General features: G+C 70.0%; 55 protein-coding genes (1 of these 55 only partly in view). 30 read left to right on the top strand and 25 right to left on the bottom strand.

Annotated elements, in window-relative coordinates:
• The 4 genes from ilvD to purS all read right to left on the bottom strand — a co-directional run.
• Positions 1-1,731, bottom strand: partial view of a dihydroxy-acid dehydratase gene (gene ilvD, locus U4E84_RS01520; protein ID WP_322530330.1) — the 5' portion only. It extends 60 nt beyond the left edge of the window; only the first 1,731 of its 1,791 coding nucleotides appear in the window; it begins with the start codon at positions 1,729-1,731; its stop codon lies beyond the left edge, outside the window.
• 104 nt (positions 1,732-1,835) lie between these two features.
• Positions 1,836-2,228, bottom strand: coding sequence for a VOC family protein (locus tag U4E84_RS01515; protein ID WP_322530329.1), 393 nt, complete (start codon positions 2,226-2,228; stop codon positions 1,836-1,838).
• 54 nt (positions 2,229-2,282) lie between these two features.
• Positions 2,283-2,960 (bottom strand): phosphoribosylformylglycinamidine synthase I, encoded by a 678-nt coding sequence (gene purQ / locus U4E84_RS01510; protein WP_322530328.1) that lies wholly within the window; start codon positions 2,958-2,960, stop codon positions 2,283-2,285.
• Positions 2,961-3,042: 82 nt separating this feature from the next.
• Positions 3,043-3,294, bottom strand: a complete 252-nt coding sequence (gene purS, locus U4E84_RS01505) for a phosphoribosylformylglycinamidine synthase subunit PurS (protein WP_322530327.1) — start codon at positions 3,292-3,294, stop codon at positions 3,043-3,045.
• Between the two features lie 180 nt (positions 3,295-3,474).
• Here purS and U4E84_RS01500 point away from each other — a divergent pair, with 180 nt between their 5' ends.
• Positions 3,475-4,458: a formyltransferase family protein gene (locus tag U4E84_RS01500; protein ID WP_322530326.1), complete on the top strand. Its 984-nt coding sequence runs from the start codon at positions 3,475-3,477 to the stop codon at positions 4,456-4,458.
• Between the two features lie 49 nt (positions 4,459-4,507).
• Positions 4,508-4,696, top strand: a complete 189-nt coding sequence (locus tag U4E84_RS01495) for a hypothetical protein (protein ID WP_322530325.1) — start codon at positions 4,508-4,510, stop codon at positions 4,694-4,696.
• 23 nt (positions 4,697-4,719) lie between these two features.
• Here the strand turns inward: U4E84_RS01495 and U4E84_RS01490 are convergent, their stop codons facing one another.
• A complete protein-coding gene (locus U4E84_RS01490) occupies positions 4,720-7,569 on the bottom strand; it encodes an ATP-dependent helicase (protein WP_322530324.1) in 2,850 nt (949 codons plus the stop codon).
• 96 nt (positions 7,570-7,665) lie between these two features.
• Between U4E84_RS01490 and cmk the strand changes: the two genes are divergently transcribed.
• The gene (cmk, locus tag U4E84_RS01485; protein WP_322530323.1) at positions 7,666-8,280 is read left to right on the top strand and encodes a (d)CMP kinase; all 615 of its coding nucleotides are present in this window, start codon (positions 7,666-7,668) and stop codon (positions 8,278-8,280) included.
• 23 nt (positions 8,281-8,303) lie between these two features.
• On the opposite strand, the gene U4E84_RS01480 is transcribed toward cmk, so the two are convergent.
• From U4E84_RS01480 to U4E84_RS01455, 6 genes are all read right to left on the bottom strand, one after another.
• The gene (locus tag U4E84_RS01480; protein ID WP_322530322.1) at positions 8,304-8,660 is read right to left on the bottom strand and encodes a hypothetical protein; all 357 of its coding nucleotides are present in this window, start codon (positions 8,658-8,660) and stop codon (positions 8,304-8,306) included.
• A gap of 100 nt (positions 8,661-8,760) precedes the next feature.
• Positions 8,761-10,218 (bottom strand): dihydrolipoyl dehydrogenase, encoded by a 1,458-nt coding sequence (locus U4E84_RS01475; protein WP_322530321.1) that lies wholly within the window; start codon positions 10,216-10,218, stop codon positions 8,761-8,763.
• 82 nt (positions 10,219-10,300) lie between these two features.
• The gene (locus U4E84_RS01470) at positions 10,301-10,684 is read right to left on the bottom strand and encodes a SaoD/DsrE family protein (RefSeq protein WP_322530320.1); all 384 of its coding nucleotides are present in this window, start codon (positions 10,682-10,684) and stop codon (positions 10,301-10,303) included.
• Positions 10,685-10,782: 98 nt separating this feature from the next.
• On the bottom strand, positions 10,783-11,805 hold the full coding sequence (locus U4E84_RS01465; protein WP_322530319.1) for a YncE family protein: 1,023 nt from the start codon (positions 11,803-11,805) through the stop codon (positions 10,783-10,785).
• Positions 11,802-12,926 (bottom strand): rhodanese-like domain-containing protein, encoded by a 1,125-nt coding sequence (locus tag U4E84_RS01460; RefSeq protein ID WP_322530318.1) that lies wholly within the window; start codon positions 12,924-12,926, stop codon positions 11,802-11,804. The genes U4E84_RS01465 and U4E84_RS01460 overlap by 4 nt, the downstream gene beginning before the upstream one ends.
• Positions 12,927-14,300: a twin-arginine translocation signal domain-containing protein gene (locus U4E84_RS01455; protein ID WP_322530317.1), complete on the bottom strand. Its 1,374-nt coding sequence runs from the start codon at positions 14,298-14,300 to the stop codon at positions 12,927-12,929.
• Positions 14,301-14,455: 155 nt separating this feature from the next.
• Here U4E84_RS01455 and U4E84_RS01450 point away from each other — a divergent pair, with 155 nt between their 5' ends.
• Positions 14,456-15,664: a YeeE/YedE family protein gene (locus U4E84_RS01450; protein WP_322530316.1), complete on the top strand. Its 1,209-nt coding sequence runs from the start codon at positions 14,456-14,458 to the stop codon at positions 15,662-15,664.
• Positions 15,665-15,692: 28 nt separating this feature from the next.
• On the opposite strand, the gene U4E84_RS01445 is transcribed toward U4E84_RS01450, so the two are convergent.
• The 3 genes from U4E84_RS01445 to U4E84_RS01435 form a co-directional block, all read right to left on the bottom strand.
• On the bottom strand, positions 15,693-16,868 hold the full coding sequence (locus tag U4E84_RS01445; RefSeq protein WP_322530315.1) for a GAF domain-containing sensor histidine kinase: 1,176 nt from the start codon (positions 16,866-16,868) through the stop codon (positions 15,693-15,695).
• Between the two features lie 207 nt (positions 16,869-17,075).
• Positions 17,076-17,411 (bottom strand): rhodanese-like domain-containing protein, encoded by a 336-nt coding sequence (locus tag U4E84_RS01440; protein WP_322530314.1) that lies wholly within the window; start codon positions 17,409-17,411, stop codon positions 17,076-17,078.
• Positions 17,412-17,413: 2 nt separating this feature from the next.
• Positions 17,414-17,713 carry a sulfurtransferase TusA family protein gene (locus tag U4E84_RS01435; protein ID WP_322530313.1) on the bottom strand — a complete coding sequence of 100 codons (300 nt, stop codon included), beginning with the start codon at positions 17,711-17,713 and terminating at the stop codon, positions 17,414-17,416.
• Positions 17,714-17,863: 150 nt separating this feature from the next.
• Here U4E84_RS01435 and U4E84_RS01430 point away from each other — a divergent pair, with 150 nt between their 5' ends.
• On the top strand, positions 17,864-18,883 hold the full coding sequence (locus U4E84_RS01430) for a pyridoxal-phosphate dependent enzyme (protein ID WP_322530312.1): 1,020 nt from the start codon (positions 17,864-17,866) through the stop codon (positions 18,881-18,883).
• A gap of 33 nt (positions 18,884-18,916) precedes the next feature.
• Here the strand turns inward: U4E84_RS01430 and U4E84_RS01425 are convergent, their stop codons facing one another.
• Complete coding sequence (locus tag U4E84_RS01425; protein WP_322530311.1) at positions 18,917-19,180, bottom strand: MoaD/ThiS family protein; 264 nt, start codon at positions 19,178-19,180, stop codon at positions 18,917-18,919.
• Positions 19,181-19,432: 252 nt separating this feature from the next.
• Here U4E84_RS01425 and U4E84_RS01420 point away from each other — a divergent pair, with 252 nt between their 5' ends.
• Positions 19,433-20,293 (top strand): molybdopterin-synthase adenylyltransferase MoeB, encoded by an 861-nt coding sequence (locus U4E84_RS01420; RefSeq protein WP_322530310.1) that lies wholly within the window; start codon positions 19,433-19,435, stop codon positions 20,291-20,293.
• 77 nt (positions 20,294-20,370) lie between these two features.
• Here U4E84_RS01420 and U4E84_RS01415 read toward each other — a convergent pair whose 3' ends face one another.
• Together U4E84_RS01415 and U4E84_RS01410 are read right to left on the bottom strand one after the other, a co-directional pair.
• Positions 20,371-20,814, bottom strand: a complete 444-nt coding sequence (locus tag U4E84_RS01415) for a VOC family protein (protein WP_322530309.1) — start codon at positions 20,812-20,814, stop codon at positions 20,371-20,373.
• 111 nt (positions 20,815-20,925) lie between these two features.
• On the bottom strand, positions 20,926-21,354 hold the full coding sequence (locus U4E84_RS01410) for a desampylase (protein ID WP_322530308.1): 429 nt from the start codon (positions 21,352-21,354) through the stop codon (positions 20,926-20,928).
• A gap of 125 nt (positions 21,355-21,479) precedes the next feature.
• Between U4E84_RS01410 and U4E84_RS01405 the strand changes: the two genes are divergently transcribed.
• Positions 21,480-21,956 (top strand): DUF302 domain-containing protein, encoded by a 477-nt coding sequence (locus U4E84_RS01405; RefSeq protein ID WP_322530307.1) that lies wholly within the window; start codon positions 21,480-21,482, stop codon positions 21,954-21,956.
• Between the two features lie 73 nt (positions 21,957-22,029).
• Here U4E84_RS01405 and U4E84_RS01400 read toward each other — a convergent pair whose 3' ends face one another.
• A complete protein-coding gene (locus U4E84_RS01400; protein WP_322530306.1) occupies positions 22,030-22,494 on the bottom strand; it encodes an MGMT family protein in 465 nt (154 codons plus the stop codon).
• Positions 22,495-22,621: 127 nt separating this feature from the next.
• On the opposite strand from U4E84_RS01400, the gene trpC reads away from it, so the two are divergent.
• The 4 genes from trpC (at position 22,622) to U4E84_RS01380 (ending at position 26,551) form a co-directional block, all read left to right on the top strand.
• Positions 22,622-23,467, top strand: a complete 846-nt coding sequence (trpC, locus tag U4E84_RS01395) for an indole-3-glycerol phosphate synthase (RefSeq protein ID WP_322530305.1) — start codon at positions 22,622-22,624, stop codon at positions 23,465-23,467.
• The gene (gene trpB / locus U4E84_RS01390) at positions 23,464-24,768 is read left to right on the top strand and encodes a tryptophan synthase subunit beta (protein ID WP_322530304.1); all 1,305 of its coding nucleotides are present in this window, start codon (positions 23,464-23,466) and stop codon (positions 24,766-24,768) included. The genes trpC and trpB overlap by 4 nt, the downstream gene beginning before the upstream one ends.
• Positions 24,769-25,677 carry a tryptophan synthase subunit alpha gene (trpA, locus tag U4E84_RS01385; protein ID WP_322530303.1) on the top strand — a complete coding sequence of 303 codons (909 nt, stop codon included), beginning with the start codon at positions 24,769-24,771 and terminating at the stop codon, positions 25,675-25,677. It begins immediately after the preceding gene.
• Positions 25,678-25,759: 82 nt separating this feature from the next.
• On the top strand, positions 25,760-26,551 hold the full coding sequence (locus U4E84_RS01380; RefSeq protein ID WP_322530302.1) for a 2-amino-3,7-dideoxy-D-threo-hept-6-ulosonate synthase: 792 nt from the start codon (positions 25,760-25,762) through the stop codon (positions 26,549-26,551).
• A 41-nt stretch (positions 26,552-26,592) separates the two neighbouring features.
• Here U4E84_RS01380 and U4E84_RS01375 read toward each other — a convergent pair whose 3' ends face one another.
• Complete coding sequence (locus U4E84_RS01375; protein ID WP_322530301.1) at positions 26,593-27,171, bottom strand: NAD(P)H-dependent oxidoreductase; 579 nt, start codon at positions 27,169-27,171, stop codon at positions 26,593-26,595.
• 109 nt (positions 27,172-27,280) lie between these two features.
• On the opposite strand from U4E84_RS01375, the gene U4E84_RS01370 reads away from it, so the two are divergent.
• Together U4E84_RS01370 and U4E84_RS01365 are read left to right on the top strand one after the other, a co-directional pair.
• Positions 27,281-28,453, top strand: coding sequence for a 3-dehydroquinate synthase II (locus tag U4E84_RS01370; protein ID WP_322530300.1), 1,173 nt, complete (start codon positions 27,281-27,283; stop codon positions 28,451-28,453).
• A 309-nt stretch (positions 28,454-28,762) separates the two neighbouring features.
• Positions 28,763-30,823, top strand: coding sequence for a heavy metal translocating P-type ATPase (locus tag U4E84_RS01365; protein WP_322530299.1), 2,061 nt, complete (start codon positions 28,763-28,765; stop codon positions 30,821-30,823).
• Between the two features lie 24 nt (positions 30,824-30,847).
• Here the strand turns inward: U4E84_RS01365 and U4E84_RS01360 are convergent, their stop codons facing one another.
• Positions 30,848-32,374 carry a carboxypeptidase M32 gene (locus tag U4E84_RS01360; protein ID WP_322530298.1) on the bottom strand — a complete coding sequence of 509 codons (1,527 nt, stop codon included), beginning with the start codon at positions 32,372-32,374 and terminating at the stop codon, positions 30,848-30,850.
• Positions 32,375-32,485: 111 nt separating this feature from the next.
• Between U4E84_RS01360 and U4E84_RS01355 the strand changes: the two genes are divergently transcribed.
• The 15 genes from U4E84_RS01355 (at position 32,486) to U4E84_RS01285 (ending at position 49,827) form a co-directional block, all read left to right on the top strand.
• Positions 32,486-33,535, top strand: a complete 1,050-nt coding sequence (locus tag U4E84_RS01355; protein ID WP_322530297.1) for a GntG family PLP-dependent aldolase — start codon at positions 32,486-32,488, stop codon at positions 33,533-33,535.
• Between the two features lie 153 nt (positions 33,536-33,688).
• Positions 33,689-34,039 (top strand): DUF2209 family protein, encoded by a 351-nt coding sequence (locus tag U4E84_RS01350; RefSeq protein WP_322530375.1) that lies wholly within the window; start codon positions 33,689-33,691, stop codon positions 34,037-34,039.
• Positions 34,036-35,391, top strand: a complete 1,356-nt coding sequence (gene hflX, locus U4E84_RS01345; RefSeq protein WP_322530296.1) for a GTPase HflX — start codon at positions 34,036-34,038, stop codon at positions 35,389-35,391. Before U4E84_RS01350 ends, hflX begins: the two co-directional genes overlap by 4 nt.
• Before the next feature lie 109 nt (positions 35,392-35,500).
• Complete coding sequence (gene acs, locus U4E84_RS01340; RefSeq protein ID WP_322530295.1) at positions 35,501-37,456, top strand: acetate--CoA ligase; 1,956 nt, start codon at positions 35,501-35,503, stop codon at positions 37,454-37,456.
• Between the two features lie 72 nt (positions 37,457-37,528).
• Entirely contained in the window at positions 37,529-37,765 is a 237-nt protein-coding gene (locus U4E84_RS01335) for a DUF2061 domain-containing protein (protein ID WP_322530294.1), read from the top strand.
• Between the two features lie 165 nt (positions 37,766-37,930).
• On the top strand, positions 37,931-39,652 hold the full coding sequence (locus tag U4E84_RS01330; RefSeq protein ID WP_322530293.1) for a bacterio-opsin activator domain-containing protein: 1,722 nt from the start codon (positions 37,931-37,933) through the stop codon (positions 39,650-39,652).
• A gap of 134 nt (positions 39,653-39,786) precedes the next feature.
• Positions 39,787-41,781, top strand: a complete 1,995-nt coding sequence (gene acs / locus U4E84_RS01325) for an acetate--CoA ligase (RefSeq protein WP_322530292.1) — start codon at positions 39,787-39,789, stop codon at positions 41,779-41,781.
• A 123-nt stretch (positions 41,782-41,904) separates the two neighbouring features.
• Positions 41,905-42,366, top strand: coding sequence for a DUF4212 domain-containing protein (locus tag U4E84_RS01320; protein ID WP_322530291.1), 462 nt, complete (start codon positions 41,905-41,907; stop codon positions 42,364-42,366).
• Positions 42,363-44,102: a VC_2705 family sodium/solute symporter gene (locus tag U4E84_RS01315; protein ID WP_322530290.1), complete on the top strand. Its 1,740-nt coding sequence runs from the start codon at positions 42,363-42,365 to the stop codon at positions 44,100-44,102. Before U4E84_RS01320 ends, U4E84_RS01315 begins: the two co-directional genes overlap by 4 nt.
• 3 nt (positions 44,103-44,105) lie before the next feature.
• Positions 44,106-44,567: a universal stress protein gene (locus U4E84_RS01310; RefSeq protein ID WP_322530289.1), complete on the top strand. Its 462-nt coding sequence runs from the start codon at positions 44,106-44,108 to the stop codon at positions 44,565-44,567.
• 97 nt (positions 44,568-44,664) lie between these two features.
• On the top strand, positions 44,665-44,922 hold the full coding sequence (locus U4E84_RS01305) for a hypothetical protein (protein ID WP_322530288.1): 258 nt from the start codon (positions 44,665-44,667) through the stop codon (positions 44,920-44,922).
• A gap of 136 nt (positions 44,923-45,058) precedes the next feature.
• Positions 45,059-45,253, top strand: coding sequence for a cold-shock protein (locus tag U4E84_RS01300; protein WP_095635894.1), 195 nt, complete (start codon positions 45,059-45,061; stop codon positions 45,251-45,253).
• A 209-nt stretch (positions 45,254-45,462) separates the two neighbouring features.
• Positions 45,463-46,170, top strand: coding sequence for a type 1 glutamine amidotransferase (locus U4E84_RS01295; RefSeq protein ID WP_322530287.1), 708 nt, complete (start codon positions 45,463-45,465; stop codon positions 46,168-46,170).
• 105 nt (positions 46,171-46,275) lie between these two features.
• Positions 46,276-48,741, top strand: a complete 2,466-nt coding sequence (locus tag U4E84_RS01290; RefSeq protein WP_322530286.1) for a DNA topoisomerase VI subunit B — start codon at positions 46,276-46,278, stop codon at positions 48,739-48,741.
• Positions 48,742-49,827, top strand: a complete 1,086-nt coding sequence (locus tag U4E84_RS01285; RefSeq protein WP_322530285.1) for a DNA topoisomerase IV subunit A — start codon at positions 48,742-48,744, stop codon at positions 49,825-49,827. It abuts the gene before it with no gap.
• Between the two features lie 7 nt (positions 49,828-49,834).
• On the opposite strand, the gene U4E84_RS01280 is transcribed toward U4E84_RS01285, so the two are convergent.
• Positions 49,835-50,071 carry a CDGSH iron-sulfur domain-containing protein gene (locus U4E84_RS01280; RefSeq protein WP_322530284.1) on the bottom strand — a complete coding sequence of 79 codons (237 nt, stop codon included), beginning with the start codon at positions 50,069-50,071 and terminating at the stop codon, positions 49,835-49,837.
• A 99-nt stretch (positions 50,072-50,170) separates the two neighbouring features.
• On the opposite strand from U4E84_RS01280, the gene msrB reads away from it, so the two are divergent.
• Complete coding sequence (msrB, locus tag U4E84_RS01275) at positions 50,171-50,590, top strand: peptide-methionine (R)-S-oxide reductase MsrB (RefSeq protein ID WP_322530283.1); 420 nt, start codon at positions 50,171-50,173, stop codon at positions 50,588-50,590.
• 24 nt (positions 50,591-50,614) lie between these two features.
• Here the strand turns inward: msrB and U4E84_RS01270 are convergent, their stop codons facing one another.
• The 3 genes from U4E84_RS01270 to U4E84_RS01260 all read right to left on the bottom strand — a co-directional run bounded on the left by U4E84_RS01270 (position 50,615) and on the right by U4E84_RS01260 (position 53,514).
• Entirely contained in the window at positions 50,615-51,769 is a 1,155-nt protein-coding gene (locus U4E84_RS01270; RefSeq protein ID WP_322530282.1) for an acyl-CoA dehydrogenase family protein, read from the bottom strand.
• A 120-nt stretch (positions 51,770-51,889) separates the two neighbouring features.
• On the bottom strand, positions 51,890-53,029 hold the full coding sequence (locus U4E84_RS01265; protein WP_322530281.1) for an aminotransferase class I/II-fold pyridoxal phosphate-dependent enzyme: 1,140 nt from the start codon (positions 53,027-53,029) through the stop codon (positions 51,890-51,892).
• Entirely contained in the window at positions 53,026-53,514 is a 489-nt protein-coding gene (locus U4E84_RS01260) for an Lrp/AsnC family transcriptional regulator (protein WP_322530280.1), read from the bottom strand. The genes U4E84_RS01265 and U4E84_RS01260 overlap by 4 nt, the downstream gene beginning before the upstream one ends.
• Before the next feature lie 130 nt (positions 53,515-53,644).
• On the opposite strand from U4E84_RS01260, the gene U4E84_RS01255 reads away from it, so the two are divergent.
• Positions 53,645-54,511, top strand: coding sequence for an aldo/keto reductase (locus U4E84_RS01255; protein ID WP_322530279.1), 867 nt, complete (start codon positions 53,645-53,647; stop codon positions 54,509-54,511).
• A 38-nt stretch (positions 54,512-54,549) separates the two neighbouring features.
• Here the strand turns inward: U4E84_RS01255 and U4E84_RS01250 are convergent.
• On the bottom strand, positions 54,550-54,927 hold a 378-nt coding region (locus U4E84_RS01250; protein ID WP_322530278.1), incomplete at its 5' end, for an adenylosuccinate synthetase.

Genomic DNA, 54,927 nt, shown 5'->3' with positions numbered 1-54,927 from the left:
GCGGCCGTATTTCGCGAGGATGCCGCCCTCGTACGGCGGCTCGGGCGCGTCCCACGCCTCGCGGCGTTCGGCGAACTCCTCGTCGGAGAGGTCGACGCTGAGGTCGCGCTCCGGGATGTCGACGGTGACGTGGTCGCCGTCCTCGAGGAGCCCGATCGGACCGCCGGCGGCCGCCTCGGGCGCGACGTGACCGATCATCGGGCCGCGCGTCGCGCCGGAGAAGCGCCCGTCCGTCAGGAGCGCCACGTCGTCCTCGTGGCCCGCGCCGACGACGGCGGCGGTGACGCCGAGCATCTCGCGCATCCCCGGACCGCCGGTCGGTCCCTCGTTGCGGATCACGATCACGTCGCCGGAGTCGACCGCGCCCGACTGGACGTACTCCATCGCGTCCTCCTCGTGTTCGAACACGCGGGCGGGTCCCTCGTGGTAGAACTCGTCGTCGCCGGTCACCTTGAGCACGGAGCCGTCGGGCGCGAGGTTGCCCGTGAGGATCTTGATGGCTCCCTCCTCCTCCTTGGGGTCGTCGACCGTGTAGAGGAAGTCCGTCTCGATCTCGTCGTCTGGGAGGTCGCCCCGCGCCTCGAGCTCGGCGAGCTCCTCGGCGATGGTGCGGCCGGTGACGGTCATCGCGTCGCCGTGGAGCAGGTCGGCCTCCAGCAGGCGACGGAGGACGACCGGGACGCCGCCGACCTCGTGGAGGTCGTTCATCACCCGGCTCCCGCCGGGCTGGAGGTCGGCGATCTTCGGCGTGCGGCGCGAGATCTCGTCGAAGTCCTCGATCGAGAGGTCGACGTCGGCCTCGGCGGCCAACGCGAGCAGGTGGAGAACGCCGTTCGTCGAGCCGCCGATCGCGGTCTGTAAGGCGATCGCGTTCTCGAAGGACTCCCGCGAGAGGACGTCAGAGGGGCGCCGGTCGTTCTCGACGCAGTCCAGGACGAGCTCGCCCGCCCGCTCCGCGACCGCGTAGCGCTCTTCGTCCTCGGCGGGCGCGGAGGCGGAGCCGAGCGGCGCCATCCCAAGCGCCTCGGAGATGGACGCCATCGTGTTCGCGGTGAACATGCCGCCGCAGGAGCCCGCGCCGGGGCAGGCGTGCCGCTCCAGCTCGTCGAGCTCCTCGCCGCTCATGTCGCCCTCGGCGTAGGCGCCGACGCCTTCGAACACCTGCACGATCGTGACGTCGCGCCCGTCGTGTTCGCCGGGCATGATCGAACCGCCGTAGAGGAACACGCTCGGGAGGTCGGTGCGGATCGACGCCATCAGCATGCCGGGGAGGTTCTTGTCGCAGCCCGCCACCGTCACCAGCGCGTCCATGCGCTCGCCGAACGAGACGAGCTCCACGGAGTCGGCGATGACCTCGCGCGAGATGAGGCTCGCCTTCATCCCCTCGGTCCCCATCGAGATGGCGTCCGAGATGGTGATCGTCCCGAATTCGATCGGCATCCCGCCCGCGGCGTCGATCCCGTCGATCGCCGCGTCGGCGACGTCGTCGAGGTGGACGTTACAGGGCGTGATGTCGGCGGCGGGGTTCGCCACGCCCACGAGCGGCGAGGAGAGGTCCTCGTCGTCGAACCCCATCGCTCGGAACATCGAGCGGTGGGGCGCGCGCTTCGCGCCCTCGGTCACGTCTCTGCTCCGCAGGTCCTCGTCCTTCTCGCCCGCGAACCGGTCCGCGTCGCCTCCGCGCCGTCGAGGGGTCTCCCCCTCGTCGGATCGTGGCTGCTGTTCGCTCATACCTGACCCTGTCGCTCGGGGGTCTTAAACGGCCGCGTCTGGGCGAGGGTTGCTCGGGAGGGCGCGGCGGGGCGAACGGGTTCGTCCCGCGCTCGCCGCGCCGCTCAGACCCGCGCTTTCAGCTCCACCCGGTACCCGAACGGGTCCCTGACGTACACCGCCGGCGCCTCCCCGGTCGCGCCGAGCGGCGAGTCGAGCCGCTTCTCGACAGCGACGCCGGCCGCTTTCAGTTCGTCCTCGATCTCCCCGATCGGCTCCTCGACGACGACGGCGACGTGGTCGTAGTTCGTCGCCGTCGGCGGCGCGAACTCGTCGGTCGGCCAGAGGTGGATCACGGCGGTCGCCGACAGCCGCACGTCGAAGAACGGCTTCTCGTCGGCCGCGTACAGCGCGTCCTCGATGCCGAATCCGAGCCGATCGCCGTAGAACTCGCGGGCGTCGTCGACGCCGTCCTCGGGGATCCGGAGGTTGACGTGGTCGATGTGGCGTGCGCGCATACCCGGAAACTGGGCGGCGCGGCGCAAAAAGGTGCGGCGGGAGCGACGGGGTCGTCAGGCGAACGCGCGCAGAATGCCCGCCCCGTCCGTGCTGCGACCGAGGTCCGGAAGGGTGGCGCGCTCGGGGTGGGGCATCAGCACCGCGACCGTCTCTCGCTCGCCGAGGACGCCGGCGACGTTGTCGGTGGAGCCGTTCGGGTTGGCGGCGTCGGTGACGTTCCCGTCGGCGTCGCAGTAGCGGAAGAGCACGCGGTCGTCGGCGACGAGGGCCGCGTGGGCCGCCTCGCCGATCTCGAAGCGCCCCTCGCCGTGCGCGATGGGGATCTCGATCACGTCGCCCTCGTCGTAGGCGGCGGTCCAGGGCGTGTCGGCGCGCTCGACGCGCAGGTGCACGGGCTCACACTGGAATCGCGCGGAGGCGTTCGTGGTGAACGCGCCGGGGACGAGTCCGGACTCCGCGCCGATCTGCGCGCCGTTGCAGACGCCGATCAGGGGGACGCCGTCGGCGGCGGCCTCGCGGACCTCGGCCATTATCGGGGCGCGGGCGGCCATCGCGCCGGCGCGGAGGTAGTCGCCGTACGAGAAGCCGCCGGGGAGGACGATCCCGTCCGCGTCGGCCGGGAGGCCGTCCTCGTGCCAGACGCGCTCGGCGTCGATCCCGAGGTGGTCGAGCGCGCGGACCGCGTCGCGGTCGCAGTTGGAGCCGCCGAACTGGACGACGGCGACCGTCACGCCGACCACCTCGCGGGGTCGGCCGCGGCGGCTTCGGCGGCGTCCGCGCCGGTGACGATCGACGTCGTCGAGACGGCGACCGTCATCGCTCGGCGACCGCGACGTCGTAATCGTGGATCGTCGGGTTCGCGAGCAGCCGCTCGGCCATCTCGTCGGCGCGGTCGGCCGCCTCGTCGGCGTCGGCCGCCTCCAGGTCCACCTCGAAGCGGTCGGCCGACCGGAGGGCCGACAGCTCGAACCCGAGGCGTTCGAGCGCCCGCCGAGTCGTCTCGGCCTCCGGGTCGAGGACGCCCCGCTTCAGCCGGACCGTCACCGTGGCGGTGTATGCCGTCATGGCTGACACTGCGGAGTCGTGTGTAAAAACGGTTTTGGAACGTCTCTTCTATCCACATTCGTGGATATATTTCGGTCGATCCCGCGGACGGTCGGCTCTCCCCGGAACGAAAGGGGCAAACCCCTCCGCGACTTGGATGGGGTGTATGCAGCCGCTCGAACCATCGGAGGTGATCGTCGCATGACCCGCGAACTGACCGAGATCACGGTCGTCGGAGGAGACAAGACCGGACTCATCGCGCGGGTCACCTCCCTGCTGTTCGAGCGCGGAATCAACATCGAGGACCTCGATCAGGCGGTGCGCGAGGGCGTCTTCCGGATGACGACCCGCGTGGACGCCTCGGAGATGGAGACCTCGCGCGGGGAGCTCCGGCGCGCGCTCGCCGAGCTCGGTCGCGAGCTGGACGTCGACATCCAGGTGCGGTTCCCGAGCGACCGCGACGCCCGCAGAATCGCCCTTCTGGTCACGAAGGAGACCCACGCGCCGGAAGCCCTGCTGGAGGCGGAGGCGCGCGGCGCCCTCGCCGACGACGGCGAGGAGGCGGAGATCCCGGTCGTGATCGGCAACCGCGGCGACCTCCGCTCGCTCGCGGAGCGCTACGACAAGCCCTTCTACGACGTGGGCGACGGCGGCGGCAACACCGACGAGGGCCGTCTGCTCGACCTCTTGGCCGAGTACGACGTGGACCTCATCGCGCTGGCCCGCTACATGCGCATCCTCTCGCCCGAGGTCGTCTTCCGGTACGAGGGGCGGATCATCAACGTCCACCCGTCCCTCCTACCGGCGTTCCCGGGGGCGGAGGCGTACCGACAGGCGAAGGACGCCGGGGTCCGCGTCGCGGGCGTCACCGCCCACTACGTCACGACCGACCTCGACCAGGGGCCCGTGATCGCCCAGCGCGCCTTCGACGTGCCCCCGAGCGCCGACGTCGACGAGATCAAGCGCCGCGGGCAGCCCCTGGAGGCCGCGGTGTTGCTCGACTCGGTCCGGCTCCACCTCGCGGACGCCATCGCGATCCACCGCGGCACGGTCCACGTCCGAGAGGACGTCGACGTCGACGCCCGGCTCGGTCTCAGCGAGGCGGCGGTCGACGCCAACCCCGACGCGCCGGTCGACGGCGAGCCGCTGTCGCGGTCGGAGACGCCGACGGCCGAGACCGACTGAGCGGCCTCCGGGCGACCGTTTTAAAGCGCCGCGCGCGTAGGGACCGCCGATGTCACCGGCTGGATCCCTCGCGCGCTTCCTCGGCGACGCCCGCGCCGTCGTTCGCAGCGACGAGCGCCTGATCCTCCTGTTCCTCCTGCTCCTCTCGGTCGCGGCGCTCGCGGTCTTCCTCTACTACACCGACCTGATCCTCGACGGGCTCCCCGACGTGCTCCCCACAGCCTCACCCCGGCCGTGAGCGCCAGTCGCTTCCGGTTCCGCCTACCGTCCGTCGTCGCCTTCCTCGATCGACTCCGTGACGCGGGCGTGGAACTCCCGGAGCACCGCCGACTCGTCGTCCGCGAGCACCGTGTCGGAGTCGACGAGCGTCGCGAGGCCGAAGGAGAGCGGCGTCGGCGAGTCGACGGCGTGATGGACGACCTCGAGGTCGCCGCCCGCGACCTTGCCGAGGACCTCGCGGAGCCCGGCGACGTCGAGCCGGTCCTCCAACAGCTCCCGGTACGTCTCCTCCGCGACGGCGAACTCGTCGAGCTCGTCCGCGAAGGAGAGCAGCATCTCGGCCGACACCTGCTGTTCGGCCGCCGTCTTCTCGTACCCCTTGTACCGCTTCAGGATGAGGAGCGAGCGGGCCGCGTCGATCCGGAAGTAGCGCTGGTGGAGGTCGGTCCCCCGCACCGCCTCGCGGAGGTCGTCGCGGACCGTCTCGGGGTCCAGGTCGCGGAGGATCGCGGCGACGTCGACCTTGCGGTTCAGCGGGAGCGCGAGCGAGAACCCGCGGTCCGCGACCGCGACGGAGACGTTGGCGTCGGTGCGGTTCGCGACCGCCGCGGCGACGAGCCGCGAGAGCCCGTCGTTGAACCGCCGGCCGTAGTTGGAGTGGACGTAGAACCGGCGCTTGTACGCGGCGCGGTCGAGCTCCTCCTCCACGACGAGCCGCGAGGGCGTGGGGACGCTCTCGGCGCCCGCGTACGCGACCTGCTCGTCGTACATCCGGGTGATCGCCCGGACCGCGCTCCCGTCGAGGGGGAGCTCTCGTAGCCACGCGCGGACCGCGGGCGGCCCCCCGTCTTCGAGCCGGTCGAGCAGTTGGCCCTGGAATGCCAGCGTCTCGCGCGCGAGGTCGTAGGAGAGGGGGAGCCGCTCGGAGTACCAGGAGGGGACGGTCGGGCGCTCGCTCGTCCGGTCGACGTACACCTTCGAGCCGCGACGGTACCGGAACGCGAACCGCTCGCCGCCCAGCGCGAACACGTCGCCCGGATCGAGGGTGTCGAGGTAGCTCTCGTCGAGCGTCCCGACCGCCTCGCCGTCGCGCGTGTGCACCCGACAGCTGAACGAGTCCGGGATCGTCCCGACGTTCGTCATGTAGATCACCCGCGCCAGTCGACCGCGCTTCCCGACGAGGAGTTCGCCGACCGGATGCTCCTCGCGGTGATGCGGGCCGCCCGGCGGGTCGTTCTCGTCGCGCCACACCTTCGGGTAGACGTTCCGGTCCTCGAGCCCCTCGTAGTCGGCCGTGAGGTAGCGCATGAGCCGCTCGTACTCCGCCTCGTCGAACTCGCGGTACGGGTGCGCGCGCCGGAGCGTCTCCCGAATCTCTCGGTCCGGTCGGATCCGGTTTATCGCCATCCCGTAGACGTGCTGAGCGGCCACGTCGTAGGCGCCCTCCGGGAGGAACACGCGGTCGACGAACCCGTCCTCGGCGCGGGCGAGCATCGCCGCGCACTCGACTAACTCGTCGCGGTCGAGCGCGAACACCCGCCCCTCGACCGTCTCGCCGGGGCTGTGGCCCGCGCGCCCGACGCGCTGGAGCAGCGCAGACACCGACTTCGGCGAGCCGACCTGCACCACCAGGTCGAGGTGCGGCATGTCGATGCCGAGCTCCAGGCTCGTCGACGTGGTCACCACGTCGAGCGAGCCCTCCTTCAGCCCCTCCTCGATCCGGGTACGCTGGCCCTCGCCCAGGCTCCCGTGGTGACAGCCCGAGTTCGACTCGTCGTAGCCGAACCGCTCGCGGAGCCCCTGGAGGGTGCGCTCCGCGCCCGACCGGGAGTTCGTGAACACCAGCGTGTTCTCGTGGGACTCGATCAGCTCGCTGAGGGACTCGTAGAAGCGGTCCGTGACGACCGAGCGCGGCGTGTGGACGAGGTCGGCCGCCGGCGTCCGAAGCTCGAGGTCGAACTCCCGGACGAACCGCGCGTCCACCAGCTCGCACGGGCGGGGTTCGAGCCCCGCCTCGTCGCCGACCTCGCCGGCGACGCGCTCGCGGCCGACGAGGAACTCGGCGACCTCGTCGAGCGGCTCGACCGTCGCCGAGCAGCCGATCCGCGTGGGAGAGCCGTCGGCCAGGTCCGTCAGCCGCTCCAGCGAGACGGCGAGGTGGGTGCCGCGCTTGTTCGCCGCCAGCGAGTGGATCTCGTCGACGATGACGTACTCGACGGTCCGGAGCTTCTCCTTGAACTTCGGGGAGTTGAGCAGGATCGCCAGCGTCTCCGGCGTGGTGTTGAGCACGTGCGGCGTCTCCGCCAGCATCGCCTGTCGGTCCGCCGTGCTCGTGTCGCCGTGGCGGATCGCCTGTCGGACGCCGGGGTCGGGAGACTCGTCGCCGCGAGAGGCCGTCTCCGCCGCGATCCCCTCGATCGGGACCTCCAGGTTCCGCTTGATGTCGTTGGCGAGCGACCTCAGCGGCGAGACGTACAGGCAGTAGACGGAGTTCTCCAGCTCTCCCGCCCGCTCCCGTGCGAAGAGGTCGTCGAGCACGGCGGTGAAGGAGGCGAGCGTCTTCCCGCTGCCGGTCGGCGCGGCGACGAGGCAGTTCCGGCCGGCGTCGACGTGGGGGATCGCCTCGCGCTGCGGCGGGGTGAAGAAGCCGCCGTTCTCGCCGACGTAGGCGCCGAACTCCGAGACCCACCAGCGGCGGACCGGCGGCGAGAGTCGGTCGAGCACGTCGGCGTCCGGGAGCGGCACCGTCTCCGGGTCGAACTCGACCGACGGCCCGTCGTCGTCGGACTTCGCCCGACTGCCAGAGGCGTGTTTCGCCTCGCCGGCGAGGGCTTCACAGAGGAGCGCCCGCGCCGACGGGCCCGCCGCGCCGCGTTCCGTGAGTTCGCTCACTGTGACGTACGTGGGCGTGCGACGGCATATCGGTTGTGTCGGTGGCGGTGCGCGAACCGGCCCGTTTATCCGCGATCCGTCCGTGACGCCGCACGTATGAGCGAAACCTCGCGGACGGCGGAGCGGGACATCGACCGCAACCTGTTCGTCACTGTCTCGGGACCGCCGGGCTGCGGGGCGACGACGCTGGTCGAGGGGCTGGCGGCGGCGCTCGACTGCGGCTACGTCTCCGGCGGCGAGCTGTTCCGCGAGATCGCCGCCGAGCGCGACATGAGCCTCTCGCAGCTGATCGCGAAGACGGGCGAGTCCGAGGAGATCGACCGCGCGCTCGACCGCCGGCTCCGTCGGATCGCCGAGAAGTGGGGCGCGGCGAACAAGGCGTTCGTCCTGGAGTCGCGGCTCGCCGGGTGGATCGCCGGGAACCGCGCCGACGTGCGGATCTGGCTCGACGCCCCCGACGAGGTGCGCGCCGACCGCACGCTCGACCGCGAGGAGATGACCTCCGAGATGCAGGTCCGCGAGGTGATCGAGGAGAAGCGGTACAAGTCGTACTACGGGATCGACCTCTCGGACCGCTCCATCTACGACCTCGCAATCAACACGGGTCGGTGGGGCCCGGAGACGACGCTCGACGTCGCGCTCACCGCGATCGAGGGGTACGACGTCGAGGCGGACGAGGGCGCGTTCGACACGCCCGACTTCGAGATATAGGCGGTCCCGATCGGCGGTCCGAGTCAGAACGTAATGATTTCGTAGTCGTCGTCGACGAGCGACCGGATGCTCGGGTGTCCGTCGTACTCGTCGAGCGTGACGAGCCCGGCGTCCGCGACCGCCTCCTCGACACCGAACGCGCCGGAACAGTAGTCACAGACCGCCGTGTCGTCGCGGACAGCCTGGTAGAGCTCGTGGTAGTCGCTCTCCTCGTCTTCCAGCTCCGGGATCCACTGGGTCCCGGCGCCGTCGAAGATGAGTTCGAGATCGTCGTCGTCGTTCTCGGCGAACTCCTTCGCGGCCTCCAGCCCGTTCGCGAGGCGACCGTAGTCGGCGTGCGATTCGTTGCCGGCGAGAATCACGATTGCTGCTTTTGCCATCGTGTTCTCTTATAAGCGTCACCCTACAAAACCCGCCCGCGGGTGTGTGTTCGGGACGCCGGATCGGCATGCGGTGACGTATCACGATGACCGCGGTGGATCACGAATGACCGGGGTGGTCGTGTCCGCCGCGCGAGAACTGTCCCGAGAAGGCCCGATCGACGACCTCGGAGAGGGCGGGGTGGATATGGACCGCGTCCCGGATGTCTTGGACAGTCCCCGAGCCCGCGGTCATCGCGACGACGACCTCCTCGATCAGGTTCGACGCCTCGGGGCCGACGATGTGACAGCCCTCGATGGTGCCGTCCAGATCGATGAGGACCTTCACGAATCCCTCGGCGTGCATCGCGCTGCCGCGAGCCGTCTCGTCGTACGCGTAGGTCCGGGTGGCGTAGTCGGCGTCGGCCTCCCGGAGGTCCTGCTCGCGCGCGCCGACGCCGGCGACCTCCGGCGAAGCGAACACCGCGAACGGCATCGCCGAGTAGTCGACCGGCTCCGGGTCGTCGCCGAGCAGGTTCCGGATCACGGCCCTCGCCTCGTGGTTCGCGCTGTGTTTCAGCAGGTACTCGCCGACCACGTCGCCGAGCGCCCAGACCCCCTCGGCGTCCGTTCGCAGGTACTCGTCGGTCTCGACGAACCCCCGCTCGTCCGTCTCCACGCCGGTCGCGTCGAGGTTCAGCGCGTCGGTGTTCGGGCGGCGGACCGCGGCGACCAGGAGCGCGTCGCCCGAAACGGACACGCGCTCCACCTCCTCGGGAGCGCCAACGGTCTCTCCGCTCGCGCGGACCGAGTCGGCCCCGGGGTACGGCCGGGCCTCGACGGTCACCTCGCCGTCGGCTTCCTCGGCCGAGACGGCCTCGTACCCGGTGTACACGTCGAACCGGTCGGCGAAGCGGTCGGTGAACGCCTCGCCGACCTCCTCGTCGGCCTCCGGGAGGAGGTGCTCGCGCCGGCCGACGATCGTCACGTCGCTGCCGAACGTCCCGAAGAAGTGGCCGAGTTCGGCCGCGATGTACCCGCCGCCGACGATCACGAGGCGGTCCGGTACCGTCTCCAGCCGGAGCGCCTCCGTGCTCGTGAGGTAGTCGACGTCATCGATCCCGTCGATCGGCGGGACCGAGGGGTGCGTTCCGGTGGCGACGAGGACGGTCTCGGCGCGGAGCGTGGCGCCCTCGTCGTCGCCGTCGACGATCTCGACCGTGCGGTCGTCGACGAACCGCCCGGTCCCAGAGAACAGGTCGTGGCTGTTCGAGGACGTGAGCCCCTTTCGGATCGACTCGGAACTGCCCGAGACGTCCTCGTTGACCGTTCGAACGATCTCCGCGAAGTCCACAGCCTGCACCTCGGCGTCGATCTCGAACGCGCCTGCGGCCTCGATCGTCTCTAAGACCTCGGCGTGGTACAGCAGCCGTTTCGAGGGGATACAGCCGCGGTTGAGACACGTCCCGCCGAGCCGTCCCTCCTCGACGACCGCGACCGAACTCCCTCGCCCGGCCATCGCGTTCGCCACGTCCAGTCCCGACCCAGACCCGATCACGAGGAAGTCGAACTCCTGCATGCCATTCCTGACCACGCCCAGAGATATCAACCTCCGGCCGACGTGCGGGCCGCATGCCGAGCCGCGAACGGTGCGGGCGGTCTCAGAGCGTGATGACGTGGTCGACGCCGACCTCGCCGAGCGCCGCGTAGAGGTCGGGGAAGCAGCCGACGGTGGCGCCCTCGACCGTGTTCGTCGCCTCGTAGTGGTCGCGACCGTGCTCGTCGGTGTGGTCGAACTCCGCGAGCCCGCGCCGGGTCGCGCACTGGTCGCACAGCATGAGCAGGATCTCCTGCTCGGCCGCCACGTCGGAGAGCCGCCGGCCCAGCGGGTCGTCCTCGCGGAGCGCGTAGGTGTTGTCGTGGAAGAAGAACATCCCGACGACGTCGGCGCCGTGGGCCTCGGCCTCCAGCTGTGGGAGGATCATGTCCCCGAGCACGTAGTCGATGGTCTGTCCGGCCGTCGCGAAGACGTAGGCGACCTTCATGGTCCGACGTCGGCGGGACGCAGGATGGCCCCACGGACAGCGGCAGGGTTTCCCGTCGTCTGTGACGCGCGCCCCCTCCGTACCGGAGGTGGATCGGCTCAGACCACGACGGAGCCGAACGGGTACGCGGCCGTCTCCGCGGTCCAGATAGCCCCCCCGTCGACGTCGACGAGCGAGATCAGGCCGTCGTCGTAGTGCGAGACGACGAGCCGGTCGCCGACGCGCGTGGCGACGAGACCCGGCGCCGGGGTCTCGACGACCGACCCCCCGAGCGACCGGAGGCGGTCGGCCTCGGCGTCGAGCACCCACCACTCGCCGCCGACGCGGAACAGGTCCACCGGACGGGTGAACCCCTCGTGGACCGCGACGAGTTCGAGGTCGCGGTCGAACTCGTGGACGACCCCGTCGGCGCGCCCGGGGACGAAGGCTCGGTCGCCGGTGACGACGAGGTCGTACGGGTCCGTGCCGACCGCGGCGGCGCCGAGGACGGGGTCGGCCGGGAGCGCACCTCCGCCGCCCGTTTCGAACGCGACCACCCGCGCGTTCCGCTGATCGACGGCGTAGCCGCGGCGGCCGTCGGGACCGACCGCGACGCCCTGTACGCGGGCGTCGCCGCCGACGTCCACGGATCCGATCCGTTCGTGGAGCGCGGGGTCGACGACGTCGACGACGCCGTCCCGGCGGCTGCCGGCGTAGAGCCGCCGGCCGTCGGGGGAGACGGCGACCTCGTGGGGCTCCGCGCCGACCGCGATCCGGGTGACGAGCGCCAGTTCCTCCGGGTCAATGACGGCGAGCGCGTCGCCCGCGGTACAGGAGACGAACAGCTCGCCGTTCGCGGCGGCGAAGTGAGAGGGGCCGAGGACGCCCGTCTCGATGCGGACGACGCCGCCGGTCGGGTCGACGGCGGTGACCGCCCGCTCGCCCATGGTCGCGACGAAGGTCGACCCGCCGTGCGTCTTCGCGTGAACCGGGTGGCTCCCGACCGGGACCTCGCCGAGCGGCTCGCCGGTGTCGAGCGCGAACAGCGCGAGGACGTCGTCGCCCTCGCAGGCCACCGCGACGACGCGGTCCGGCGGGGTGTCGGCAGTGGCGCCGTCGCCGGCGGCGTTCTCCGCGGTCATCCCGTACAGGAGAAGTCGCCGCCGCCCCCGTCCTCGCCGACGCTTCCGTCCGTCTCGATCACGACGTTCGTCGCGGTCTCGACGGGGTACCGTCCGCGGTCGCCGTCGACGTTCGCCCACTCGGCGAAGCCGCCGTCGTACAGCCGGACGTCGGAGAAGCCGATCGCTCGCAGCGTCAGCCACGTCGACGTGGGGTCGACGTTCTCGCCGCCGTACACGACGACGGTGCTCTCGCGGTCGAGCTCGGCCTCCGCCTCGTACAGCTGCACGAGGCGACTCGGCTCCGTCAGCCGCCGGCCGGAGACGTTCCCGACCCAGTGCACGCCGATGGCGCCCGGGAGGTGCCCGTGCCGGTCGTTGTCCGGGTCGAGGGCGTCGGCCCCCGCGGCGCCGACGTACGCCTCCGCGACGCGGACGTCGACGAGTCCGGGGCCGTCGTCGTTGAACGTCCCGACGCGGTCGGCGAGCCACTCGCGGGTGACCCGCGTCGACTCGGCGGGGTCGGGCTCGTACTCGGCCGGCGAGACGCGGTCGCGCGAGCCGGTCCCGAGCCGACCGTTCCACCCCGAGAGCCCGCCGTTGAGCACCCGAATCGAGCCGGCGTGCCCGACCGCGGCGAGCGCGAACGCGACGCGCGTGACCCGCGAGCCGACGCTCGCGCCGTAGACGAGCACGTCGTCGTCGGGGGACACGCCGACCTCGCCGAACGCCGCCGCGATGGCCTCGGCATCCGGGATCAGCCCGGCGTCGGTCGACTCCCGGCTCGTGATCGCGTCGAAGGGGACGCGGCGGGCGCCGTAGATCCGCTCCGTCCGGAACCGCTCGGCGTCGCGGGCGTCGAGGACGACGACGTCGTCGCGGTTGTCGGCCAGCCAGCTCGGGCCGACGAAGTGGGCGACGTTACCCGTCACCTCGTTCTGGGCGGCGACGTCGGCCGGGGTCGATACCCCGAGACAGCCGGCCGTGCTCGCCGCGCCCGCGACGGTCGCGCCGGCCGCGGCCCGGAGGAGCCCGCGGCGGGTGGACGCCGGGTCCGGTCCGCTCTCGGTTCCGTCCCGCGCGCCCGCATCGCTCTCGGTCCCGTCGATTCGCTCGTCGTTCGGCGTGTTATCGTGAGTCATCTATCCGCAGTAGCAGTGGTCGTCCATGCACCACGACGCCTCCCGGTCCCCGAAGGAGACGCCGAGCGAGGCCAGCCGGGCCTGGATGCTCGCCATCGCGTCGTCCTGGGGTCTGACCGTGCCGGCGACCGCGCCGGTGGGCGCTTCGCCCGCGTCGATCGTCGCGACGACCTCGCGGCTCGCGTGTTCGATCACGGCGACCTGGTTCGCGTCCTGCACGGGGACGTACAGCTTCTCGCGGTTCGGCCCCCACGCGCCGGCGATGCTGCTGCCGCCGACGTCGAGGGTCGTCTCGTACTCGTTCGACTCCAGGTCGATCACGCCGACGCCCTCGCCGGGGATGAAGAGGTACGCCGCCGTGTTGTCCGGCGCGACCTCGCTCGTGATCGGCGCGCCCGGGAGTCCGTCGTCGCGGGTGATCTTCGCGATCTCCTCCGGGTTCTCGGGGTCGGAGACGTCCCAGACGCTCTCGGATCCCTCGCGGGGCACCTCGGGCTCGCCGCCGAGCGTCCCCTCGCCGTTCGCCACGAGGAGGAGCTCCCCGTCGAAGGAGGCGGTGCACATGAACGGGAGGACCTTCCCCTCCTCCGTGACCGGCTCGCCGGCGTCGACGCGCGCCACCGTCTCGAACGGGTCGACGCTCAGCACGCGGAGCGCCTCGTCGGCCACGTCGACCACGAAGGCGTACTCGCCGTAGGGGCCGAGCGTCATGTCGCACGGGCCGACGTAGCCCGTCTCGATCTCGTCGGTCACCTCGCCGAAGGCGTCGCTGTCGCGGTCGGCGTCGACGCGGAAGATCGCGTGCGCCTCGTCGCCCTCGGGGTCCATGCCGGTCGTCCCTCCGGACGCGATCAGCAGGTGGTCGCCGTCGGGCGTCAGGTTCGGGTAGTTCGGGCCGTACCCCGTCTCGACGAAGGCGACCTCTTCGAGGGTGCGCTGGTCGAACGCGCGGACGCCGCCGGAGACGTTCAGCCAGAGCACGTCGTGGTCGGCGTCGACCCCCGTGGAGTACTGGTTCGCCGGGAACGAGGCGGTCGTGTCGAGGTACACCGACGAGAGCAGCTCGTCGGACTCGGCGTCGATGACGCTCACCGTCCGGTCCCCGTTGTTGAACACGAACACCGTCGGCTCGGCGTCGGCTCCGTCGCCGCCGCCCGAACAGCCGGCCAGCGCCGTCGTCGCACCGACGGCCCCCGACGCCTGAAGCAGCCGCCGTCGGTCGATTCCGTCCGAAAAGGGGTTCCGTCTGGCGTCGTTCGCCAGCTCCTCCCCCTTCGCCGGGCGCGGCGCCGCGCCGTCCGAGGCGCCCGGGGTGGGGTCGCCCGAGGCGTCCGGCGCCGCGTCGTTCGTCCCGCAGCCGCAGTCGTCGCTCATACCTCCACGACGCGACTCGCGCCTAAAGGGCTCCCGGACGCGCTCTTCGTTGCCCCGTGTGCCACGTGCCGGCAATTACTGCTTGTTCCTCCGACTCGGACGCACCGTTACCGTCTTCAGCGAGGTTTTAGGGGCGGGCGCACTCGGTTCCGGTAATGATGCTCTCGCCCGTCGCCTACGTCGGGATATCCATCGCGGTCGGGCTCTCGTTCGGCGTGTTGTTACAGAAGGCGCGGTTCTGCTTCGTCAGCGCGTTCCGGGACTTCGTCGCGTTCAAGGACACCCGCGTGCTGAAGGGGCTGCTCGCCGGGATCGCGGTGATGACCGTGTTCTGGAGCCTCCAGGCCACGTTCGGCTACTTCCGCGGCTTCTGGACGCCCGCGTGGGGGCTCGGGTCGCTGTTCGGCGGCTTCGTCTTCGGACTCGGGATGACCCTCGCCGGCGGCTGCGCCTCCGGGACGCTCTACCGCGCCGGGCAGGGGTACCTCCAGTTCTGGCTCGTCCTCCTCTTCATGTTCGTCGGCTACGTCCTCTTCGCGTTCGCGTTCCCCGTCGCGGAGACGTACTACTTCGCGACGCTGAACCCGTTCGAGGGACAGACGCTGTACCTCTCGCTGCCGTTCTCCCCGGCCGTCATCGGCGCCGCCACTGTCGCGCTCGGGACGCTCGCGTACGCGTTCGTAAAGGGACGCAGCCAGCTTCCGGACGACCCCTCCGGGGGGACCGGCGTGGGAGCGGACACGCGAGCGCAGGCCGCGATCGGGGCCTCCCGGACGTTCTCCGCCGTCTCGACCGGCCTGCACGGCATCGCCGACGGCACCGTCGCGTACGTCCGCGGGTTCCGCGAGGACGACCGACCGCTGAAAGTCCGGCTCCGCGACCCGTGGGACGCGCGGACCGCGGGCGTCGCGATGGCGCTCGTCGCGAGCCTGTGGTTCTACGTGCACGGCCACTGGGCGATCACCGGCAGCGAGGCGCGCTGGGCGGGCTACCTGCTGGCCAGGACCGGCTTCGACGTCGCCAGCGTGGACTACTGGGGCTCCGTGCTGTTCCGCGACGGGGACATCTCGCTGACCATCGACATGGTGATGATCGCGTCGCTCGTCGTCGGCTCCTTCGTCGCCGCGTACGCCTCCGGCGACTTCCGGGTCCGGAAGCCGAAGCTGAACCGCGTCCCGAACTACGCCGTCGGCGGACTCCTGATGGGCGTCGGCTCCCGCCTCGCCGCCGGCTGCAACATCGCGAACCTCTTCTCCGGCGTCGCGCTGCTCTCCGTCCACTCCTTCCTCGCCGGCGCGGGGATCATCCTCGGCGTGTACGTGATGACCCACTACATGTACCGCGAGGTCGGCTGCGCGATCTGAGCGCCGCCGTCGACGACCGTCGGTTCCCTCAGTTCGCCACCGTGTCGAGCACGACGACGTCCTCGATCTCGAACCGGGTCCCGCCCGCCGGGGCGTCCGTGACCGAGATCCGCCAGTCGTGCGCCGCGGCGACGCTCGCGACGATCGCCAGTCCGAGTCCGCTCCCCTCCGCCTCCGACGAGTACCCCCGCTCGAAGACGGAGTCCCGCTCGCTCGCCGGGATGCCCGGCCCGTCGTCCTCGACGTAGAACCCCGCGTCGTCGGCCAGAGCGCCGACCCGGACCGTCACCCCGTCGCCGCCGTGTTCGACGGCGTCGCCGGGCTCCGCCCGGCTGCCCGTGGAACCGTGTTCCACGCTGTTTCGAAAGAGGTTCTCGAAGAGGCGCCGGAGCCTGTCGGGAGCCGCCCGGACTGTGAGGCCCGCGTCCGCGCGGAGGTCGGACTCCCCGGTGACGACCGACTGCCAGCAGTGCTCGGCCACGGAGTCCAGATCGACCGCCTCGGCCGACTCGACGGTCTCTCCCTGTCGAACCATCGTCAGGATGTCCGAGACGAGCACGTCCATTCGGTCGAGCGCGTCCGCCGCCGTGGTCAGGTGCTGATCGTCGCCGGTTTTCCTGAAGAGATCGACGTAACCCTGCGCCACTCCGAGGGGGTTTCGGAGGTCGTGAGCGAGCACGCTCGCGAACCGGTCCAGCCGCTCGATCTCGTCGGCGGTCCGCTGGCGTTGCAGGCCGTGTTCGAGCATCCGCGCGATCAGCTCGGCGAACAGCGTCTCCTCGTCGCTGAACGGTCGGCTGCGGGCGCCCTCGGAGACGAAACAGACCGTACCGTGGATCTCCCCGTCGACGACGATCGGACTGCCGTGATAGCAGTGCAGTTCGTGCGCGTCGAACACGGGGTCGTCGGCCCAGCCCTGTGCGGGGGCGTCGTGGAGCGCGACCGTCCCGCCGTCGGCGATGACGCGCCGGCAGTACGTGCTCCCGAGATCGAGAACGAGCCCCGGCGGGAACTCCCCGTCGATCGGGTCCGTGCTGACGACGGCTTCCCAGTAGTCGCTGTCGGCGTGGATCTCGGTCAGGTGGGCGTTATCGACGTCGAGATACCGCTTGCCAATCGCGAGCGCCCGCTCGGCGTTGACCTCGAACTCTCGGGGCTGGTTCATCACCTCGTAGAGCTCTTGGCGGGCCAGTTCGGCGTCCATGCTACAGGCCCGTCATTTCGAAGATATAAAGGAATACGCCTATCTGACACTCGAATGTACAGTTAATTCGCCTAAGGGGTCTCAGTCCTTCCACTCCCGACCACTAATCTCTGGCGCCACCGCTCCGCAGTCGCGTCGCCTGGGCCCTCTGCCACGGACCGATCGGGTCTGGACTCTCCTGCCACGGAACGGTCGAGTTCGAGCGGGTTACGCGTCCGCCGCCGCACCGGTCTCCAGTTCGAAGTCCCACTCCTCGTAGCCGCCGGCCATGCTGGCGACGAGCACGTCCCCGTCGACGCCCTCGTAGCTGCTGATCAGCATCGCGGCCTGCTTCGACGACTGGCCGATCGGGCACGCACAGACCACGTCCGTGTCGTCCCACTCGATGTCGGGGACGCGCGAGGGGAGATCGCCCAACGGGACGTTGATCGCGCCGGGAATGTGGCCCCGTTCGTACTCCGCCGCCGGGCGCGTGTCGATGACGCGGATGTCGCCCTTCTGAACCCGCTCGTGGACTTCCTCGGGGGTGAGTTCCTCGACCATGGTCACTCCTTGCGCAGGTAGATCCGGTAGCGGCCGTCACCGGACTTCCACACCTTCGCGGTCGCGTCGTCGCCGACCGCCTTCGGGACGTTCTCCGTGCTCGGAACGTGGTCCGTCTCCTGGACGAGCACGTCGCCGGGAGCGAGCCCCGCGATCGCCTTCTTCGCTTCGACCTGCGGATACGGGCACACCTCGCCGGTCATGTCCTGTACCTCGGTCGCGTCCGCCAGGAGCGCCTCGGCCGTCTCGTCGTCGAGCTCGTCGGGCATCTCGACGACGTCGTCCCACGATGGTTGACTCATACGGAGGGGTACGGCCTCGGCCCGATAACCCCTTTCGTGACCGGCAGACATCTCCCGTATCTCTGACGGACGAGCGCGGCGCACGACGGCGACGACCGTCGAGACGGCCGTTTCCGTCGGACTCTTATCGGGGAGCGGCCTACGGGGCCCATGAGCGAGTACGTCGTCGACGAATCGACGATCTTCGAGACGCCCCTCGTGGAGCTCGACCTCGGCCTCGAGTCGAACGCGGACGTGTACGCGAAGGCGGAGTGGTTCAACCTCTACGACGCCCCGCACGGCGGCGGCTCCGTCAAGTCCCGGATCGCGAAGGGGATGTTGGACGGCGCCGCGGAGCGCGGCGAACTCGAGCCCGGCGTCACCGTGATCGAGCCGACCTCGGGCAACACCGGCAGCGAGGTGGCGCGGCTCGCGGCCGCCCGGGGCTACGACGTCGAGATCGTCATGCCCGACAACGCGGCGGGCGGGAAGGTGGAGGCGGTCCGCGACGCCGGCGCGGAGATCCACTTCGTCGACGCCAACCTCGGCTACGACGCCGTCATCGAGCGCTGCGAGGAGATCATCGCCGCGGACCCCGACGCGTACTTCCGCCCGAACCAGTACGAGAACCCGGACAACCCCGGCACCCACGAGCGGACCACCGCCCGGGAGATCTACCGCGCGACCGGCGGCGACGTGACCCACTTCGTCGCGGGCGTCGGCACCGGCGGGACGATCACCGGGACCGGCCGCGGGCTGACCGACCTGAGCGACGGCGCGGTGGAGGTCGTGGGCTTCGAGCCCGACGAGCAACTCCACGCCATCGACGGCCTGAAGTACCTCAAGACGGGCGACCACTACCACCCGAAGACGTACGACGAGGCGGTGCTCGATCGGACGGAGTACGTCACCACCTCGGACGCCTACGACCGCGCGCGGGCGCTCCGGGAGCGCTACCTGGACGACCCGGTGCCGATCGCCGACCCCGGCCAGCACGACGAGTCGACGGTCCGCGAGCACCTCCGGGTCGACGACCAGTTCGTCGTCGGGACGTCCGCGGGCGGCGGCGCGGCAGTGGTGGCGAACCTCGACGCCGCGGGCGAACTCGCGGACGACGACGTGGTCGTGTTCATGCTGTGCGACCGCGGCGACAAGTACGCGGACATCCCGCTCTGGGAGGAGTACCTGTAACGGGGCGCAAGGAATCGGCGGAAAACTGACCGGTTACCGACCGCCGGAGGCGGCCGGGATGACGCGGACCTGCGCGTCGGCCGGGACCTCGGCGTCGACGCCGTCGACGGGCGTCCCCTCGACGTACACGTTGATGAACTCCTTGATCTCGCCGTCTTCGAGCACGCTGTCTCTCAGCTCCGGGCCGTGCTCGGCGGCGTGGTTGTCGAACAGTTCGCGGACGGTGTCGCCCTCGACCTCTACCTCCGAGGTCGCGGATCCGCCGACGAGGACGGCCGGCAGCTTGATCGTGGCCATATCCAGGGTTCGCGTCCCAGTCCAAAAAGGGACGCGTCGACGGCAACGTCGGCCACGGCCTAACACGACCGGTGATGTGGGGCGGCGCGCTCGCGACGGGTCACCGCCGACGGGGGCCGCGTCCTCGGCGCGTCGTTCTCGCCCGTCGCCGGCGCCCCCGTCGGTCGTGCGGACGGGGCACACCTCCGAGATGGCGGCAGGACGCGCCGGTGGGCGGCCGGCTTATGCGTTCGTAGTTACAAAGGGGGACGAATGAGTGATCTCGATCTCGATCCCACGCAGCTCGACCGCTACTCCAGACACATCATCATGGACGACGTCGGTCCCGAGGGCCAGAAGGCGCTGCTCGACGCCGAGGTGCTCGTGCTCGGCGCGGGCGGGCTCGGCGCGCCGATAATCCAGTACCTCGCGGCCGCGGGCGTCGGCACCATCGGCATCGCCGACGACGACGAGGTGGAGCTGTCGAACCTCCAGCGCCAGGTGATCCACGGGAACGACGACGTCGGTCGCAAGAAGGTCGACTCCGCCGCCGACTTCGTCGAGCAGCTCAACCCCGACGTCGACGTCCGGAGACACGAGCTGCGGGTGACCGCCGACAACATCGAGGAGCTGATATCCGGCTACGACTTCGTCGTCGACGGCACCGACAACTTCGCGACGCGGTACCTCGTCAACGACGCGTGCACGCTCGCCGGGATCCCCTTCTCGCACGGCTCCATCTTCAAGTTCGAGGGGCAGGTGACGACGTTCGCGGGCGGCGACGACTCGCCGTGTTACCGCTGTCTGTTCCCCGAAGCGCCGCCGGCTGGGATGGTCCCGAACTGCGCGACCGCGGGCGTCCTCGGCGTCCTCCCGGGCACCGTCGGCTGCCTGCAGGCGACCGAGACGGTGAAACACGTCATCGGCGAGGGCGAGTCGCTCGACGGCTCGATGCTGTTCTTCGACGCGCTCGACATGGAGTTCGACAAGGTCGAGATCCCCAAGCAGGACGACTGCCCGGTGTGCGGCGACGACCCCGCCATCGAGTCGGTCCACGACGTCGAGTACAGCGCCTCCTGCGCCATCGACGTCGGCGGCGACGAGCCCGAACCGGAGATCGAAGCGGACGACTGAGCGAGCGAGAGGCGGTCGGGCGGTCGGTGAACGTCGGGGAAGGCGATACGCCTGGTGGGGAGGGTTCTCTGGCGGCCTCAGTTGAGACGAGACGTAGCTTCGTCGTAGTCGTTCGTCGTGAGCTCCAACAGGTTCCCGTCGGGATCCGTGAAGTATACCGAGTACGACAGCTCGTGATCGACCACGTCGTCAGGAGTGACAGGGTCGCCGTCGTGGCCTGTCAACTCCAGCGTGTCGAGCCGGTCGAGAAACGAGACGAAGCCGTCCGCGTCCGTTCGGAAGGCGATCCGGGTGGGGCTCACTTCATGGCCGCGCACTGCCGACTCGCGTTCGAACAACGCCAACTTGGTGGCGTCGTCGACGGACAGCATCAGCGGTCCTGATCCGGTCGCCCACCACTCTTCGAACGACGCGTCCGGCGTGATCCCCAGCACACGCTCGTACCAGCTCGCGGCGTCGTCCCAGTCGGTGACGAACAGCTCTACGTGGTCCACCCCCGAGACCGTGCTCTCGCGCGTCATGGCTCGTCCTACAGCTCGGAGTGTTACAAAATTGACGGTTTCCCTCGATCGCTCCAGAGAGGGACTCGATCGAACCGGAACTCGGGGTCTCGACCGATGCGCTCGTCGACCTCAGCGCTCGCTCCGCACCGCGACCGTCTCCTGTTCGAACCCGTCCTCGTCGCCGCGCCAGCGCCAGGAGCCGACGAACGGGTAGCCGTCGAGCGCGCAGATCACGTACGAGTGGTCGGGCCAGGTCGCCCGCGCGGCGTCCGTCTCGCTCGGGTGGGTCGGACCGGTGGGGTGTGAGTGGTAAAATCCCACCACGTCGAGTCCGTCGTTCTCGATTCGCTCGATGAGCTCGAACTGCTCTTCGGGGTCGATGAGGTAGCGGATCTGCGGGGTCTCGGCGACGTTCTCGGCGCGATACGCCTCGCTGACGACGCTCGGCTCGCCGTCGGTGCCGTGTGCGCCCGCGAGGACGCCACAGATCTCCGCCTCGCCGCCCTCGTACGCGTGGTACACGACGTCGTCGTAAGCCGCCCGCGAGAGTTCTATCATGGCTGACCAGAGACGGGTCCGACCGATAAGTCCGTCCCGACCGGCAAGCCCCGCGACCCGTCGGAGGTAGCGGCACCAATTGACGGGCTAGCGGGTGTTTTTGAACTACGGCCGGAGTCGGACCCATGAGCAACGCCGAGTCCGGGTCGCCGGCTCCCACCGCCGACGAGGCGCTCCACACGACCCTCGACGTGCCGTTCGACGACGCGGTTCCCTTCGTGCAGATAGAACACGAGCTGGCCGACTTCGAGACGGTACAGGTCACGCGGCTCGACCAGATGATCGAGGGAATGCTCGGCCACGACGACGTCGAGCGGACCGCGCTCATCGTGGTGTGTCACCCCGAGATCGCGTTCGACGCGATCGAGATCGACCCCACGCTCGCGGGGATGCTCCCGTGTACGACGATCGTGTACGAGCGCGAGGGCGACGACCTGGTCCACGTCCACCACACCTCGGCGACGAAGGCGATCCGCGACCTCGGCTGCGCGCCCGTCGGCTCCGACGGCGCGGTCGAGGACCTCGTCGAGAAGACCGGCGAGCTGATGCGGGTCGTCTGGGACAACATCGAGGAGCACGGTCGCGAGCGGGGGGCGGAGTAGTCCCCCGGAATGCCGGCCGCCCCGAACCGCGCTACTCTCTCTCGACCACGCTAGCCACTATCTCTCGACCGCGCTACAATCCTTCGACGCGCCGCACCGCGTCCCGCACGTCTCCGGGCGTGGCGTACGGACCGCCCTGCACCCGGTGGTCCGGAAGGAAGAGCGGGATCGGGTTCTCGTCGAGCGCGCTCGTCACCAGTTCGAGGTCGTCGGGGTCATCGGCGTCGAGCGCGGCCAACCGCGTGAGGCGGCTGACGGACACCTCCTCGCCGTAGGGAACGGTTCGGAGCGCCTCGAGGACGGCTCGGCGATCCGTCGGCACCGTGAGGCCGACGGCGACGTCGTCGAACCCGTCGGGCTCCCCGCGGAGGTACGCACCGATCCGGTCGAGCAGGTCGTGGTCCGGGTCCGCGTCCGCCGGCGCGTGGGCGGGGAACGACACCGCGATGACCCGCCCGCCGGCGAATCCGACCTCGACCGCCCCGTCGATCTCGTCGAACTCGCGGGCGAAGACCCCGGTCGTTCCCGTCGCGTTCATGTCGACTACACGGTGGTCCCGAGGGTTAAAACGAGGGGTGTGGCGCAGATCGATAGCCGTCCCCCGTCGTCGCGTCGCGGCCGTGCCCGCAAGCCTTATGAACAGATACGTGCATTAGTGTACAGTAATGGAGGATACAACCGAGCTGGCCCCCGCGGTCAGGTCGATCCTGTCGAGCGCGCGCGACCGGGCGGCCGAGGGCCGAACCGACCGCGTCGACGTCGACCCGCGCAGCCTGCGCGCGGCGTTCGACCGGGCCGAGGCCGACGGGCGCGTGCCGGTCGTCGCCGAGGTCAAGCCGACGAGCCCGACCACCGACGGGACCCGCGACGACGACCCCGTCGCGCTCGCCGAGGGGATGGTCGCGGGCGGCGCCGCGGCGCTCTCGGTGCTCACCGAGCCGAAGCACTTCGGCGGGAGCGTCGACACCCTCCGTCGGGTCCGGGAGGCGGTCGACGTGCCGGTCCTCCGCAAGGACTTCGTCGTCGCCGAGTCGCAGCTCGACGCCGTCGAGAGCGACGTCGTCCTCCTGATCGCGCGGTTCGTCGGCGACGACCTCCCGGACCTGCTCGCCGCCGCCCGCGACCGCGGCTTCCAGGTCCTCGTCGAGGTCCACGACCGCGAGGAGCTGGAGGACGCGCTCGACGCGGGCGCGACGACGGTCGGCGTGAACAACCGCGACCTCGCGGAGCTGGTCGTCGACCTCGGAACATTCGAGTCCGTGGCGCCCCACGTCCCCGACGACGTGACGCTGCTCGCCGAGAGCGGGATCGGCTCGGCCGCCGACGCTCGGCGCATGCGCGCGGCCGGCGCCGACGCGCTGCTCGTCGGGAGCGCGATCATGGACGGCGACGTCGAGGCGAACACGCGGGCGCTGACGCGGGCGGAGGCGGACGGCGACGGAGGCGCCGCAGACGGCGCCGTCGCGGACGACGAGCACTCGGACGGCGGACCCACGGAGACACCCACATGAGCGAAACCGAACCAACGACGAGCGAGAGTGGAGAGCCGTCGCGCCGCCCGGGCCGCGAGCGGGGGCGCGACGACGGGAAGTTCGGCCGCTACGGCGGCCAGTACGTCCCGGAGGCGCTGATGCCGGCGATCGAGGAGCTGACCGACGCGTACGAGCGGTACGTCCTCGACAACGAGGACGGCTTCGTGGACGAGTTCCGCGAGCGGCTCGCCGACTTCGGCGGGCGTCCCATCCCGCTCCAGCGGGCCGACCGGCTCTCGGAGCGCTACGACACGGAGGTCTACCTCAAGCGCGAGGACCTGCTCCACGGCGGCGCACACAAGCTCAACAACGCGCTGGGGCAGGTCCTCCTGGCGAAGTACATGGGGAAAGAGCGAATCATCGCGGAGACCGGCGCCGGCCAGCACGGCACCGCCACCGCGATGGCGGCCGCCCACCTCGATATGCCCTGCGAGATCTACATGGGCGAGCGCGACATCAACCGCCAGCGGCCGAACGTCTTCCGGATGAAGCTCAACGGCGCGGAGGTGAACCCCGTGACCGCGGGCCGGGGCACGCTCAAGGAGGCCATCTCGGAGACGATGCGCGACTGGGCGACCACCGTCGAGACCACCCACTACGTGATCGGTAGCGTGGTCGGGCCGCACCCCTTCCCGGTGATGGTCCGGGACTTCCAGGCGGTCATCTCCGAGGAGGCGCGCGCGCAGTCGATCGAGAAGGCCGGCGCGCTCCCGACCGACGTGGTCGCCTGCGCGGGCGGCGGGTCGAACACGATGGGCGCGTTCGCCGCGTTCGTCGACGACGAGGAGGTCGCGCTACACGCGGTCGAGGCGGGCGGCTCGACGCTGGAGGTCGACGAGGAGGCGGGCGTCGCGCCCAACTCGGCGTCGCTTTTCACCGGCGAGGAGGGCGTGCTCCACGGGGCGCGCACCAAGCTCCTACAGGACTCCGACGGCCAGATCATGGAGAGCCACTCCATCTCCTCCGGGCTCGACTACGCCGGCGTCGGCCCGGAGCTCGCCTACCTCGTCGACGAGGGGCGCGTGAACCCCGTCGCGGTCGACGACGACTCGGCGTTGGAGGGGTTCCACCGGCTCTCGCACACGGAGGGGATCATCCCCGCCCTGGAGACGGCCCACGCGTTCGGCTTCGTGGAGGAGCACCACGAGGAGCTCGGCGAGCGCGTCGTCGTGAACGTCTCCGGGCGCGGCGACAAGGACCTCGACGCCGCCATCGAGGAGACGGACAAGCGCGAAATCGACGGGGCGCCGGACATGTCGATGTTCACGGGGGGTATCTGAATGGCGGACCGAGCGCTGGAGCCCGGGAACTCGGCGGCCATCGCCGCCGCCTTCGCCGACGGCCCCGCGTACATCCCCTACCTCGCGGTCGGCGACCCCTCCTACGAGGCGTCGCTGGAGTACGTCCGGGCGCTCGACCGCGGCGGCGCCGACGTCATCGAGCTCGGCCTCCCCTTCTCCGAGCCGATCGCCGAGGGACCGACGATCCAGGGGGCCCTCGTGCGCTCGCTCGACGCCGGGATGACGCCGGACCGGTTCTTCGCGTTCGCCGAGGAGCTGGACGTGGAGGCGCCGCTGGTGTGTATGACGTACTACAATCTCATCTATCAGTACGGCTCCGGCGAGGCGCGGAGCACCTCGGAGGCGAGCGGTGAAACCGCGGGCGGCGGTCCTCGCCCCTTCGTCGAGCGCGCCGCCGCGGCCGGCATCGAGGGGCTCGTCGTCCCCGACCTGCCGGCCGAGGAGGCCGATCCGCTGCGGGAAGCGTGCGACGAGTTCGGCCTCGACCTCGTCTTCATCGTCGCGCCGACCACGGTCGGCGACCGGCTCGACCGGATCATGGGTCGCGTGTCGGGGTACGTGTACGTGCAGGCGCGGCTCGGAACCACCGGCGCCCGCGACGACGTCTCCGACCAGACCACGGAGAGCCTCGACCGGCTCGCCGAGTACGACGTGCCGAAGGCCGTCGGGTTCGGCATCTCGGCGGGCGAGCACGCCGAGCGGATCGTCGCCGGCGGCGCCGACGGGGTCATCGTCGGCTCGGCGCTCGTCGACATCGTCGCCGAGGGCGTCGAGAACGACCTGTCGACCGACGAGGTCGCCGACCGGCTCGAGGCGCTCTCGCGGGAGCTGAAGGACGGTGCCGAGCGGGGCTACGCCGCCCGCGTCGGGACCGCGGAGTCGCGGTGAGCGCGACTTCGAGCCAATACGACCCCGAACGAAACCCACTTACCTACGATTGCCACACTCTCACACAACGACCGAACCCACCATGACAGCAGGACTCTCGGCACGACTCGAGCGCATCTCCACGAACGACCGATACCTCATCGTCCCGATGGACCACGGGATCACGATGGGCGCCGTCGACGGCCTCGTCGACATCGAGTCGACGATCGACGGCGTCACGCTCGGCGGCGCGGACGCCGTCCTCACGCAGCGCGGCATCGCGGAGCGCGTCCACCCGAACAAGAACGGCGCGGGCTACATCGTCCACGTCAACGGGTCGACGACGATCGGCCCCGACGAGAACGACAAGCGCGTCACCGCCACCGCCGAGGATGCGGTGCGCGCGGGCGCCGACGCGGTCTCGTTCCACATCAACGTCGGCTCCGACCACGAGCCGGACCAGATCGAAGAGCTCGCGGAGCTGACCGCCGACGCCGAGCGCCTCGGTCTCCCGGTACTCGCGATGGCGTACGCGCGCGGCCCCGGCGTCGACGAGACGGACCCCGAGTCGCTCGGACACGCGGTCCGGCTCGCGGAGGAGCTCGGCGCCGACGTGGTGAAGACCGGCTACTCCGGCGACGGCGACTCCTTCGCGCGCGTCACGGAGTCGACCCGACTCCCGGTCGTCATCGCCGGCGGCTCGAAGGGGACCGACCGCGAGACGGTCGAGATGGTGCGCGGCGCGATGGACGGCGACGCCGCCGGCGTGTCGATGGGGCGGTCGATCTTCCAGCACGAGGACCCCGAGGGGATCGCGCGGGCGGTGTCGGCGATCGTCCACGACGACGCGACGGTCGACGAGGCGCTCCGGGCCGGCGGGTTCGTCGAGGCCTGACGGTCCGCCTCGTCCGTACCAACTGAGTCGCCTCGCTCCGATCACCTCGCTCCGACGTTCTGTTCCCCCTCGAACGAGTCCGGGTCGGGCTCGATGTCGGCGTACTGCACGGCGCGACGCCCCAGCGTGAGCGTTCGCCCGTCGAGGTCCCCGTCGACGAGGTCGCCGTCGTCGAACTGGGCGTGGGCGCGGGGGACGGCCACCTGATGGGGGATCACCCACGCGTTGAGGGCCCGACAGACGGAGCGGAGGTGTTCCAACGCCGTCACCGGGAAGCCGCCGCCGGCGACCGCGAGGAGCCCGACGGTCTTGTCTTCGAACTCCTCGAAGCCGCAGTAATCGAGCGCCGTCTTCAGCGTGGACGAGTACGAGCCGTGGTACATCGGCGTTCCGAGGAGGACGGCGTCGGCCTCGCGGACCCGTCGCTTGAACGCGGCCGCGTCTCCCGCCTCGTCGCGATCGGCATCGAATGTCGGGAGGTCGAACTCTCGGAGGTCGAGCAGCTCGGCGGTGCCCCCCGCGCGGCGGACCCCGTCGAGCGCGCGATCGACGCCGAGGCGAGTGTAGCTCCGGTCTCGAAGGCTGCCGGCGATGCCGACGACGTGTGGCGGATCGGACATACCAGCCTCGAGAGGCCGGGAGCACTAATACGACCCGGCCGTGTCGGCGGCGACCGCAACGCCCGACCCTTTCGCAGTTTTCAAGCCGCGTCGCCGTGAGGTTCCGACAATGACACGCACGGTCTGGGTGAAAGCCGACGGGAGCGTCGGCGACTGGGAGGCGCGCAAGCGACGGATCACGACCGCCATCGAGGCGGGCGCGGACTGGGTCCTCGTCGACGAGGCCGACGTGGGACGCGTCCGCGAGCTGGGCGACGTGTCGGTCGCCGCGTTCCGCTCGGAGGCGGACGTCATCGACGACGCCGAGAGCGACGCCGAGGCCGACGCCTACTTCGTCGGCAAGGGCGGCGAGGGCGACGGGACGATCGAGCTCCCGGACGACTTCTCCGGCTCGGCGGACCTCACGACGGTCCGCCGGCGCGACGACCGCGCGCAGGGCGTGTACGTCCACGTGCTCGGGAGCGAGTACGAGCGGTTCGCCGAGGAGGCGGCCGCGGACGCCGAGTACACGATCGTCGTCGGCGAGGACTGGTCGATCATCCCGCTGGAGAACCTGATCGCGCGGGTCGGCGAGGAGACGCACCTCGTCGCCGGCGCGACGACCGCCGCCGAGGCCCGGACCGCCTTCGAGACGCTGGAGATCGGCGCGGACGGCGTCCTCCTCGACGCGGACTCGCCCGACGAGATCCGCGGCGCGGTCGACGCCCGCGACGCCGCCGACCGCGAGACGCTGGACCTCCGGTACGCCGAGGTCACCGCGGTCGAGCAGACCGGGATGGCCGACCGCGTCTGCATCGACACCGGCTCGCTGATGGACGACGACGAGGGGATGCTCGTGGGGTCGATGTCGCGCGGGCTCTTCTTCGTCCACGCCGAGACCGCGGAGTCGCCGTACGTCGAGTCGCGGCCGTTCCGCGTGAACGCCGGCGCGGTCCACGCGTACGTCCGAAACCCCGAGGGCGGCACGAACTACCTCGCGGAGCTGTCCAGCGGCGACGAGGTGCAGGTCGTTGACACCGCGGGCCACACCCGGGAAGCGATCGTCGGGCGCGTGAAGATCGAGAAGCGCCCGATGTTCCGCGTTCAGGCCGAGATCGAGACGGAGGAGGGCGTCGACCGCGTGGAGACGCTCATCCAGAACGCCGAGACGGTGAAGGTCGCGACCGCCGACGGGAAGACGGCGGTCACCGACCTGGAGGAGGGCGACGAGGCGCTCGTCTACTACGAGGACGTGGCGCGGCACTTCGGCGAGGCGGTCGAGGAGAGCATCATCGAGAAGTGAGTGGTCGAACGCAGTGAGACCACTGAAAACGAGCCGGCCCTCGGCCGGCGAGTAGCGGGGCCGACCGACGGGAGGCCACCACAAGCGAGCGGCGTAGCCGCGAGCCGAGTGGTCGAACGCAGTGAGACCACTGAAAACGAGCCGGCCCTCGGCCGGCGAGTAGCGGGGCCGACCGACGGGAGGCCACTATAACGGGCCGGCCGGTGCATCCGAGAGGACCGTTCTCACGGGCGTCCGCGGCGATATGGCGGATTCTCGAAAGGGGGTTCCACGCGAACGCTTATTCACGGGCGAGAGCGACGTTGCGACATGGACGCTCTGTCCGAGCCCGACGTGGACGTCTCCGACTCGGTCGACTCGTCCGCGGGGGCGTCGATCGAGACCGAGGGCCCCCTCGATCGCCCGCTGGTCCGGGCGCGTGCGATATCGGTCGCGCTCACCCTGTCGGGAATGGTGGTGGGGCTGCTCGGCGGGTGGTTCGGCGCGCCGTCGTGGCTCGTCTGGGGCGGCTACGCGGTCGCGTACGTCTGCGGCGGGTGGTACGGACTCGTCGGGAGCGTCGCGGCGCTCCGCGAGCCCGCCGTGGAGATCGACCTCCTGATGGTCCTCGCGGCGCTCGGCGCGCTGGTCATCGGGGCGCCGTTCGAGGGGGCGCTGCTGCTGTTCCTCTTCTCGCTGTCCGGCGTGTTAGAGGAGTACGCGATCGGGCGGTCGCGGACCGCGATCAAGTCGCTCATCCGGATGCGACCGGACTCGGCCCGCGTCAAGCGCGACGGCGAGGTCGTCTCGACGCCGATCGACGACGTCAAGGTGGGCGACGTGTTCGTCGTCCGGCCGGGCGACCGACTCCCGCTCGACGGCGTCGTCGAGTCCGGGGAGAGCGCGGTCGATCAGTCGTCTCTCACCGGAGAGTCCGTCCCCGTCACGAAGGAGCCGGGAGACGAGGTGTTCAGCGGGACGATAAACGAGACGGGGAGTCTGGAGGTGCGCGTCACGCGCGAGGCGCACGAGTCCACGCTCGCGCGGCTCGTTCACATGGTCGAGGACGCACAGCGCAGCCGAGCGCCCACGCAGCAGCTCATCGATCGCTTCGAGCAGCCGTACGTGCTGGCGGTGCTCGCGATGACGGCGCCGATCCTCCTGTTGGACCGCGCCTTCGATCCGACGTTCTATCGCGCGATGACGCTCATGGTGGCCGCGTCCCCGTGTGCGGTGATCATCTCGACGCCGGCGGCGGTGCTGTCCGCGATTTCCGCCGGCGGCCGGCAGGGCGTCTTATTCAAAGGCGGCGAGCACGTCGAGACCGCGGGCGACGTCGACGCGGTCGCCTTCGACAAGACGGGGACGCTGACCGAGGGGAACACCCGGCTGACCGACGCGGTCGGGGTCGAGGGCGCCGTCGACGACGACGAGCTCCTCGCGGTCGCGGCCGCGGTCCAGTCGCGCTCCGAACACCACCTCGCCGAGGCGACCGTCGAGGCCGCGGCGGAGCGCTCGCTCGACCCGCCGACGGCGACGGGATTTCAGGCGGTCGTCGGGAAGGGCGTGCACGCGGTCGTCGACGGCCGAACGATACACGTCGGCAACCCGCGGTACTTCGAGACGACGCTCGCCGGGCGCTCGGTCCGCGGCCTCGAACGCGGGCTCGAGGCCGTCCGCGACCTCGAGGCCGAGGGGAAGACCGCCGTGCTCGTAACCAGCGAGCCGCACGTGGCCGCGGACGACGGTGCCGACGGCGACGGCGGCGCCGCCGAGGGCGACAGTGCGGACGACGCGGGCGAGGACGACGCCGTGCGTCCGGGACGCGTGCTCGGCTGGCTCGCGTTCACCGACACGGTTCGCGGGGACGCGGCGGAGACGATCGCGGAACTCCGCGAGCAGGGCGTCGAGCGGATCGTCATGCTCACGGGCGACAACGAGCGCGTCGCGCGGTACATCGCGGACGAGGTCGGCGTCGACGAGGTGTACGCCGAGCTGCTCCCCGAACAGAAGGTCGAGCACGTCGAACGGCTCAAGGAGCGCCACGAGGCCGTCGCGATGGTCGGCGACGGCGTGAACGACGCGCCGGCGCTGGCGACCGCGGACATCAGCGTCGGCATGGGCGGAGCGGGGACGGACGTGGCGCTCGAAACGGCCGACATCGTCCTCATGTCCGACAGACTGGAGAAGCTTCCGTACGCGTTCGTCTTGAGCCGCGAGACGAAGCGGACGCTGCACGTCAACTTCTCCATCGCGTTCGGTGCGATCGCGGTCATGATCGCCGCGATCCTCACCGCGGGAATCCCGCTCCCGCTCGCGGTGGTCGGCCACGAGGGGTCGACCGTGCTCGTGAGCCTGATCGGGCTGCGGCTTCTCGGATTCGACGGGTGACTCTGGAAGTCGGGAGAATCGCGGTCAGATCCCGTACAGCTCGCCGTACTTCTCCTCGACGTAGTCGGTGAACGCCTCGGCGGAGAAGTCGTCGCCGGTCGCCTGCCTCACCAGCTCGTTCGTCTCGTAGCGCGAGCCGTGCCGATGGACGTTCTCGCCCAGCCACGCTTGGAGGTCCTCGAAGTCGCCGTCGGCGACCTTCGCGTCGAGGCCGTCGATCTCCTCCTCGGCGGCCTCGTATAGCTGCGCGGCCATGACAGACCCGAGCGAGTAGGTCGGGAAGTAGCCGAAGTTGCCGTGACTCCAGTGGATGTCCTGGAGGCAGCCCTCGCTGTCGGTGTCGGGACGGATCCCGAGGTACTCCTCGTACTTGTCGTTCCAGGCCTCGGGCACGTCCTCGACCGCGAGGTCGCCGCGGATCAGGTCCCGCTCGATCTCGAACCGCACGATGATGTGGAGGTGGTAGGTGAGCTCGTCCGCCTCGACGCGGATGAGGTTGTCCTCGTACACCTGGTTGACCGCCTCGTAGGCGTCCTCGACGGTGGCGTCCTCGGTCTGGGGGAACCGCTCCTGGAACGTCGGGAGGAACAGCTCCCAGAACGCGCGGCTCCGGCCGACGTGGTTCTCCCAGAGCCGCGACTGCGACTCGTGGACGGAGAGGTCCCGCGACTCGCCGAGCGGGGTGGCCCACGCCTCTCGCGGGAGCCCGAGGTTGTACTGCGCGTGGCCGTACTCGTGGATCGTCGAGCCGACCGCGCCGAGCGGGTCGGACTCGTCGAACCGCGTCGTGATCCGGCAGTCGAACTGGTTCCCGGAGGTGAACGGGTGCGAGGAGACGTCGAGCCGGCCGCGGTCGAAGTCGTAGCCGACGAGCTCGAGCGCCTCCCGCGAGAGCGCCTCCTGTTCGTCCTCGGGGAAGGTGCCCTCGAAGGTGTCGACGGCGAGGTCGGCGTCGGACTCGCGGATCGCGTCGATCATGGGGACGAGCGTCTCGCGGAGCTCGTCGAGGATCGCCTCGGCGCGGTCGATCGAGAGGCACGGCTCGTAGTCCTCGAAGAGGACCTCGTAGGGGTCGCGGTCGGGGTCGATCTGCTCCGCGTACTCCCGCTTCAGCTCGACGTGCTTCTCCAGGTACGGGGCGAACGCCTCGAACTCGTCTTCGGCCCTCGCCTCCTCCCACGCCTGCAGCGCCTCGGAGCTGGTCTCGGAGATCTCCTCCACGAGCTCGACCGGGACGGCGTCGCCGCGCTCGTAGTCCCGGCGGACCTCGCGCACGACGGCGGCCTGTTCGTCGGTGAGGTCGGCGTCGTCCAGCGCGTCGAGCAGGTCGCCGGTCTCGTCGTCGGTGATCATGTCGTGGCGGATCGACGAGAGCGTCGAGAGCTCCTTCGAGCGGGCGGGCGTGCCGCCCTCGGGCATCATCACCTGCTGGTCCCACCCGAGCACGCCGGCCGCGCTCCCGACGGTGTTCCACCGTCGGACGCGGTCCAGGAGGTCCTCGTACGCCTCGGGGGCGTCGGTCGCGTCGTCGGCCGCGGCTTCCGTTGCCATACGCCACGGATCGGCAGCGCGGGTTAAGAAGGGACCGAACGCGGAACCCTCGGGGCGACCCGCCTCCGAGCGCGACCTATTTCCCGCCGGCCGTCGAACCGCCGACAACAGATGGACATCGACGAGGACACCATCGACCTGCGATCCGACACCGTCACCACGCCCTCGGACGAGATGCGCGAGGCCGCCCGCGACGCCGAGGTCGGCGACGACGTGTACCGCGACGACCCGACCGTCAACGAGCTGGAGCGCCGCGCCGCCGAGGCGGTCGGGACCGAGGCCGCGCTGTACGTCCCGTCCGGGACGATGGCGAATCAGATCGCCGTCCACGTCCACACGGAGCCCGGTCAGGAGCTCCTCTTGGAGCGCGAGTCGCACGTCTACCGCTGGGAGCTCGCGGGCGCGTCGAACCTCTCGGGCCTCCAGACCCGGACGATCGACGCCGGCGAGCGCTGCGTTCCGAGCCCGGACGCGGTCGCCGAGGGGCTCGTGAGCGAGGACCTCCACCGGCCGGGAACTGGTCTCCTGTCGCTGGAGAACACCCACAACTTCCGGGGCGGGACCGCGATCCCGGTCGACGGGATCGCCGCGGCCGCCGAGGCCGCTCGCGACGCCGACGTGCCGGTCCACCTCGACGGCGCGCGCGTGTTCAACGCCGCGGTCGCGCTCGGCGTCGACGCGAGCGAGCTCGTCGCGCCCGTCGACAGCGTCACGTTCTGCCTCTCGAAGGGGCTCGGCGCGCCCGTCGGCTCGATCCTCGCCGGCGACGAGGAGTTCGTCGAGGAGGCCCGCCGCGTCCGGAAGCTGTTCGGCGGCGGGATGCGCCAGGCCGGCATCATCGCCGCGCCCGGCCTGCTCGCCTTAGAGAACGTCGACCGGCTCGCCGAGGACCACGCCAACGCGGAGCGGCTCGCGGCCGGACTCGACGCGGTCGACGGCGTCGACGCGCCCGCGCCCGACACCAACATCGTCGTCGCGCACACCGAGGACGCCGGTATCCCGGCCGCGGACCTCGTGGAGGCCTGCAAGGCGGCCGGCGTCGGCTGCGTCGAGTTCGACGAGCACACGACGCGGTTCACCACGCACCTCGACGTCGACGCCGACGACGTGGCGGTCGCCGTCGACCGGATCGGCGACGCGGTCGCGGAGCTGTCGGGGTGAGGCGGCGCGTCCGGGCCGCGACGCGCACCACGGAAACGTTCAATTCGGCGGACGACAAACTCGACGTCATGGACGCGACGACGAACGGCGGACGGCCGGCGGCGCGACGAACCGGGGTGGCGGACCCCCGTCCCTGAGGTCGTCGGCGTCGACATCAGCGGCCGCCACGAGGAGGAGAGCGGGTACCTGATGGTCGCGGCCGCGGTCCACGCCCGGATCGACTCGACGCGGATCCGGTCGGTCGAGGGGATGGGGTTCGCCGCGGCGCGCGAGGGGCCGACCCTCGACGCGACGCTGGGACTCGTGGCGACCGCCGTGGGGAACCTCCCGGCGCCGCCGGACGGGCCGGTCGTCGCCGAGCACGGGGAGTTCTACGAGGTGCCGGCGGAGCGCGTCGAACTCAGCCTCCAGCCCGAGTTTAAATACGTCGAGAGCATAGGCGAACGCGAAACAGTGCAGGCAGCACACCACGCCGCGTACGCCGCTCGCAACCTCCTGCTATGACCGGGAGCGTCGAGGGGGCGAACGCCGAGGCCGACGCCGAGTCAGTCCCCAGAGAGCGGCGCGCGGTCGTCGCCAAGCGCGTCGACGCCGGGAACGCCGACCTCACCGAGATCACCCAGCTCGCGGCCGCGGCGGGCTACGAGGTGGTCGGCGAGCTCGCCCAGACCCGCACCGAGGACGCCGCGTTCATGTTCGGCGAGGGGAAGGTCGCGGAGCTGCGCGACCTGGTCCGCCGGACCGACGCCGGCGCCGTGATCGTCGACAACGACGTGGGGCCGTACCAGACGTTCAACATCGGCGGGGAGCTCCCGGAGGGCGTCGAGGTGATCGACCGGTTCACGCTCATCCTCGAGATCTTCGGTCAGCGCGCGAACACCCGGAAGGCGCAGCTCCAGGTCGAGCTGGCGGAGCTCCGGTACGAGCTCCCGCGCGCCGAGGCCAAGGCGAGCCTCGCGAAGCGCGACGAGCGGCCCGGCTTCATGGGGCTCGGGGAGTACGACGAGAGCGTCGAGCGCGACATCAAACGGCAGATATCCGAGATCCGCGGCGAGTTGGAGTCGATCGCGGCGAAAGAGGAGGCGCGCCGCGAGCAGCGCCGCGACTCCGGCTTCGATCTGGTCGCGCTCGCGGGGTACACCAACGCCGGCAAGTCGACGCTGATGCGGCGGCTCGCGGCCGAGATCGACGTCGACGAGAACGCCGACCGGCACCCCGACCTCGACACGACCGCGGAGTCGCAGGACATGCTCTTCACGACGCTCGGCACCACGACCCGCCGGGCCGAGATGGAGCGGCGCGACGTCCTCCTCACCGACACGGTGGGGTTCATCGCGGACCTGCCCCACTGGCTGGTGGAGTCGTTCGAGTCGACGCTGGACTCCGTCTACCGCGCCGACCTCGTGCTGCTCGTCGTCGACGCGAGTGAGCCGGTGGAGACGATGCGCGAGAAGCTCGTCACGAGCCACGACACCCTCTACGAGCGCAACGAGGCACCGATCGTCACCGTGTTCAACAAGGTGGACCGGCTGGCCCCCGGCGAACTGGCTGACAAGCGGGGCGCGCTCTCCGGCGTGGCGCCCGACCCGGTCGCCGTCTCGGCGAAAACGGGCGCGGGCGTCGCGGAGCTCCGCGACCGCGTCGAGGCGGAGCTCCCCGACTGGGAGCGCGAGCGGCTCGTCCTCCCCGTCTCCGACGACGCGATGAGCCTCGTCTCGTGGATCCACGACCACGGACACGTCGACGAGGAGTCGTACGCGAGCGATCAGGTGACCGTCGACTTCGAGGCGAAGCCGTCGATCGTGGCCCGCGCTCGGTCGAAGGCGGCCGCACTCGCGCCCCCGGAATCGACGTAGGCGACGCCGCCGCGAGTTGCGTGGACGACTCCGCCGCCGGGCCGTCGGCTCAACCCACCGACCGGGATAGCGGAAAAAGTATACATTCTTTCGCGTGCGAACGGATATCATGGACGACGCGGGAGTCGACGGCCGGCGGCGGAACCGGACAGTCGTCGACGACGCCCTCGAGCCGCCGACCGAGTTCCGTGAGCGGGCCGTCGCGAACGACGCGGGAGTGTACGACGCGTTCGCGGCGGAGGGACCGGACGCCTGGCGGCGGGCCGCGGACCTCCTCGACTGGGAGCGCCCGTACGAGACGGCCCTCGACGACGGCGACCCGCCCTTCTACGAGTGGTTCCCGGACGGGCGGCTCAACGCCGCCGTCAACTGCGTCGACCGGCACCTCGACGAGCGACGCAATCAGCTCGCGATCCGGTGGTTCGGCAAGCGCGGCGAGCGACGGTCGTACACCTACCTCGACCTCCACCGGGAGGTGAACGCGCTCGCGGCGGGCCTGCGGGACCTCGGCGTCGAAGAGGACGACGTCGTGACGCTGTACCTCCCCATGGTCCCGGAGCTGCCGATCGCGATGCTGGCGTGCGCCCGTCTCGGCGCGCCCCACAACGTCGTCTTCGCGGGGCTCTCGGCGGAGGCGCTCGCGACCCGCCTCGACGCGGCCGACTCGTCGTATCTGATCACCTGCGACGGCTACTACCGCCGGGAGGACGCGTTCAACCAGAAGTCGAAGGCCGACAACGCCCGGCTCCGGATCGACGGCGACCTCGCGGCGACGGTCGTCGTCGACCGGCTCGGGGACGCCCTCGACGTGTCGCTCGGCGCGGACGAACACGCGTACGAGTCGCTGGTCGACGCACACGACGGGGAGGCGGTCGAGCCGGTCGCGCGCGACGCCACCGACCTGCTGTTCGTGATGTACACCTCGGGAACGACCGGCCGACCGAAGGGCGTCGAGCACGCGACCGGGGGGTACCTCGCGCACGTCGCCTGGACGACCCGGAACGTCCTCGACGTCCGCCCCTCGGACACCTACTGGTGTGCGGCCGACATCGGCTGGATCACGGGTCACTCCTACGGCGTGTACGGCCCCCTCTCCGTCGGGACCACGACCGTCCTCTACGAGGGGTCGCCGGACTACCCCGACCGCGACCGTGTGTGGGACCTGATCGAGCGCAACGCCGTCAGCGTGTTCTACACCTCCCCCACCGCGATCCGGTCGTTCATGAAGTGGGGCGCGGAGTACCCCGAGCGTCACGACCTCTCGTCGATCCGCCTGTTGGGAACCGTCGGCGAGTCGATCGCCCCGAAGGCGTGGCGCTGGTACCGCGAGCACGTCGGCGGCGGCGAGGCGCCGGTCGTCGACACCTGGTGGCAGACGGAGACGGGCGCCATCGCGCTCGCGACGCTCCCCGGGATCACGCCGATGAAGCCGGGGAAGGTCGGGCCGCCGCTGCCGGGGATCGACGCGCGCGTCGTCGACGAGGACGGAGCGCCGGTGGCTCCCGGCGAGCCGGGGTACCTCACCATCGGCTCGCCGTGGCCCGGCATGCTTCGCGGACTCCGCGAGGGCGAGGAGCGCTACCGCCGGGAGTACTGGGTCGAGACCGAAGACGAGTGGCGGTACCGAACCGGCGACGGCGCGACCGTCGACGAGGACGGCTACGTAACCATCCTCGGTCGCGTCGACGACGTGATAAACGCCCGGGCGCGGCGGTTCAACACCGCGGAGCTGGAGTCGGCGATCGTCGACGCCGAGGGAGTGACCGAGGCCGCGGTCGTGGGCGGGGAGGACGGCGACATCGTCGCCTACGTGACGACCCGGAGCGACGTCGAGCCAGACGAGTCGCTCAGAGCGGCGATCGGCGAGGAGCTGGCCCGTTCCGTCGGCGACGTGGCGCGCGCCGACCGGATCGTGTTCACCCCGGACCTCCCGAAGACGCGCTCGGGAAAGATCATGCGCCGCCTGCTGGAGGACATCGCTCGCGGCGAGGAGTTCGGCGACGTGAGCGCTCTGCGAAACCCCGAGGTCGTCGGCGAGATAGAGTCGGCGGTGCGGGAGGGTTAACGAATACTGGTTTCTTTTTGACGCCTGAGAAACCGCGAGGGGGTTCATATCGTGCCCCCGTGATCGGTGCGCATGGGCGCTCTCGTCTCGCGGTCCGCCCTGCACGCTCGGAAGCGGGCGGTCGCCAAGACGCTGTGTTACCGCGCGGTCATGGTCACCATCACGGTCCTCGTCGCCTGGGTCGTCGTCGGCGACGTCGGGAACGCCGTGAACATCGGTCTCGTCACGAACGTCGTCAAGACCGGCACGTACTACGCGTACGAGCGACTGTGGGATCACGTCACTTGGGGCGTCGCCGAAGGGGTTTGAGGGGATCGTGTTTCGGATATAGAAATAGAACCGAAACGGAGATCATCTCGAAGAGGGCTGATATCCGGTCGCTGGGGGACGTTGCCGAAATCAAATTCGGCAGTCGCCGTGTTCAGTCGGTAGAGGAACACTTTTGCTACGTGTTTTCGTAGAGATACGAAACGAATGGTCGCCGGACTCGACGCCGAGACGTACGACGCGCTCGTGACGGGTGCGGAGACGTATCGCGCCGCGGTCGTCGTTCGGCTCGCCGGGGAGGCAGGCCTCCGAACGGGAGAGATCACCCGCGTCGCCCCGCGACACCTCAGGGAGTGTCGGTCGGCGTCGAAGGCGGCCCTCCTCGCGGTGCCGACCGACGGAAACGACGGAGCGATCGACCGAGAGACGGTCGTTCCGACGGCGTTGGCGGCCGAACTCCGGCGATACGCCGAGCGCGAGGGGCTCACCGACGCCGAGCCGTTCGTCGACGTCTCGACCCGACGCGTCCAGATGATCGTTCGCGAGACGGCCGAGCGGGCGGCGGAACGGACGGCGGGAGACGTCCCTGCAGACGTGACGCCGCGCGACCTCAGACACACCTTCGCGCGACGACTGCTCGTCGACCGCGGCGTCGACCCGCACGCCGTCCGCGAGGCCGGCGGCTGGGAGACGCTGGCCTCCCTGGACGACTACCTCGGTCCCCTCGACGGACGGGAGATCGCCCAGGCGTTCGCGGGCGGCGCGGGAGAGGGGGCGGACGGGGGGACCGAACCGCGGGAGCCGGCCGCGCTCGCCGGGTTCGAGGCGCTCGCGGACGGCGACGACCGGGGATCGCCGCTCGCGACCGTCCCGGAGCGGCTGGTCGAGTCCGACCGCTGGGCCGAGGCGTGGGTGGTCCGCGGGTCGGTCGGCGGGGGACGGACCGAGGTCGCGGGCGCCGCCGGGGTCGACCGAGAGGTCCTCGTCGATCGAGGGGTGACCGAGGAGGGACCGTGGCTCGACGCCTTCCAGGCGGGCGAGACCGCCACCACCGACGGGGGGGCGACCACGGACGGCCGACCCGGACTCGCGGCGCCCGTCAGCTACCGGGACGTGACCCACGGGGCGCTGTGCGTCGTCGCCGCGGACGCGACGCCCGTCTCGGCGGTCGAGCGGCGCGAGCTGAGCGCCCTCGGCCGCTGCGTCGGCTGGGCGGTGACGGCCGGCCGGTGGCGCGACCTGCTCCACTCCGACGCCGTCACCGAGGTGGAGTTCCACACCGCCGCCGACGGGGCGTTCCTCGCCCGGGCGAGTGCGACCCTCGGCTGTCGGCTCGAGCTGGTCTCGACGCTCGCGGTCACGGACGACGCCTCCCGACTGTACCTCTCCGTGGCGGGCGCCAGACCGCAGGGGGTCGCGGAGGTCGTCGACGCGACGTCCGGCGTCTCCGCCCTTCGGGTGATCGAGACCCACGAGGACGGCTGCTCCGTGTCGATTCGCGTCGAGCGAGGCTCTGCGGTCCGAACGCTCACCGAGCACGGCGCGACGGTCAGGGACGCGTCGGCCGAGAACGGGCGCGTCCGCGTCGTCGCCGACCTCCCCGAGGGCGCCGACGTCCGCCCGGTGGCCGACGGGCTCCGCGCCGCGTTCGACGACGCGCGCCTCGCGAGCAAGGAGTCGGTCGCCCGGTCGCCGCGTCCGGAGTCGTCGTTCCGCGAGGGCGTCGCGGACCGGTTCACCGACCGCCAGTGGGCCGCGCTGTCGGCCGCGTACCACGGCGGCTACTTCGACTGGCCACGCGGGAGCACCGCCGAGGAGGTCGCCGACGCGATGGACGTCTCCTCGCCGACGTTCCACAACCACCTTCGGAAAGCGCAGCGAGCGCTGCTCGACGGACTCTTCGAGGAGGAGCACCGGGAGCGACCCTGAACCGCGCCCTCGGTGGCGACCTCGACGCCGGCCCCGACGCCCGTCCGAGGGATTTCGACGGCGCGAATCTATCACGATTTTTCGTATTTAGCGTCAGCGTTTATATGCCGATATTGGGTGCATACGACCGTACCATGACAGAGGGCGACGGCCAACTGGAGGCGAGACTGGAAGACCAGGAGGTGTTCGAACCGCCGGAGTCGTTCGTATCGGGGGCGAACGTCTCCGATCCGGAAATATACGACGAGTTCGAGGAGAACTGGCCGGAGTGCTGGGAGGCCGCGGCCGACCTCCTCGACTGGGAGTCCGAGTACGACCAGGTGCTGGACGACAGCAATCCCCCCTTCTACGAGTGGTTCACCGGCGGCGAGCTGAACGCGTCGGCCAACTGCCTCGACCGACACCTCGACGAGCGCGCCGACGAGGCCGCCATCGAGTGGGTCGGCGAGCCGGTCGACGAGGACGACCGCACGTACACGTACGCGGAGCTCCACCGGGAGGTGAACGAGTTCGCGGCCGCGCTGCGGGACCTCGGCGTCGAGGAGGACGACGTCGTGACGATGTACATGTCGATGATCCCGGAACTGCCGATCGCGATGCTGGCGTGCGCCCGCATCGGCGCGCCGCACAGCGTCGTCTTCGCCGGGTTCTCCGCGGACGCGCTCGCGACGCGGATGAACTCCGCGGAGTCGGAGTACCTCGTCACCTGCGACGGCTACTACCGCCGCGGCGACCCCCTCGACCACCTCGACAAGGCGAACGAGGGGCTCGCGGACGTCGACCACGACACGACGACCGTCGTCGTCGATCGGCTCGGCCCGAACGGCGACGACTTCGGCCACGAGCTCGGCGACGACCAGGTCGACTACGGCGACCTGGTCGCGGACCACGAGGGCGCCGAGGTCGAGCCGGTCACCCGCGACGCCGAGGACATGCTGTTCCTGATGTACACCTCGGGGACGACGGGGCAGCCGAAGGGCGTGAAACACACGACCGGCGGCTACCTCTCGTGGGTGTCGTGGACCTCCCAGGCCGTCCTCGACATCAAGCCGGATGACACGTACTTCTGTTCGGCCGACATCGGCTGGATCACGGGTCACTCGTACATCGTCTACGGGCCGCTCGCGCTCGGAACGACGACGATGATGTACGAGGGGACGCCGGACCACCCGGAGCGCGACCGCCTCTGGGAGATCGTCGAGGACTACGAGGCGACCCAGCTGTACACGGCGCCCACGGCGATCCGCGCGTTCATGAAGTGGGGATCGAAGTTCCCGGACCAACACGACCTCTCCTCGCTGCGGCTGCTCGGCACGGTCGGCGAGCCGATCAACCCCCGCGCGTGGAAGTGGTACTACCAGCACATCGGCGACGAAGAGTGTCCCATCGTCGACACGTGGTGGCAGACCGAGACCGGCGGGATGATGATCACGACGCTGCCCGGGATCAAGGACATGAAGCCCGGTGCCGCGGGGCCGCCGCTGCCGGGGCTCGACGTCCAGATCCTCGACACCCTCGGCGACGAGGTCGAACCGGGGAAGGCTGGCTACCTCACGGTCCAGAAGCCGTGGCCCGGCATGCTCCGGACGCTGTACAACAACGACGAGCGGTACATCGAGGAGTACTGGGCGGAGTACTCCGACACGGACAGCGACGACCCCGACGACTGGGTGTACTTCCCGGAGGACGGCGCGAAGATCGACGATGACGGCTACATCACCGTCCTCGGTCGGGTGGACGACGTGCTCAACGTCTCGGGCCACCGCCTGGGGACGATGGAGATCGAGTCCGCCATCGTCGGCGTCGAGGGGGTCGCGGAGGCCGCCGTCGTCGGCGGCAACCACGACATCAAGGGCGAGGCCGTGTACGCGTACGTGACGACCGAAGACGGGTACGAGGGCAACGACGAGCTCCGCGACGCGATCGTCGCGGGCGTCGAGGACGCCATCGGCCCGATCGCCCGGCCGGAGCAGGTTGTGTTCACGCCCGACCTGCCGAAGACGCGGTCGGGGAAGATCATGCGCCGCCTGCTGGAGAACATCGCCGACGGCGAGGAGCTCGGCAACACGAGCACGCTCCGGAACCCGGAGATCGTCGAGGAGATCCAGCGGAAGGCCGAGGGCGGCTAACGGCCACCGGCCCCGTTTTCGACGAGAGACCCAGGACACACCGACACGACGACAGCGCGAACGAATATCACGATCGAATCGGATACTCAACGCACACCGACACGCTACGACACAACACGACACATGACAGATAATAGCTTACACGGTACCGACGACGCGGCCACCGATGGGGGTCGCGCAGCGGACGACGCGGCCACCGATGGGGGTCGCGCAGCGGACGACGCGGCCACCGACGGCGGCGTCGCCACGGGCGCGGCACAGCAGCACCGACAGACCGACTACCTCGACGCGGAAGTGAACATCCTGAACCCGAGCACCCCGTACATGCGCGAGCACCTCCGGATCGTCTGGACGGGATTCGCGATCTGGGTACTCGTCGTCTTCGGTCCGGTGACGGCGACGTATCTGGCTCCCGGTCCCATGACGACAACGATGCCGATCATCGGGTTCCCGCTCCACTACTTCCTCGTCGCCATCGGTGCACCAGGCGGCGCGCTGATCCTGGCCGCGTGGTACGCGCGCCGACGGGACGAGCTCGACGACAAGTACGGGATCGACCACGACGTGGTGGGGGGTGACGCATGACGCTCGCGGCGACGCTGCTCCAGAGCGAACTGCTCCCGGAGGGGCTCAACGTCTCGTTCAAGGCGCTGCCCGCGATCCTCGTGATCGGCATGCTGCTCGTGTTCATCGCCATCGGGTTCATCTTCCGCGTGGCCGACACGGAGAACATGTGGGTCGCCGGGCGGTCCATCGGGAACTTGGAAAACGGGATGGCGATCGGCGCGAACTGGATGTCAGCGGCGTCGTACCTCGGAATGGCGGCATCGATCGCCCTCTCGGGCTTCTACGGGCTGGTGTTCGTCGTCGGCTGGACGACGGGCTACTTCATCCTGCTCATCTTCCTCGCGGCGCAGCTGCGCCGGTTCGGGAAGTACACGGCGCCCGACTTCGTCGGCGACCGATTCAACTCGGACACCGCCCGCGCGATCGGCGCGGTCACGACGTTCCTCATCGGCTTCGTCTACGCCATCGGACAGGCGCGAGGGATGGGGCTCGTCGGGCTGTACATCTTCGGCGATCTCGGGATCCTCGGGCTCAGCGGCTACCAGTCGATGGTTGTCGTGATGATGGCCATCACGGTCGGCTACCTGACGCTCTCGGGGATGCTGGGCGCGACGAAGAACATGGCCGTCCAGTACGTCATCCTCATCGTCGCGTTCGTCGCCGGGCTGTTCGCGGTCGGGTTCACGAACGACTACTCCACCGTGCTCCCGCAGATCGAGTACGGGATGCTGATAAACGACCTGAGCGGCGAGTTCTCCGAGCCGTTCGTCAACTCCACGTACTACCTGTGGATCGCGACGACGTTCTCGCTCATCGTGGGTACGTGTGGGCTCCCACACGTGCTCGTGCGGTTCTACACGGTCGAGAACGAGCGGACCGCTCGCTGGTCGACCGTGTGGGGACTGTTCTTCATCTGTATCCTCTACCTGAGCGCGCCGGCGTTCGCGGCGTTCGGGACGGACCTGTACTCGGAGAACATCGGTGACGTGTACGGTGACCCCGGCATGACCGCCGACGCGGCCGACGTGATCGTCGTGTTGGCCGCCCAGCTGTCGAACTTGCCCCAGTGGTTCGTCGGGCTGGTCGCGGCGGGCGGTATCGCGGCCGCCATCGCGACGGTCGCCGGGCTGTTCATCGCCGGCTCGTCGGCGATCTCCCACGACATCTACACGAACATCATCAACCCCGACGCGACGCAGCGGCAGCAGATCCTGGTCGGTCGGCTGAGCATCGTCCTGCTCGGCGTCCTCACGACGCTCGCCGCGCTCAACCCGGCGGCGCCAATCGCCGCGCTGGTGTCGTACGCGTTCTCGCTGGCCGGCGCGGTGCTGTTCCCGATGTTCTTCCTCGGCATGTGGTGGGAGAACACGAACCGCCAGGGTGCACTCGCCGGCATGACGACCGGCCTCACCATCTGGACGATCCCGATGATCAACGAGGTCGTCCCCAACTACGTCGGCGGCCTCGAGGCGCCGCTCAACGCGACGCTCGCGACGTGGGTGCCCGCGATCGGCTCTGCGCTCGTCGCCGTGCCGGTCGTGTTCGCAGTCACCATCGTCGTCTCGCTCGTCACCGACGAGCCGCCGATGGAGACCAAGCGGATCGTCCGGCAGTGCCACAGCCCGGAGCCGATGCGCCAGCAGCAGACGGCCGAGGACGTCGTCGCCGACGGTGGCGAGGACGTGGCGACCGACGGGGGCCGCGCAACGGACGACGCGGGAATCGAAACCGACGACGCGGCCACGGAGGAGTGATCCATGTACGAACGCATCCTGATCCCCACGGACGGAAGCGACGTCGCCGAGTTCGCGGTCGACCACGCGCTCGACCTCGCAGAGAAGTACGACGCCGAGGTCCACGCGCTGTACGTGGTCGACATCGACTCGGTCCACCTCAGTCTGGGGACCGAACAGGTCGACCGACTCAAGCAGGGCCGGTTCGGCGAGATGGAGGAGCTGAAAGACCAGGCCGACGAGGCGACCGGCTTCGTCGCCGATCGCGGCGCTGAGCGCGGCGTCGAGGTCGTCGAACACGTCTCCGGCGGCCGGCCGCACAAGCTGATCGCCGACTACGCCGAGGACCACGAGATCGACCTCATCGTGATGGGGAGCCACGGCCGCGCCGGCGTCCGGCGCGCGCTCCTCGGGAGCGTCACCGAACGCACGCTGCGCTCGACGCACGTTCCGGTGCTCGTCGTCGACTACCTGGACGAGGACTGAGCCGCGACCGCGCCGGACCGTCCGGCGCTCCCTTCTCGCGCCGCCGTACCGACTCGCTTCCGGAAGACCGACGTGCTCTCGACTGACACGCACACTCATGACCGACACGAACCAGCGCGACGACACGGAGGAGGAGACCCTCGCCGACCGCGTGCGGGCACACGTCACCGAGAACCGGACCGGAATGCTCCAGGACCTGCTGTTCGCGGTCGCGTGGGTGGGCCTCGTGTCGCTCCTGTACGACGTCGCGTTCGCGAGCGCCCCGCAGTGGGTGCTGTACATGTTCATGCTCGCCGGAATCCCGGCGTACTTCGGCTTCTTCATCTCGCTTGAGATCGCGAAGGAAAACCGATAACCGAGGCGTCCCCTCGGCCGGTGTCTCGGTCCCGAAACGACCGTGAATGTCACGCATGATATCCAAAACCGCGGATAACGGGGTATCTGGGACGCACACAACACTTATGTCCCAGTCGAGACACTGTTAGGATGCGATGGCGACAGGCAAGGTCGACTTCTTCAACGACACTGGCGGCTACGGATTCATCGAGACTGACGACGCTGACGAGGACGTGTTCTTCCACATGGAAGACGTCGGCGGCCCGGACCTCGAGGAAGGCCAGGAGGTAGAGTTCGAGATCGAGGAGGCGGACAAGGGTCCGCGCGCGAAGAACCTCACTCGACTGTAACTCGCTCGGCCGCACCCGCGACCGGCGACGACGGACAGCTCTCGAAACGCGTTCCGCGTATATTACCGCTCAGAGCGACGGCGCCGGCACTTCGTCGGCGACATGCCCGATCGTCACTGGAGCGGGTACAGGACGCGTCCGACCGAGAGCGTCACACCCGTCGCGACCGGGGCACAACTAAGACGCTTCGGACCCGAACCACGGTATCCATGAGCGCTACCGACGCAGACGCGCCGACCATCTATGTGGTCCGCAGCGAGCCCGATCCCGACAGCGAGTACCACTGTGACGCGCTCGCGTCGTGGTTCCCGGAGGCGATCGAGATCGACTTCGTCGCGGGCGACCGCGTCTCCCTCGACGACGCCGACGGCGTCGTCCTCACCGGAAGCACCGCGGGAGTGTACGAGGCCGACGAGCACCCGTGGATCGCCGAGCAGGAGTCGCTCGTCCGGGAGCTCGTCGACCGAGGCGTCCCCACGCTCGGCGTCTGCTTCGGTCACCAGGTGGTGAACTCCGCGCTCGGCGGCGCCGTCGAGGCGGTGGGAACGACCGCCGGTCTCGTCGAGGCGGAGCTCGACGACGATCCGATCTTCGACGGGGTCGAGCAGGTCGTCGTCTCGCTGCACGGCGACGTCGTGACCGAGTTGGGCGAGGGGTTGGAGCTGATCGCGTCCGCCGATCACGCCCGGATATTCGGCACCCGCCACCGGACCGCGCCGCTGTGGACCGTGCAGTTCCACCCGGAGATCGCCGCCGAACACCGCGAGGAGCTCACAGCGCGGTTCGACTGGGACGAGGGGGCGTTCTCCTTCGGAGACGTCACCCCGGGCCGGGTCTTCGAGAACTTCCTGCGGCTCGTGGGCGGCACGAACCAGCGGACCAGCGCCGTCGGAGCGGTCGAGAGCGGAGCCGAGTGAGCGACGTCCGATCGACGGGGGGTTCGGCGCCTCGCGAACCGACTTTCACTTTCACCACCCTGGCGGTGCGTTTTTAGGTGCCTCGGTGGAAGGGGAGGACACCGAATGACGTCCTTCCAGTCGACGATCGGCGACGAGGAGGGGATCGCGGAGGAGCTGGCCGAGGGCCAGCGCGAGATCTCCATCGCCGAGTTCTTCGAGAAGAACAAGCACATGCTCGGGTTCGACTCGGGCGCCCGCGGGCTCGTCACCGCCGTCAAGGAGGCGGTCGACAACGCCCTCGACGCGACCGAGGAGGCCGGCGTCCTCCCCGATATCTACATCGAGATCGAAGAGGTGGGCGACTACTACCGGCTCGTCATCGAGGACAACGGGCCGGGCATCACGAAAGAACAGCTCCCGAAGGTCTTCGGGAAACTCCTGTACGGCAGCCGGTTCCACGCCCGCGAGCAGTCGCGCGGCCAGCAGGGGATCGGGATCTCGGCGGCCGTGCTGTACTCGCAGCTCACCTCCGGACAGCCCGCGAAGATCACCTCCCGCCCGAAGGGACAGTCGCGGGCGCAGTACTTCGAGCTCATCATCGACACCGACACGAACGAGCCGGAGATCAAAGCCGACGAGGAGACGACGTGGGACCGCCCCCACGGCACGCGGATCGAACTGGAGATGGAGGCGAACATGCGCGCCCGCAACCAGCTCCACGACTACGTGAAACACACCGCGGTCGTCAACCCCCACGCCCGGATCGAGCTGCGCGAGCCGGGGCTCGACGAGCCGTGGAAGTTCGAGCGCGCGACCGACGAGCTGCCGGCGGAGACGGAGGAGATCCGCCCACACCCCCACGGCGTCGAGCTGGGCGCGCTGATCAAGATGCTGGAGGCGACCGAGTCGTACTCCGTCTCCGGGTTCCTCCAGGAGGAGTTCACCCGGGTCGGCAAGAAGACCGCCGACGGCGTCATCGACAACTTCCGGGACGTCCACTACGGCCGCGAGCTCTCGTGGACGCCGCCGCGGGCGCACGACGACCGCGACGTCGCGGCCGCGGTCGGCGAGGCGGTCGCCAACAAGGGGAAGGCGGCGACGGCCGACTTCGCCGAGGGCGTCGCCGAGACGGTCGCGGGCAACGACCGCCTCTGCCGGTCCGAGCTCGCGACGATCGTCGGGAACGTCGCCGACCGTGTCGAGGACGACACGGGCAAGACGTTCGGCGGGACCGTCCGCGAGAACGCGACCGTCGCGGCGTGGCGGGCGATCACCGGGGTCGACGCCGACGGTGAAGTCGTCGCCGCCGGCCCCGCGGACGGCGAGGCCGACGACGGGCCCGCGGAGTCCCCGCTCGTCGCCGACGCGTACGCCCTCGTCGACGAGGCGACCTCGACCCGGAAGGACGACGCCGCGGTGCAGGCGATGGCCGACGCCCTGACGCGCCGGTTCCTGAACCTCGACGGCGACGCGTTCCGGATCACTCGCGGCGACTTGGAGCGGCTCGTCGCGGACGCGGCGAACTTCGTCGCCGAGCAGCACGACGCGACGTTCGGCGAGACCGCCCGCGAGAACGTCGTCGAGGCGTTCTGGTCGCGGGCCCGGACGGTTCCGGACGACCCGCCGAAGGTCCGCGAGGTCGCCGCCGACCGGGACGCGTCCGCCGACCTGCTGGCCGCGATGCGGACCACCGACATCCTGGCGCCGCCGACCGACTGTCTCGCGCCCATCACGGCCGAGCTCGTCGAGGCCGGACTGCGCAAGGAGTACGACGCCGACTTCTACGCGGCGGCGACCCGCGACGCCGAGGTCCACGGCGGCGACCCGTTCATCGTCGAGGCAGGCATCGCCTACGGCGGCGAGATTCCGGCGGAGGGATCCGTCGAGCTCCTGCGGTTCGCGAACCGCGTCCCGCTCGTCTACCAGCGCGGCGCCTGCGCGACGACGGACGTGATCAAGTCGATCGGGTGGCGCAACTACGGGCTCGACCAGCCCGGCGGGTCGGGGATGCCGAACGGTCCGGCCGTGATATCGATCCACGTCGCCTCCACGAACGTCCCGTTCACGAGCGAGTCGAAGGACGCGCTCGCGAACGTCCCCTCGATCGAAGACGAGATCGAACTCGCGGTGCGGGAGGCCGCCCGCGAGCTGAAGTCGTACCTCAACAAGCGGCGCTCGATGCAGCAGCGCCGCGAGAAGCAGGACGTGCTCGGCGCGATCCTCCCCGAGATGGCCGACAAGGTCTCGGAGGTCACAGGTCGCCCGCGTCCCGACATCAGCGGCGCGCTCGCCCGGATCATGAACAACGTCAGCGTCGAGCGCGAGACTAACGGGGAGACGGTGACGCTCGTCGTCGAGAACCACTCCGACGTGAGCGAGCGGCTGGAGATCACCGACATCGTCTCGGCCGAGCCGACCGACCTCTCGGACGGCACGGTCGTGGACGTGGACGGCGAGTGGTTCGTGCAGTGGAAACCCGAGGTGCCCTCGGGCGACGAGCGGGAACTGACCTACAGCGTGGCCGACGGCGCCGACTTCGAGATCAGCGTCGGCGGCGTCGAGACCGAGAAACTCACGGTGAACGCGTAAATGACGACAGACACTGACGCACGAGACGAGCTCATCGACCTGGCCGCCGACTTCTACGACCAGTTCGCGGTCGGACGGATCCCCGAGCTAGAGCTCCCGACGCGGACGAAGAGCAACATCCAGTACGACACCGAGAGCGGCGTGTGGACGTACGGCGACCGCACGTCGACGCGCAGCGCCAACTCGGTGCGGGGCGCCCGCAAGCTGCTGAAGGCGGCGTACACGATCGAGTTCCTCGCGAACCAGCTCGACGAGGACCGGTCGTCGACGCTGCGGGAGCTGTACTACCTCTCGGAGTCGTGGGACAACGACGAGGCGCAGTTCTCCACGCAGGACGAGTCCAACGACCTCGTGGAGGACCTGGAGATCGTCACGGGGGTCACCCGGGAGGACTTCCACATGCGGCCGGAGGAGTCGGGCGCGACCCTGATGGGGCCGCTCCTGATCCGCGAGCAGACCCGTCGCGGCGAACGCGAGATCCACTGTCAGAAGGACGTTGGCGCCGGCGGCTACCAGATCCCGAACAACCCGGACATGATCGAGTTCCTCGACGACGACATCGACTTCGCGCTGGCGGTCGAGACGGGCGGGATGCGCGACCGGCTCGTCGAGAACGGATTCGACGAGGAGTACGACTGCCTCGTCATCCACCTCAAGGGCCAGCCCGCGCGGGCGACCCGCCGGATCACGAAGCGCGTCCACGACGAGCTCGACGTCCCGGTCGCCGTCTTCGCCGACGGCGACCCGTGGTCCTACCGGATCTACGGCTCCGTGGCGTACGGCTCGATCAAGTCCGCGCACCTCTCGAAGTACCTGGCCACGCCGGAGGCGCAGTTCGTCGGGATTCAGCCCGAGGACATCGTCGAGTACGACCTCCCGGCCGACCCGCTCTCCGACTCGGACGTGAACGCCCTCGAGTCGGAGCTGGACGACCCCCGCTTCCAGACGGACTACTGGGAGGAGCAGATCGAGCTCCAGCTCGACATCGGCAAGAAGTCCGAACAGCAGTCGCTCGCGAGCCGCGGGCTCGACTTCGTCACCGACACCTACCTCCCCGAGCGGCTCGACGCGATGGGCGTGATCTGAGTCCGCGCTACTCGTCCGCGCGGACAGTCTCGCCGACCACGCGACGCTCGCCGTCGGCGTCGTCGTTCGCGTACTTGTACACGACGCCGTCGTCCTCGTCGGCGGTCGCGTTGTGCGAGCCGTCACAGAGCGGCTTCGAGTCGGAGAGACCGCACTGACAGACGTAGATCAGGTCGTCGTCGCCCATGTCCGACTCGTCCAGTATCGCCGGCCCCCGCTCCTCGTGAGTGACTTCGCGTGCCATGTCCCTCGATCGGTGCCCGCACGAATACGATTTGGGGCATCCGAGCCGACGGACCGCGACCGCCGCAACCCCCTTGAGCGTGGGTCCCCTACTCGGCGTATGAGCGAAACCAGCGAGCGAGACGCGGTCGATCCGCGGGACCTGACCGACGAGGAGTGGCGCGAGCGGCTCTCCGAGGAGGAGTACCGCGTGCTCCGCGAGAGCGGCACGGAGGCGAAGTTCTCCGGCGAGTACGTCGACCACCACCCCGACGACGGGGAGTACCGCTGTCGGGCCTGCGGGACCGTCCTCTTCGACGCCGAGACGAAGTACGAGTCCGGCTGCGGCTGGCCCGCCTTCTACGCCGCCGAGGAGGAGTCGGTGACGACGACGGTCGACACGAGCCACGGGATGCGGCGCACCGAGGTCCGGTGTGCGAACTGCGACTCGCACCTCGGACACGTGTTCGACGACGGCCCCGAGCCCACCGGCAAGCGGTTCTGCATCAACTCGGTCGCGATGGAGTACGACGGGGAGTAGCCCCGTCGACGACGAGACGCAGACTCAGATCCCGTCGTCGAGCAGCTCGCGGGCGACGATGTTCTTCTGGATCTCGGTGGTGCCCTCGTAGATCTGGGTGATCTTCGCGTCGCGGTAGAGCCGCTCGACGTCGTGGTCGTTGACGAAGCCGGCGCCGCCGTGGACCTGGACCGCCTCGTCGGCGACGTCGACGGCGACACGCGAGGCGAACTCCTTGGCCATCGACGCGAGCGCCGTGAGGTCCCCCGACTCGTTGTCGACGGCCCACGCGGAGCGGTAGGTGAGCCAGCGGGCGGCCTCGGTGTTCGTGTGCATCTCCGCGAGCTTGTGTTTGATCGCCTGGAAGTCGCTGATCGGACGGTCGAACTGCTCGCGCTCCTCCGCGTACGCCAGCGCGCGTTCGGCCGCGCCGCGGGCGATCCCGACGCCCTGCGCGGCGACCGCGGTGCGGGTCTCGTCGAAGAACTGCATGAGCTGGAGGAACCCCATCCCGCGCTGGCCGATCAGGTTCTCCTCCGGCACCCTGACGTCGTCGAACCGGAGCTCGGCGGTGTCGCTCGCGCGGATGCCGAGCTTCCCGGTGATCTTGTCGCGGGTGAGGCCGGCGCGGTCCCCCTCGACGAGGATCTGCGAGTAGCCGGAGTAGCGGTCCTCGATCTCGGGGTCCGTCTCGCAGACGACGACGAAGTAGTCGGCGACGGTGCCGTTCGTGATCCACATCTTCGAGCCGTTGATCACCCACTCGTCGCCGTCCTTCCGTGCGCGGGTGGCGACCGATGTGACGTCCGACCCCGCCTGCGGCTCCGAGATGGCCGAGCCCATCACCGCGTCGCCGGCGGTCACCTCGGGGAGGATCCGCTCCTTCTGTTCGTCCGTGCCGAACTCCATCAGGGCCTCGGCGCCGAAGCCGGCGCTGGAGACGCAGAGACCGATCCCGGGGTCCGCGGCGAACAGCTCCTCGGTGAGGATCGCGTTCTCCAGCGAGGAGTAGCCGACGCCCCCGTACTCGACCGGGACGTGCGGCGCGAGCAGCCCCATCTCCGCGGCCTTCTCCATCACCTCGTGGGGGTACTCCTCGGCGACGTCGTACTCCGTCGCGACCGGTCGAATCTCCTCCCGGGCGAACTTCCGTACCTCCTCGCGTAACTGGCGCTGCTCGTCCGTCAGCTGGAAATCCATGTCCCCAAATCAGAGTAACGCGTGATAATCGTTGGCGAACGGCGAACAATTCGCGATGAGTTGTTCGTTTACACCGCGGGACGGTGACGACGCTCGCCCGCTTCGGGCCCGGCGAACGCCTCAGCGGTTCTCGACGAACGTCGCGATCCGGTCGGTCGCCTCCTTCAGCTCTCGCATCGAGGTCGCGTACGAGACCCTGAGGTGGCCCTCGCCGCCGGCGCCGAAGACGGAGCCCGGCACGACCGCGACCCCCTGCGCCTCCAGCAGCTCCTCGGCGAACGCCTCGTCGTCGCCGCCGCAGTCGGGGAACGCGTAGAACGCGCCGCCGGGCTCGAACGTGTCGAGGCCCATCTCGTTGAACCTGGAGACGACGAGCCGCCGCCGGCGGTTGTACTCGTCGACCATCTCCCGGACCTCGTCGTCACAACGGTCGAGCGCTTCGATCGCGGCGTATTGCGGCGTCGTCGGCGCCGACAGCATCGTGTACTGGTGGATCCGGTTCATCGCGTCGATCGCGTCGCTCGGCCCCAGCGCGTACCCCAGCCGGAGGCCGGTCATGGCGTACGCCTTCGAGAAGCCGTTGACGACGACGGTGCGCTCGCGCATCTCCGGCCGCGTGGCGACCGAGGCGTGGTCGGCACCGTAGGTGAGCGCAGAATAGATCTCGTCGGCGATCACTCGGAGGTCGTTCTCGCGGCAGAAGGCGGCGACCTCGGCGAACCCCTCGTCGGTCATCGTCGCCCCAGTGGGGTTGTTCGGGTAACAGAGGACGAGGAGGTCCGCGTCGGCCGCGCCCGACGCCTCCAGCGCGTCCCGGGTGAGCGCGAAGTCGTCTTCGGCCCGCGTGGGGACCGTCAGCTGCTCGCCCCCCGCGAGTTCGATCCCCGGGCCGTACGAGATGTACGTCGGCTCGTGGACGGCGACCGTGTCGCCGGGGTCGACGAGCGCGCGGAGCGCCAGGTCGACGGCCTCGCTCGCGCCGGTCGTGACGAGCACCTCGTCGGCCGGGTCGTACGACTGGTCGTACCGCTCGTGGTGGGCGGCGATCCGCTCGCGGAGCGGGGCCATCCCGCGGTTCGACGTGTAGGAGGTCTTCCCGCGTTCGAGCGAGTCGATCGCTGCGGTGCGGGCGGCCCACGGCGCGGAGAAGTCGGGCTCGCCCACCCCTAGCGAGATCACGTCGTCGCGCGCCTCCGCGAGCTCGAAGAACTTCCGGATCCCCGACTCGGGGAGCTCGCGCGCGCGGTCCGACAGCCTCATGGCGAGACTGAGAGGCGGTCGTCGTCGTCGCCGTCCTCGAACCGGATCCCGCCGTCCTTGTACGTCTCCATGATGTAGTGGGTCACCGTCTGGGTGACCTCCGGCATGGGCGCGACCTGTTCCGAGATGAACCGAGAGACGTCCTGCATCGTCTCGCCGAGCACCTCGACGGCGAAGTCGTAGTCGCCGGAGACGAGGTGGAGAGCGTCGACCGCGGGGAACTTCGCTATCCGATCTGCGACCTGCTCGTACCCCGTCTCGCGGTCGAGCTCGACGTTGATCTCGACGAGCGCCCGGATCTTCCCCTCGTCGACGCGGTCCCAGTCGACGACGGCCTGGTAGCCGTGGACGACGTGGTTCGCTTCGAGCGCCGCGATGGCCTCCGCTACCGCGTCGGCGTCGAGGCCCGTCTGGGCCGCGATGTCGTCGATGTCCTCGCGGGCGTTCCGCGCCAACACGTCGAGTACCTCGCGCTCGGCGTCCATACCTCACGATCACGCGGGGGCGGTTTATGAGTAGCGACGCGCGCAAGACGGGCGGGCGGTCGCGGCGACCGGCGGGAACTCCCCTTCCATCATCCCCACGACTTTGGGCGTGGCCCGCGAATCGCCGACAATGGCTTCAGACACCACCGACCGGAGCGACACGTTCGACGTCGGCGGCGACCTGACGGTGAACCGGCTCGGCTTCGGCGCGATGCGGATCACGGGCGAGGACATCGTCGGCCTACCCGACGACGAGGACGACGCGAAGGCGGTCCTCCGGCGCGCCGTCGACCTCGGCGTCGACTTCGTCGACACGGCCGACTCCTACGGGCCGGGCGTCTCGGAGCGCCTGATCGGCGAGGCGCTCGGCGACCCCGACGACGTCGTCGTCGCCTCGAAGGCCGGGCTGCTCCGCAACCGCGAGGGCGACTGGCTCCCCCACGGCGATCCGGACTTCCTGAAGAACCAGGTGCTGTGTAGCCTCGACCGTCTCGGGACGGACACCATCGACCTCTACCAGTTCCACCGGCCCGATCCCGACACCGACTTCGAGGCGTCGGTCCACGCGTTCGCGGAGATGAAAGACGCCGGGCAGATCGCCCACGTCGGCCTCTCGAACGTCACCGTCGAGCAGCTGGAGACCGCCATGGAGATCGTCGACGTCGCGACGGTCCAGAACCGGTACAACGTCGGGCACCGCGACGACGAGGACGTGCTCGCCGCCTGCGAGCGCAACGACGTGGGATTCATTCCGTGGGGGCCGATGTACACGGTCGACGAGGAGGGCGTCGCGGAGGTGCTCGGCGAGGTGGCCGACCGTCACGACGCCACGCCCCGACAGGTCGCGCTCGCGTGGCTCCTCCACCACTCCGACGTGACGCTGCCGATCCCGGGCACGTCGAGCGTCGACCACCTCGAATCGAACGTCGCGGCCGCGGAGCTGTCCCTCACCGACGAGGACGTGTCGGCGTTGAACGCGATAGACTCGCGGGAGTAAACGGGAAATTCGGTCCGACCCGCGGACGGGCGACAGTCCTACTCCTCGAACGGGTTGGTCAGCTCGACCGTCTCCTCGCGGTCGGGACCGACGCCGACCGCGTAGACGGGCGTGTCGGTCTCGTCGGCGACGAACTCCAGGTACTCCCGTGCGGCGGCGGGTAGCGCGCCGTAGCCCTCCTCGGCGACCGCGGAGGAGTCGAACTCCTCCCAGGTGCCCAGCTCCCTGAACACCGGCTCGCAGCGCTCCCACCGGTCGGTCGTGGACGGGACGGTGTCGATCTCCTCGCCGTCGATTTCGTAGCCCGTACACACCTTCAGCTCGGTTAGTCCGGCGAGCACGTCGACGTGGTTGACCGCGACGCCCGTGAAGCCGGAGACGCGCGCGGCGTGCCGGAGCATCGGGAGGTCGAGCCA

It is taken from the genome of Halorubrum sp. AD140 (assembly GCF_034497445.1).
GTDB lineage: Archaea > Halobacteriota > Halobacteria > Halobacteriales > Haloferacaceae > Halorubrum.
The sequence above is the reverse complement of the archived record's forward strand: the minus strand, read 5'-3'. Positions and strand labels throughout refer to the sequence as shown.

What these genes read in the sequence shown, in the direction of transcription:
- U4E84_RS01335 (WP_322530294.1), top strand. Translation starts at nt 37,529, where the DNA reads ATGGGCGCTCTCGTCTCGCGGTCCGCCCTGCACGCTCGGAAGCGGGCG.
- U4E84_RS01330 (WP_322530293.1), top strand. Translation starts at nt 37,931, where the DNA reads ATGGTCGCCGGACTCGACGCCGAGACGTACGACGCGCTCGTGACGGGT.
- U4E84_RS01430 (WP_322530312.1), top strand. Translation starts at nt 17,864, where the DNA reads ATGAGCGAGTACGTCGTCGACGAATCGACGATCTTCGAGACGCCCCTC.
- U4E84_RS01465 (WP_322530319.1), bottom strand. Translation starts at nt 11,805, where the DNA reads ATGACCGCGGAGAACGCCGCCGGCGACGGCGCCACTGCCGACACCCCG.
- msrB (WP_322530283.1), top strand. Translation starts at nt 50,171, where the DNA reads ATGAGCGAAACCAGCGAGCGAGACGCGGTCGATCCGCGGGACCTGACC.
- trpC (WP_322530305.1), top strand. Translation starts at nt 22,622, where the DNA reads ATGGAGGATACAACCGAGCTGGCCCCCGCGGTCAGGTCGATCCTGTCG.
- U4E84_RS01515 (WP_322530329.1), bottom strand. Translation starts at nt 2,228, where the DNA reads ATGCGCGCACGCCACATCGACCACGTCAACCTCCGGATCCCCGAGGAC.
- U4E84_RS01445 (WP_322530315.1), bottom strand. Translation starts at nt 16,868, where the DNA reads ATGGACGCCGAACTGGCCCGCCAAGAGCTCTACGAGGTGATGAACCAG.
- U4E84_RS01320 (WP_322530291.1), top strand. Translation starts at nt 41,905, where the DNA reads ATGACAGATAATAGCTTACACGGTACCGACGACGCGGCCACCGATGGG.
- U4E84_RS01425 (WP_322530311.1), bottom strand. Translation starts at nt 19,180, where the DNA reads ATGGCCACGATCAAGCTGCCGGCCGTCCTCGTCGGCGGATCCGCGACC.
- U4E84_RS01435 (WP_322530313.1), bottom strand. Translation starts at nt 17,713, where the DNA reads ATGAGTCAACCATCGTGGGACGACGTCGTCGAGATGCCCGACGAGCTC.
- U4E84_RS01365 (WP_322530299.1), top strand. Translation starts at nt 28,763, where the DNA reads ATGGACGCTCTGTCCGAGCCCGACGTGGACGTCTCCGACTCGGTCGAC.
- acs (WP_322530295.1), top strand. Translation starts at nt 35,501, where the DNA reads ATGGACGACGCGGGAGTCGACGGCCGGCGGCGGAACCGGACAGTCGTC.
- U4E84_RS01450 (WP_322530316.1), top strand. Translation starts at nt 14,456, where the DNA reads ATGATGCTCTCGCCCGTCGCCTACGTCGGGATATCCATCGCGGTCGGG.
- U4E84_RS01500 (WP_322530326.1), top strand. Translation starts at nt 3,475, where the DNA reads ATGACCCGCGAACTGACCGAGATCACGGTCGTCGGAGGAGACAAGACC.
- U4E84_RS01355 (WP_322530297.1), top strand. Translation starts at nt 32,486, where the DNA reads ATGGACATCGACGAGGACACCATCGACCTGCGATCCGACACCGTCACC.
- U4E84_RS01265 (WP_322530281.1), bottom strand. Translation starts at nt 53,029, where the DNA reads ATGAGGCTGTCGGACCGCGCGCGCGAGCTCCCCGAGTCGGGGATCCGG.
- U4E84_RS01290 (WP_322530286.1), top strand. Translation starts at nt 46,276, where the DNA reads ATGACGTCCTTCCAGTCGACGATCGGCGACGAGGAGGGGATCGCGGAG.
- U4E84_RS01440 (WP_322530314.1), bottom strand. Translation starts at nt 17,411, where the DNA reads ATGGTCGAGGAACTCACCCCCGAGGAAGTCCACGAGCGGGTTCAGAAG.
- hflX (WP_322530296.1), top strand. Translation starts at nt 34,036, where the DNA reads ATGACCGGGAGCGTCGAGGGGGCGAACGCCGAGGCCGACGCCGAGTCA.
- cmk (WP_322530323.1), top strand. Translation starts at nt 7,666, where the DNA reads ATGAGCGAAACCTCGCGGACGGCGGAGCGGGACATCGACCGCAACCTG.
- U4E84_RS01375 (WP_322530301.1), bottom strand. Translation starts at nt 27,171, where the DNA reads ATGTCCGATCCGCCACACGTCGTCGGCATCGCCGGCAGCCTTCGAGAC.
- U4E84_RS01280 (WP_322530284.1), bottom strand. Translation starts at nt 50,071, where the DNA reads ATGGCACGCGAAGTCACTCACGAGGAGCGGGGGCCGGCGATACTGGAC.
- U4E84_RS01300 (WP_095635894.1), top strand. Translation starts at nt 45,059, where the DNA reads ATGGCGACAGGCAAGGTCGACTTCTTCAACGACACTGGCGGCTACGGA.
- U4E84_RS01285 (WP_322530285.1), top strand. Translation starts at nt 48,742, where the DNA reads ATGACGACAGACACTGACGCACGAGACGAGCTCATCGACCTGGCCGCC.
- U4E84_RS01495 (WP_322530325.1), top strand. Translation starts at nt 4,508, where the DNA reads ATGTCACCGGCTGGATCCCTCGCGCGCTTCCTCGGCGACGCCCGCGCC.
- U4E84_RS01410 (WP_322530308.1), bottom strand. Translation starts at nt 21,354, where the DNA reads ATGATAGAACTCTCGCGGGCGGCTTACGACGACGTCGTGTACCACGCG.
- U4E84_RS01420 (WP_322530310.1), top strand. Translation starts at nt 19,433, where the DNA reads ATGAGTGATCTCGATCTCGATCCCACGCAGCTCGACCGCTACTCCAGA.
- U4E84_RS01470 (WP_322530320.1), bottom strand. Translation starts at nt 10,684, where the DNA reads ATGAAGGTCGCCTACGTCTTCGCGACGGCCGGACAGACCATCGACTAC.
- U4E84_RS01255 (WP_322530279.1), top strand. Translation starts at nt 53,645, where the DNA reads ATGGCTTCAGACACCACCGACCGGAGCGACACGTTCGACGTCGGCGGC.
- U4E84_RS01315 (WP_322530290.1), top strand. Translation starts at nt 42,363, where the DNA reads ATGACGCTCGCGGCGACGCTGCTCCAGAGCGAACTGCTCCCGGAGGGG.
- U4E84_RS01310 (WP_322530289.1), top strand. Translation starts at nt 44,106, where the DNA reads ATGTACGAACGCATCCTGATCCCCACGGACGGAAGCGACGTCGCCGAG.
- U4E84_RS01295 (WP_322530287.1), top strand. Translation starts at nt 45,463, where the DNA reads ATGAGCGCTACCGACGCAGACGCGCCGACCATCTATGTGGTCCGCAGC.
- U4E84_RS01415 (WP_322530309.1), bottom strand. Translation starts at nt 20,814, where the DNA reads ATGACGCGCGAGAGCACGGTCTCGGGGGTGGACCACGTAGAGCTGTTC.
- acs (WP_322530292.1), top strand. Translation starts at nt 39,787, where the DNA reads ATGACAGAGGGCGACGGCCAACTGGAGGCGAGACTGGAAGACCAGGAG.
- trpB (WP_322530304.1), top strand. Translation starts at nt 23,464, where the DNA reads ATGAGCGAAACCGAACCAACGACGAGCGAGAGTGGAGAGCCGTCGCGC.
- U4E84_RS01475 (WP_322530321.1), bottom strand. Translation starts at nt 10,218, where the DNA reads ATGCAGGAGTTCGACTTCCTCGTGATCGGGTCTGGGTCGGGACTGGAC.
- U4E84_RS01480 (WP_322530322.1), bottom strand. Translation starts at nt 8,660, where the DNA reads ATGGCAAAAGCAGCAATCGTGATTCTCGCCGGCAACGAATCGCACGCC.
- U4E84_RS01380 (WP_322530302.1), top strand. Translation starts at nt 25,760, where the DNA reads ATGACAGCAGGACTCTCGGCACGACTCGAGCGCATCTCCACGAACGAC.
- U4E84_RS01270 (WP_322530282.1), bottom strand. Translation starts at nt 51,769, where the DNA reads ATGGATTTCCAGCTGACGGACGAGCAGCGCCAGTTACGCGAGGAGGTA.
- U4E84_RS01460 (WP_322530318.1), bottom strand. Translation starts at nt 12,926, where the DNA reads ATGACTCACGATAACACGCCGAACGACGAGCGAATCGACGGGACCGAG.
- U4E84_RS01360 (WP_322530298.1), bottom strand. Translation starts at nt 32,374, where the DNA reads ATGGCAACGGAAGCCGCGGCCGACGACGCGACCGACGCCCCCGAGGCG.
- trpA (WP_322530303.1), top strand. Translation starts at nt 24,769, where the DNA reads ATGGCGGACCGAGCGCTGGAGCCCGGGAACTCGGCGGCCATCGCCGCC.
- U4E84_RS01305 (WP_322530288.1), top strand. Translation starts at nt 44,665, where the DNA reads ATGACCGACACGAACCAGCGCGACGACACGGAGGAGGAGACCCTCGCC.
- U4E84_RS01370 (WP_322530300.1), top strand. Translation starts at nt 27,281, where the DNA reads ATGACACGCACGGTCTGGGTGAAAGCCGACGGGAGCGTCGGCGACTGG.
- U4E84_RS01400 (WP_322530306.1), bottom strand. Translation starts at nt 22,494, where the DNA reads ATGAACGCGACGGGAACGACCGGGGTCTTCGCCCGCGAGTTCGACGAG.
- U4E84_RS01405 (WP_322530307.1), top strand. Translation starts at nt 21,480, where the DNA reads ATGAGCAACGCCGAGTCCGGGTCGCCGGCTCCCACCGCCGACGAGGCG.
- U4E84_RS01455 (WP_322530317.1), bottom strand. Translation starts at nt 14,300, where the DNA reads ATGAGCGACGACTGCGGCTGCGGGACGAACGACGCGGCGCCGGACGCC.
- purS (WP_322530327.1), bottom strand. Translation starts at nt 3,294, where the DNA reads ATGACGGCATACACCGCCACGGTGACGGTCCGGCTGAAGCGGGGCGTC.
- U4E84_RS01260 (WP_322530280.1), bottom strand. Translation starts at nt 53,514, where the DNA reads ATGGACGCCGAGCGCGAGGTACTCGACGTGTTGGCGCGGAACGCCCGC.